Annotated in this window: 38 protein-coding genes and 1 tRNA gene (1 of these 39 only partly in view); 13 read left to right on the top strand and 26 right to left on the bottom strand. The window is 73.2% G+C overall.

Annotated features, from left to right (window positions below):
- Positions 1–165 precede the first annotated feature (165 nt).
- From ACZ5WK_RS17490 to ACZ5WK_RS17470, 5 genes are all read right to left on the bottom strand, one after another.
- A complete protein-coding gene (locus ACZ5WK_RS17490) occupies positions 166–594 on the bottom strand; it encodes an SHOCT domain-containing protein (RefSeq protein ID WP_465548297.1) in 429 nt (142 codons plus the stop codon).
- A gap of 112 nt (positions 595–706) precedes the next feature.
- Positions 707–1,282, bottom strand: coding sequence for an NUDIX domain-containing protein (locus ACZ5WK_RS17485; protein ID WP_396319171.1), 576 nt, complete (start codon positions 1,280–1,282; stop codon positions 707–709).
- 61 nt (positions 1,283–1,343) lie between these two features.
- Positions 1,344–2,477 carry a type III polyketide synthase gene (locus ACZ5WK_RS17480; protein WP_465548296.1) on the bottom strand — a complete coding sequence of 378 codons (1,134 nt, stop codon included), beginning with the start codon at positions 2,475–2,477 and terminating at the stop codon, positions 1,344–1,346.
- 100 nt (positions 2,478–2,577) lie between these two features.
- Complete coding sequence (locus tag ACZ5WK_RS17475) at positions 2,578–3,786, bottom strand: cytochrome P450 (protein WP_465548295.1); 1,209 nt, start codon at positions 3,784–3,786, stop codon at positions 2,578–2,580.
- Between the two features lie 264 nt (positions 3,787–4,050).
- A complete protein-coding gene (locus ACZ5WK_RS17470; protein ID WP_465548294.1) occupies positions 4,051–5,067 on the bottom strand; it encodes an ArsR/SmtB family transcription factor in 1,017 nt (338 codons plus the stop codon).
- A gap of 344 nt (positions 5,068–5,411) precedes the next feature.
- Here ACZ5WK_RS17470 and ACZ5WK_RS17465 point away from each other — a divergent pair, with 344 nt between their 5' ends.
- The 3 genes from ACZ5WK_RS17465 to ACZ5WK_RS17455 all read left to right on the top strand — a co-directional run bounded on the left by ACZ5WK_RS17465 (position 5,412) and on the right by ACZ5WK_RS17455 (position 9,801).
- Positions 5,412–8,207 (top strand): penicillin acylase family protein, encoded by a 2,796-nt coding sequence (locus tag ACZ5WK_RS17465; protein ID WP_465548293.1) that lies wholly within the window; start codon positions 5,412–5,414, stop codon positions 8,205–8,207.
- Between the two features lie 84 nt (positions 8,208–8,291).
- Positions 8,292–8,843, top strand: coding sequence for a VanZ family protein (locus ACZ5WK_RS17460; protein WP_465548292.1), 552 nt, complete (start codon positions 8,292–8,294; stop codon positions 8,841–8,843).
- A gap of 301 nt (positions 8,844–9,144) precedes the next feature.
- Complete coding sequence (locus tag ACZ5WK_RS17455) at positions 9,145–9,801, top strand: SCO2400 family protein (protein WP_465548291.1); 657 nt, start codon at positions 9,145–9,147, stop codon at positions 9,799–9,801.
- 51 nt (positions 9,802–9,852) lie between these two features.
- Here ACZ5WK_RS17455 and ACZ5WK_RS17450 read toward each other — a convergent pair whose 3' ends face one another.
- Both ACZ5WK_RS17450 and ACZ5WK_RS17445 read right to left on the bottom strand, forming a co-directional pair.
- Positions 9,853–10,590 carry an MBL fold metallo-hydrolase gene (locus ACZ5WK_RS17450; protein WP_465548290.1) on the bottom strand — a complete coding sequence of 246 codons (738 nt, stop codon included), beginning with the start codon at positions 10,588–10,590 and terminating at the stop codon, positions 9,853–9,855.
- Positions 10,591–10,629: 39 nt separating this feature from the next.
- On the bottom strand, positions 10,630–11,520 hold the full coding sequence (locus ACZ5WK_RS17445; RefSeq protein WP_465548289.1) for a phosphatidylinositol-specific phospholipase C: 891 nt from the start codon (positions 11,518–11,520) through the stop codon (positions 10,630–10,632).
- A 191-nt stretch (positions 11,521–11,711) separates the two neighbouring features.
- Here ACZ5WK_RS17445 and ACZ5WK_RS17440 point away from each other — a divergent pair, with 191 nt between their 5' ends.
- Complete coding sequence (locus ACZ5WK_RS17440; RefSeq protein WP_465548288.1) at positions 11,712–12,356, top strand: DUF3592 domain-containing protein; 645 nt, start codon at positions 11,712–11,714, stop codon at positions 12,354–12,356.
- A 73-nt stretch (positions 12,357–12,429) separates the two neighbouring features.
- Here the strand turns inward: ACZ5WK_RS17440 and ACZ5WK_RS17435 are convergent, their stop codons facing one another.
- Positions 12,430–13,947, bottom strand: coding sequence for an SDR family oxidoreductase (locus ACZ5WK_RS17435; RefSeq protein WP_465548287.1), 1,518 nt, complete (start codon positions 13,945–13,947; stop codon positions 12,430–12,432).
- Between the two features lie 115 nt (positions 13,948–14,062).
- Positions 14,063–14,138 (bottom strand) — tRNA-Glu (locus ACZ5WK_RS17430).
- A gap of 111 nt (positions 14,139–14,249) precedes the next feature.
- On the opposite strand from ACZ5WK_RS17430, the gene ACZ5WK_RS17425 reads away from it, so the two are divergent.
- Entirely contained in the window at positions 14,250–14,900 is a 651-nt protein-coding gene (locus ACZ5WK_RS17425) for a LysE family translocator (protein ID WP_465548351.1), read from the top strand.
- A gap of 32 nt (positions 14,901–14,932) precedes the next feature.
- Here the strand turns inward: ACZ5WK_RS17425 and ACZ5WK_RS17420 are convergent, their stop codons facing one another.
- A complete protein-coding gene (locus tag ACZ5WK_RS17420; protein WP_465548286.1) occupies positions 14,933–16,477 on the bottom strand; it encodes a carbohydrate binding domain-containing protein in 1,545 nt (514 codons plus the stop codon).
- A 377-nt stretch (positions 16,478–16,854) separates the two neighbouring features.
- Between ACZ5WK_RS17420 and ACZ5WK_RS17415 the strand changes: the two genes are divergently transcribed.
- Positions 16,855–17,463, top strand: coding sequence for a GDSL-type esterase/lipase family protein (locus ACZ5WK_RS17415; RefSeq protein WP_465548285.1), 609 nt, complete (start codon positions 16,855–16,857; stop codon positions 17,461–17,463).
- A gap of 66 nt (positions 17,464–17,529) precedes the next feature.
- Positions 17,530–18,486 (top strand): aldo/keto reductase, encoded by a 957-nt coding sequence (locus ACZ5WK_RS17410; RefSeq protein ID WP_465548284.1) that lies wholly within the window; start codon positions 17,530–17,532, stop codon positions 18,484–18,486.
- A 43-nt stretch (positions 18,487–18,529) separates the two neighbouring features.
- Here ACZ5WK_RS17410 and ACZ5WK_RS17405 read toward each other — a convergent pair whose 3' ends face one another.
- The 4 genes from ACZ5WK_RS17405 to ACZ5WK_RS17390 all read right to left on the bottom strand — a co-directional run bounded on the left by ACZ5WK_RS17405 (position 18,530) and on the right by ACZ5WK_RS17390 (position 22,916).
- Positions 18,530–19,111, bottom strand: coding sequence for a GNAT family N-acetyltransferase (locus ACZ5WK_RS17405; RefSeq protein ID WP_465548283.1), 582 nt, complete (start codon positions 19,109–19,111; stop codon positions 18,530–18,532).
- A gap of 75 nt (positions 19,112–19,186) precedes the next feature.
- A complete protein-coding gene (locus tag ACZ5WK_RS17400; RefSeq protein WP_465548282.1) occupies positions 19,187–19,876 on the bottom strand; it encodes a nitroreductase family protein in 690 nt (229 codons plus the stop codon).
- Positions 19,877–19,934: 58 nt separating this feature from the next.
- Complete coding sequence (locus ACZ5WK_RS17395; protein ID WP_396319157.1) at positions 19,935–21,572, bottom strand: ABC-F family ATP-binding cassette domain-containing protein; 1,638 nt, start codon at positions 21,570–21,572, stop codon at positions 19,935–19,937.
- Positions 21,573–21,704: 132 nt separating this feature from the next.
- Complete coding sequence (locus ACZ5WK_RS17390; RefSeq protein ID WP_465548281.1) at positions 21,705–22,916, bottom strand: hypothetical protein; 1,212 nt, start codon at positions 22,914–22,916, stop codon at positions 21,705–21,707.
- Positions 22,917–23,351: 435 nt separating this feature from the next.
- On the opposite strand from ACZ5WK_RS17390, the gene ACZ5WK_RS17385 reads away from it, so the two are divergent.
- Positions 23,352–24,959: an ABC-F family ATP-binding cassette domain-containing protein gene (locus ACZ5WK_RS17385; RefSeq protein ID WP_465548280.1), complete on the top strand. Its 1,608-nt coding sequence runs from the start codon at positions 23,352–23,354 to the stop codon at positions 24,957–24,959.
- Between the two features lie 137 nt (positions 24,960–25,096).
- Here the strand turns inward: ACZ5WK_RS17385 and ACZ5WK_RS17380 are convergent, their stop codons facing one another.
- From ACZ5WK_RS17380 to ACZ5WK_RS17350, 7 genes are all read right to left on the bottom strand, one after another.
- Positions 25,097–25,780: a Pr6Pr family membrane protein gene (locus ACZ5WK_RS17380; protein ID WP_465548279.1), complete on the bottom strand. Its 684-nt coding sequence runs from the start codon at positions 25,778–25,780 to the stop codon at positions 25,097–25,099.
- A gap of 125 nt (positions 25,781–25,905) precedes the next feature.
- The gene (locus ACZ5WK_RS17375) at positions 25,906–26,616 is read right to left on the bottom strand and encodes a response regulator transcription factor (RefSeq protein WP_465548278.1); all 711 of its coding nucleotides are present in this window, start codon (positions 26,614–26,616) and stop codon (positions 25,906–25,908) included.
- Positions 26,613–27,902, bottom strand: a complete 1,290-nt coding sequence (locus tag ACZ5WK_RS17370) for a sensor histidine kinase (protein ID WP_465548277.1) — start codon at positions 27,900–27,902, stop codon at positions 26,613–26,615. Before ACZ5WK_RS17370 ends, ACZ5WK_RS17375 begins: the two co-directional genes overlap by 4 nt.
- A complete protein-coding gene (locus tag ACZ5WK_RS17365; RefSeq protein ID WP_465548276.1) occupies positions 27,899–29,011 on the bottom strand; it encodes a hypothetical protein in 1,113 nt (370 codons plus the stop codon). Before ACZ5WK_RS17365 ends, ACZ5WK_RS17370 begins: the two co-directional genes overlap by 4 nt.
- A gap of 152 nt (positions 29,012–29,163) precedes the next feature.
- Complete coding sequence (locus tag ACZ5WK_RS17360) at positions 29,164–29,496, bottom strand: hypothetical protein (protein ID WP_465548275.1); 333 nt, start codon at positions 29,494–29,496, stop codon at positions 29,164–29,166.
- A 5-nt stretch (positions 29,497–29,501) separates the two neighbouring features.
- Complete coding sequence (locus tag ACZ5WK_RS17355; RefSeq protein WP_465548274.1) at positions 29,502–31,667, bottom strand: hypothetical protein; 2,166 nt, start codon at positions 31,665–31,667, stop codon at positions 29,502–29,504.
- Between the two features lie 33 nt (positions 31,668–31,700).
- Positions 31,701–32,171 (bottom strand): hypothetical protein, encoded by a 471-nt coding sequence (locus tag ACZ5WK_RS17350; RefSeq protein ID WP_465548273.1) that lies wholly within the window; start codon positions 32,169–32,171, stop codon positions 31,701–31,703.
- 260 nt (positions 32,172–32,431) lie between these two features.
- Here ACZ5WK_RS17350 and ACZ5WK_RS17345 point away from each other — a divergent pair, with 260 nt between their 5' ends.
- The 4 genes from ACZ5WK_RS17345 to ACZ5WK_RS17330 all read left to right on the top strand — a co-directional run bounded on the left by ACZ5WK_RS17345 (position 32,432) and on the right by ACZ5WK_RS17330 (position 38,335).
- Positions 32,432–33,583, top strand: a complete 1,152-nt coding sequence (locus ACZ5WK_RS17345; RefSeq protein WP_465548272.1) for a CaiB/BaiF CoA transferase family protein — start codon at positions 32,432–32,434, stop codon at positions 33,581–33,583.
- 10 nt (positions 33,584–33,593) lie between these two features.
- Complete coding sequence (locus ACZ5WK_RS17340) at positions 33,594–34,736, top strand: acyl-CoA dehydrogenase family protein (protein ID WP_465548271.1); 1,143 nt, start codon at positions 33,594–33,596, stop codon at positions 34,734–34,736.
- A gap of 178 nt (positions 34,737–34,914) precedes the next feature.
- Positions 34,915–36,129 carry an acetyl-CoA C-acetyltransferase gene (locus tag ACZ5WK_RS17335; RefSeq protein ID WP_465548270.1) on the top strand — a complete coding sequence of 405 codons (1,215 nt, stop codon included), beginning with the start codon at positions 34,915–34,917 and terminating at the stop codon, positions 36,127–36,129.
- A 34-nt stretch (positions 36,130–36,163) separates the two neighbouring features.
- A complete protein-coding gene (locus tag ACZ5WK_RS17330) occupies positions 36,164–38,335 on the top strand; it encodes a 3-hydroxyacyl-CoA dehydrogenase NAD-binding domain-containing protein (RefSeq protein ID WP_465548269.1) in 2,172 nt (723 codons plus the stop codon).
- Between the two features lie 154 nt (positions 38,336–38,489).
- On the opposite strand, the gene ACZ5WK_RS17325 is transcribed toward ACZ5WK_RS17330, so the two are convergent.
- Positions 38,490–39,236 (bottom strand): MerR family transcriptional regulator, encoded by a 747-nt coding sequence (locus ACZ5WK_RS17325; protein ID WP_465548268.1) that lies wholly within the window; start codon positions 39,234–39,236, stop codon positions 38,490–38,492.
- 141 nt (positions 39,237–39,377) lie between these two features.
- Between ACZ5WK_RS17325 and ACZ5WK_RS17320 the strand changes: the two genes are divergently transcribed.
- Positions 39,378–41,570, top strand: coding sequence for a hypothetical protein (locus tag ACZ5WK_RS17320; RefSeq protein ID WP_465548267.1), 2,193 nt, complete (start codon positions 39,378–39,380; stop codon positions 41,568–41,570).
- On the opposite strand, the gene ACZ5WK_RS17315 is transcribed toward ACZ5WK_RS17320, so the two are convergent.
- The 4 genes from ACZ5WK_RS17315 to ACZ5WK_RS17300 form a co-directional block, all read right to left on the bottom strand.
- Positions 41,535–43,445 carry a hypothetical protein gene (locus tag ACZ5WK_RS17315; protein ID WP_465548266.1) on the bottom strand — a complete coding sequence of 637 codons (1,911 nt, stop codon included), beginning with the start codon at positions 43,443–43,445 and terminating at the stop codon, positions 41,535–41,537. The two genes, ACZ5WK_RS17320 and ACZ5WK_RS17315, sit on opposite strands and share 36 nt — an antisense overlap.
- Positions 43,446–43,674: 229 nt before the next feature.
- Entirely contained in the window at positions 43,675–44,787 is a 1,113-nt protein-coding gene (locus ACZ5WK_RS17310; RefSeq protein WP_465548265.1) for an isopenicillin N synthase family dioxygenase, read from the bottom strand.
- 390 nt (positions 44,788–45,177) lie between these two features.
- Positions 45,178–45,837: a response regulator transcription factor gene (locus tag ACZ5WK_RS17305; protein ID WP_465548264.1), complete on the bottom strand. Its 660-nt coding sequence runs from the start codon at positions 45,835–45,837 to the stop codon at positions 45,178–45,180.
- Positions 45,789–46,705 carry the 3' portion of a sensor histidine kinase gene (locus ACZ5WK_RS17300; protein WP_465548263.1) on the bottom strand. The gene runs 553 nt beyond the window's last position, so 917 of the gene's 1,470 nt are visible here — the last part of the coding sequence; its start codon lies beyond the right edge, outside the window — the gene reads right to left on this strand; the stop codon is at positions 45,789–45,791. Before ACZ5WK_RS17300 ends, ACZ5WK_RS17305 begins: the two co-directional genes overlap by 49 nt.

Here is a 46,705-nt window from a genome sequence, read left to right as displayed (position 1 = left end):
CGCCGCCTTCTCCGGCACCCGGCACTGGGGGGGGGGGGGAAAAAGAAACAACAACCCCCCCCCCCCCCCCCGCTCCCCCCCCCCCCCCCCCCCCCCCCCCTCCCCCCCTGCCCCCCCCCCCCCCCCCCCCCCCCCCCCCCCCCCCCCGCCGGCGGGTGCGGGAAGTCAGACCAGGAGCTTCCCCTTGGCCTTCTGGTACTCCTCCTCGGTGATGGCGCCGGCGGCCTTGAGGTCGGCCAGCTTGGCCAGGTCCTCGACGTGGCTGCGGCCGCCGCCCCCGCCGCCCGGGGCGCCGCCGCCCTCGGGTGTGTCGGTGGCGGCGTCACGGATGTACGCCTTGAAGGCGGCCTCGCTCTTCTGGGCCTGGGCGACGTCCCGCTCGCCCATCGATTTTCCACGCGCGATGACGTAGACCAGCACGCCGATGAGCGGTATCAGGATCACCAGGATCAGCCAGCCCGCCTTGCCCCAGCCGCTGAGGTCGTGGCTGCGGAAGATGTCCGTGATGATCTTGAACAGCAGGAAGAACCAGAGGATCCAGAGGAACAGCTCCAGCATCGTCCAGAAGATGTTGAGCAGCGGGTAGTTGTCCATGACGCTCCCGTCGGTGCGGACCCGAGTTCAATCGAGTCGTATCACCGCATACCGGACGGTGTGCTGCGCTGTTCGGCCATTCCGGTGACCTTCGGCCCCGACAGGCGTGGGCTCAGCCCGCGGCCGCCCGCTCCCGCAGCTCCACGGCCAGCCCGACCAGCTCGCCCCACCAGGCCTCGTGGCTGCGGACCAGCAGCCGCTGTGCCTCGGCCGGCTCGACTGCCCGCACCTCGACCACCTGCTCGCCGTCGTCCGGGTTGGTCGGCGTGGAGTCCACCGCCACCTCGGCCCAGCCCCAGAGCCAGGCCTTCTCGGGGTGCGGCTGCCACGGCCGGTAGGGCACGGGGTTGTCGGTCACGCAGCGGTGCGCACCCAGCCAGACCGGCTCGCCGAGCAGGCGGGCGCCGGCCTCCTCCCGGAGCTCCCGGGTCAGGCAGGACGCGATCGACTCGCCGTGCTCGCGGGTGCCGCCCGGCAGGAACCAGTGGTCGCGGTCGTCCCGGCAGAGCACGATGCGCCCGCCGTCGAAGCCCACGAGGTGGATGTTGGTGACGAGTTCGTCCGGCGGCAGCGCGGTGGAGAACTGGGCGTCGAAGCGCCCCCAGGCCCAGTACTGCGCCGCGTGCAACTTCGGGAACCGGGTCGGCAGGTCCGCCGGCCCGCCGGCTCTCTCGGTGGTGTCCGTCATCTACTGATCATAGTCCTCGGGCCCGGAGCCGGGCCGGTCCGTCGGGCCTCCCGCCGGTGCGTCAGGTCGCGGCCGGGACGCCGAACTTCGGCTGCAGATCGGCGGTGTCGAGGGTGCGCGGGCGGTGCGGGATGGCCGCCTCGATCGGGGCTCCGGCCCAACTGCCCAGCGAGATTTCGGCGGTGATGCCCGGGCCGAAGCCGGCGATCAGACCGTGGGTGCCGTCGGCGACGGTGCCCTCCGCGAAGAGGCGGGCCAGCGCGTCGAAGACCACCGCGCTGGCGATGTTGCCGCGTTCGGTGAGCGTGGCCCGGCTGAACCGGAAGGCGGCCGGCTCCAGACCGAGGAAGTGGCAGAGGTCGTCCAGGATGCGCGGTCCGCCGGCGTGCACGATGTAGAAGCCCAGGCCGGAGACGTCCCAGTTGTGCTCGGTGGCGAGCGTGCGCAGGGCCGGGGCCAGCATCTCCATGGTGCCGGGGACGCGCTTGTCGAGTTGGAAGTGGAAGCCGGTGTCCTTGACGCCGTAGGAGATCCAGTCCTCGGTGTGCGGGACGAGGTGCGAGCCGTTGCGCTCGACGTGCACGCCGGTGCCGCCGCGGCCGCGCATCACGGCGGCGGCGATCGCGTCCCCGAACAGGCCGTTGGAGAGCAGTGAGCCGACGCCGAGGTCGGTCGGCTGGTAGCAGAGCGAGCAGAACTCGCAGGCCACGATGAGGACGTTGGCGCCGGGATAGGCGCGGCAGAAGTCGTGCGCGCGGTTGACCGCGGCGCCGCCGGCCGCGCAGCCGAGCTGGGCGATCGGCACCTGCCGGGTGTCGGAGCGGAAGCCCATGGTGTTGATCAGCCAGGCGGTCAGCGAGGGCATCATGAAGCCGGTGCAGGACACGTAGACGATCAGGTCGATGTCGCGGGCGGACAACTCGGCGTACCCGAGGGCGCGTTCGACCACCTCGGGGACGCGGCGCTTGGCCTCGCGCTCGTAGACGGCGTTGCGGGTGGTGAAACCGGGGTGCCGCAGGGTCTCGTCGATCGGCTGGACCAGGTGCCGGGTCCGCACCCCGGTGTTCTCGATCAGCCTCAGCGCAAGGCCGAGCTGGGGGTGGTCGGCGTGCAGGGTGCGGGCCAGGTCGAGGGTCTGGTCGAGGGTGATGACGTGTTCGGGTACGGCGATGGCGGGACGGCAGAGTGTTGCCATGGGTGTGAAGTCTCCCCTGGTGACCCGTGCGGCCGGCGGCCGGCGCGGGCAGTGGCCTACGGGTGCGGTGGACGGGCGCCGGGACGGTGCGGCGGGGACGTCACCAGGCGACCGGCAGGGTACGCGGGTAGCGCCAGATCGAGCCGGTCTGCCAGTCCAGCTCGGCGGTCGGCACGGCCAGCCGCAGCCCGGGGAAACGGCGCAGCAGCGTGCCGATCGCCACCTGGAGCTCCATCCGGGCCAGGTGGGCGCCGGCGCAGTGGTGGGTGCCGTAGCCGAAGGTCATGTGGTTGGCCGCGCCGCGGTCGAGGTCCAGCTCGTCGGGGCGCTCGAACACCGCCGGGTCGCGGTTGGCGGCCAGGTAGGAGACGTGGACGGCCTCGCCCGCCCTGATCAGCACGCCTCCGAGCTCGACGTCCTCGGTGGCGACCCGGGCGATGCCGACGCCCTGGCGGAACGGGATGAAGCGCAGCAGCTCCTCCAGGGCGCTCGGCAGCGTCTCGGGCCGGGCGCGCAGCTTGGCGAGCTGCTCGGGGCGGGTGAGCAGGGTGTAGGTGATGTTGCTGAGCTGGTAGGTGCTGGTGTCGTGGCCGGTGACCAGCAGGACCATGGCCATCACGGCGAGCTCCTGGTCGTCCAGCAGCTCCTCCTCGTCCCGTGCGGTGGCGAGCGCGCTGATCAAGTCCTCGCCGGGGTCGCGGCGGCGGGCGGCGGTCAGCTCGGAGAAGTAGGCGCGCAGGGCGGCCTTGGCGCGCACCTGGCCGTCACCGCTGCCGGGGCCCATCGCCATCATGGCGACGGCGTTCTCGCGCAGCTCGGCGCGGTCCTGCTCGGGGATGTCGAGCATCTCGCAGATGGTGGTGAGCGGGAGCCGGCCGGAGAGGTGGTGGACGAGGTCGGCGGGGGAGCCGTGCTCCTCCATCCCGTCCAGGAGGCCGTCGACGATCCGTTGTGTCTTCGGGCGCATCCGCTCGACCTGGCGGTTGGTGAAGCCCTTGGCGACGAGCCGGCGCAGCCGGTTGTGGGCGGGCGGGTCCATCAGGTTGATCGCCTCGACCTGGGCGATCGGGGCGGGCGTCATCCGGGGGAGGTCCCGGCCGATGCCGGCCGCGCGGCTGAACCGGCGGTCGGTCGTGACGACGCGGACGTCCTCGTACCGGGTGGCCAGCCAGGCCTCGCCCTCGCCGTGCGGCAGCCGGATTCTGGCGATCCGCTCCTCGGTGAGCAGCAGTCGCTTGAGGAGGGGGTCGAACTCCAGGCCTTCGGTGTGGTTGAAGGGGCAGTCCCACACGGGGGCGGAGGTAGTCACGGGCTGATCCAAGTGGCCGGAGTCGGTACCGCCCGGACGTTGGGTCGTTCGGGCGCGGACGTGCTGATATTCCCCCATCGGGTGGCGGAAATCCGGACACGGCGGATTGTTCGCTCGATCGAGCGAGATAGCTGATTGTCATGCGATATGGGCGAGTTGGGGCCGGTAGCTCCTCCCGGGAGGGCGGGCGCGGGACGCCCGTGCGCGGGAGGGTGGCCATGGGAGGGCGGGCGCGGGAGGGCGGGCCGGAGTGTCAGGCAAGCCCTAAGCCGGAGCCTCCCGCCCCGGGGTGCGGGCGGTGGTGGTGCGGTTGAGCAGGTCGGTGCCGAGCGGCGTGAGGGTGTGCAGGACGGCGCCGCCGCGGCGCTGGGTGGTGATGAGGTTGGCGTTGCGCAGCACGGTCGCGTGCTGGCTGGCGGAGGCGGCCGAGACGTTGAGCCGGTGGGCCAGTTCGGTGGTGGTGCAGCTCGCCGCGACCGCGTCCAGGGCGGCGGCCCTGGTCCGGCCGAGCAGGGCGGTGAGCGAGTGGCGCCCGGAGCCGTTCTCCTCCTCGCTCCACAGCGTGGCGGCGGTGAGGACGTCGCGGACGGTCGGGATGGCGAGGGTGAGCGGTGCCTGTGGCTCGTCGCCGTCGGTGAGCAGCACGGGAGGGTCGGGGAGGAAGACCATCGGGGCCAGGACCAGCCCCCGGCCTTCGAGCCGGACCTCGTTGTCCCGGGGGTAGTCGACCTCCAGGACCGGAGCCCGCCAGCGGATCCGCTGCGGGTGGGCGGTGGCCAGCAGCTGTTCGACGCCGCCGTCCAGCAGGGTGCGCGCGTAGTCGGCCCGGACGGCGTCCAGGTGGGTGCGCAGCCGGCTCCACTGCGGGCCGACGGTGAGGTCGTGGCAGGCCGTCAGCGAGTCCGCCAGCAGGCGGCGGGCGGACAGGTCGCCCTGCTGGAGCGCGGCGTGCCAGCGCGGGTCGGTGCGGGCGGTGGCGACGTCGGCGACCTCCAGCCGGAACGTCCGGTCGGGGGTGCCGAGCAGCCGGTCGATGCCGCCCTCGACCGTGGTGTCCCGCTTGGTGAGCGTGCCGAGGTCCAGATGGGGGCTGAGGGAGGCCAGCGGGCGGAGTTCTTCGCCGATCCTCCGGGAGAACCGCCGGCGCCAGGGCCGGAACTGCGGGCAGCCGCCGGGGCCGGTGAGCTGGTGGAGGCCGAGGAAGGCCTCGGTGAGGGGGCCGAGCGTCGGCGCGACCCGGACCCGGGCGAGATCGTCGGCGGTGAAGTGGATGCGGAGCAACGGCCCTCCCCAGCAGTTGCGTCGAGTCTCCCGCAGGGCGCGCACCGCGTCCAGCAGGGGCTTTCGGCGAGCGCTGAAACCCTTGGCGGGGAGCCCGGTCGGGCGGTCAGGATGGGTCCGACGCCGGTGCCCGGTACGGGGGTCCGGGCACCGGCCCGGTCGGGGCGCAGGGCCGTGGAGGATGCCGGCCCGTCGGGGCGCCGGGCCGTGGAGGATGCCGGGCGCGATCCCGTGAGGCCGTCAACGCGCCTGCGGCGGACCGGATATGGCATGCACGCCACTAGGCAACCGGCCGGTAACCGCCCTACCGTCGAAATCCCCGCAGCTCTGACGGAGGAGCAGGTATGCACCGACGCCCCCACGCGCTCAGGCTCCTGGCCGCCGGCCTCTCGGCGGCCCTCCTCATCACCCCCGCCCTCACGGCCACCCCCGCCCCGGCCGCGCCCGTCGTGGCGGCCGCACCCGGCGACTACTGCGGCGGCCGCTGTCTCGACATCCTGCCGCCCGGCGAGAACGGCAACGCCACCCTCGCCGAGATCGTCCTCAACCGGATGTTCGGCAGCCGCCCCGCCCACACCGACGACCAGTTGGGCCCGTACGCCGACCTCGCGGCCGGCTACCAGGGCCTCACCGAGACGCAGTTGCGCTCCTTCTTCAACGACGCCTCCTTCGGCGTCCCCGCCGACCAGGTGGCGAGCACCAGCAAGCCGCGCTCCGACGTCACCATCGTCCGGGACAAGGCCGCCGGCATCCCGCACATCACCGGCACCACCCGCCAGGGAACCGAGTTCGGCGCAGGGTACGCCGCCGCACAGGACCGGCTCTGGGTGATGGACCTCTTCCGGCACGTCGGGCGGGGCGGGCTCTCCGGCTTCGCCGGCGGCGCCGCCGCCAACCGCCAACTGGAACAGAGCTTCTGGCAGGCCGCGCCCTACACCGAGGACGAACTCCAGCGCCAGATCGACGCCCTGGCAGGCCGGGGCGGGCGGGCACAGCAGGCCCTCGACGACGCCAAGGCCTACCTCGACGGGATCAACCAGTACATCGGCGAGGCCTACGGCGGCCGGTACTTCCCCGGCGAGTACGACCTGACCGGCCACATCGACCCGATCACCAACCAGGGCTCGATCGAGCCCTTCAAACTGACCGACCTGGTCGCCCTGGCCTCCGTCGTCGGCGCGCTGTTCGGATCCGGCGGCGGCGGTGAACTCGCCTCCGCCCAGGTGAAGTCGGCCGCCGAGGCCCGCTACGGCAAGGACGCCGGCGACGCGGTCTGGCGGTCGCTGCGCGAGGCCGACGACGCGGAGGCCGTCCAGACCCTGCACGAGGGGCAGAGCTTCCCGTACGCCCAGGTGCCGGACAGTCCACAGGGCGCCGCACTGCCGGATCCGGGCTCGGTGGTGCCCGAGCGGATGGTCTACGACGCCACCGGGTCGGCCGGGCAGCTCACCACCGCTGCGCCGGGCGTGCTCCCGGGCGGCCTGCTCAGCGCCAGGCACGGCATGTCCAACGCGCTGCTGGTCTCGGGCAGTCGCACCGACGACGGGCACCCCGTCGCCGTCTTCGGCCCGCAGACCGGCTACTTCGCCCCGCAGCTGCTGATGCTGGAGGAGCTCCAGGGCCCCGGGATCAGCGCCCGCGGCGCCGCCTTCGCCGGCCTCAGCTTCTACGTCCAGCTCGGCCGGGGCCAGGACTACGCCTGGAGCGCCACCTCGGCGGGCCAGGACATCACCGACACCTACGCCGTCCCGCTCTGCACCACGGACGGCTCCCCGGCCACCACGGCCGCCGACTCCTACCTCTGGCACGGCCGGTGCGTGCCGTTCGACCGGCTGGAGCGGAAGAACGCGTGGAGCCCGACGACCGGCGACTCCACCCCGGCCGGCTCGTACACGCTGGTGATGTACCGCTCGAACTACGGCCTGGTGACCGCGCGCGGCACCGTCGGCGGAGCCCCGGTCGCCTTCACCTCGCTGCGCTCCACCTACCGGCACGAGGCCGACTCCATCATCGGCTTCCAGGAGCTGAACGACCCCGGCGCCGTGCACGACGCGGCGAGCTTCCAGAAGGCCGCGCAGGACATCAACTACACCTTCAACTGGTTCTACGCCGACTCCCGGGACATCGCGTACTACAACTCCGGCAGCAACCCCGTCCGCGCGCCCGGCGTCGACGCGGGCCTGCCCGTCCGCGCCGAACCGGCCTACGAGTGGGCCGACTTCCAGCCGGCCGGCAACACCGCCCGGTACACCCCGCCGGCCGAGCACCCGCAATCGGTCAACCAGGACTACTACATCTCCTGGAACAACAAGCAGGCCACCTCGTACACCGCGGCCGGCTTCGGCAACGGCTCGGTGCACCGCGGCAACCTGCTCGACGACCGGGTGAAGGCCCTGCTGAAGAACGGCGGCAAGGCGAGCCGGGTCTCGCTCACCCAGGCCATGGAGAGCGCCGCCCTGGCCGACCTGCGGGCCGAGGACGTGCTGCCCGAGCTGCTGCGGGTGATCCGCAGCGCCCCGGTGACCGACCCGGCCACGGCCACGGCGGCGCAGCAGCTGGAGACCTGGCTCGCGCACGGCGCGCAGCGCCGGGAGACCTCGGCCGGCAGCCACGCCTACACCGACGCCACGGCGATCCGGACCATGGACGCCTGGTGGCCGCTGGTGGCGGAGGGCACGATGCGGCCCGGCCTCGGCGACCAGCTCTTCGCCGCGCTCACCGGCGCGCTGCAGGTCAACGAGTCGCCGTCCGGCGGGCAAACCGGCCCCGGTGGATCGGGATCCAGCGCCAACGAGTCCATCCCGCATCGGGGTTCGGCCTTCCAGTACGGCTGGTGGAGCTACCTGGACAAGGACCTGCGGACGGTGCTCGGTGAGCCGGTGGCGAGCCCGCTGGCCCGGCCGTTCTGCGGCGGGGGAGACCTGTCGGCCTGCCGCACCGTCCTGCTGGACACCCTGAAGCGGGCGGCCGCGCAGACCCCGGCCCAGGTCTACCCGGGCGACGGGGACTGCCCGGCCGGCGACCAGTGGTGCGCCGACAGCATCATCCAGCGGCCGCTGGGCGGGGTGACCGACCCCAAGGCCACCTGGCAGAACCGCCCGACGTACCAGCAGGTGGTGCAGTTCTCCGCGCACCGCTGAGCGCGTGCCACGGCCGCCCGGTTCCCCGTCCTCTTTCGTGGCGGACGGAGAACCGGGCGGGCGTTCGACGGCGTCCGTTCTGGCGTGATCAAAGCTGTCCTCGGCACGATGCCGATGTTCTGGCCCGGGCTGCTCTGCTCGCTGGTGCCGGCCGCGCTGCTCAACCGGCCGGTGGGGCGGCTGCTGCGGGCGCACTGGGCGGTGGCGTTCGTGCTGCTGCTCGCACTGGGCGGGCTGGTGACGCTCTCGCTGCTCCCCGACACGCAGGGCCCGTTCTGGGAGTACTCCCGCCTCGCCGTCCGGCACTGCACCCTCGACGGCGTACGGCTGCGCCCGCCCGGCGAGTGGCTCACGTCCCGCCAGGCCGACCTGGACGTCCTGGTGTTCCTGCCGATCGGATTCGCCGCCGCCCTCGCCGGGACGAAGCCGCGGGTGGTGGCCGTCCTGGTGGGCGCGGCGGCGCTGCCGTTCGCGGTCGAGTCCGCCCAGTACGCGGTGCCCGCGCTCGGGCGGGCCTGCGACCTGCAGGACGTCTGCGACAACCTGCTCGGCCTCGCCCTCGGCGCGGCGTTCGGCCTGCTCGCCGGTCCGTTGGCCCGCGCGGGCGCCCGTTCGCTGCGGGAGGGCCGGGCCTGACGCACGGCGCGGAAGGCGGAGCGGCACATCCCCGTGCAGTACGCGAAACGCATGAGGTAGGCGGCGCGCCCGTGGCCGGGGGCCGGACGTGTCCGTGGAGCCACGCACGCGGACGTGCCGGCTGCGGCGTGGTCCACCGCGGGCACGGCGAAGGCGACGCAACCTTCGCAAAAGCATCACAGCCGCGTCTGGAACCCTCACAGTCGGGCTGCCTAGGCTCCGCATGCGCACGACGACGTGCGTGGAGCCGGCCGACGATGGCCGGTGTGTGCCGGCCGCCCCGGCAGCACGGGAAGATCACATGGACTACTGCGCACCCTGCCGCCGCCACCTGAACGGCGCCCTGGCCTGCCCCGGTTGCGGGGCCCCCGCGGAGAACCGGGAGACGCCGCCGGAGGCCGCCGTGCCCGGCCCCCTGCCCGCCGGGGCGTCGCCCCCGCAGGGCGGCCGTGCCACCGGGCCGGCCGCCTCCCGGCGCGGTGCCCGCCGGTCCGGGAGGCGGCCCGGCGTCCTGGTGCTCTCGGTCGTCGGCCTGGCCGTCGCGGGCCTCGGCGCCGCGGCGCTGGCCGCCAGCGGTACGGAGGGCGCCCCGCCCTCGCCCGGCGCGGGCGGGCCGGACACGGCGCAGTCGCAGAGCGCCTCCGCCCCGGCCACCGCCACCCCCGCCGCCGCGCCGAGCGTGACCAAGGCTCCGGCCGCGCCGATCGCCCAGCGCACCGGCCCGAGCCCCACCGCGTCTGCCTCCGTCTCCGCCAGGAGCAGCGCTCCGGCGGCGCCGACGGCCACCCGTGCCCCCGACCCGGCCCAGCCGGCCCCGCCGGCCCCGCCGGTCCCACCGGCGCCGAGCACCGCCCCGTCCACCACCCCGCAGCCCTCGGCGACCGCCCCGCGCCCCTCGGCCACCACCGCCCCGAAGCCGACGCCCAGCTGCACGCCGTTCCTGTTCTGGTGCACGTAGCGAGCCGGCCGGCCGGCTGGCCGTTCGCGTCCGCGTCGCCGTCCGCGTCCGCTAGAGCGTGACCACCAGCCCCTCGTCGGCCGCGAGGACCTCACCGGCGAAGGTGCTCCGGGCCTCGGCGACCGAGCGGTCGCGGTCGCTGCCCGGCCAGAAGTGCGTGAGCAGCAGGCGTTCGGCCCGCGCGCGGGCCGCCCAGGCGCCGGCCGTCGCGGCGCTCATCAGACGGGGGTCGTCGCCCTCGGGCGCGGTGCCCTGCAGCGTGGCCCCGGCGATGAACAGGTCGGCGCCCGCCGCCAGCCGGGCGAGGGCCTCGCCCGGACCGGCGTCGCCGCTGTAGGCGAGGGTCAGGCCGGGGGCGGCCAGGCGGACGCCGGCGTGCGGGACATGGTGCGGCAGCAGGGCGGCGTCGAGGCCGAACGGGCCCACCCGGTGGCTCCCCGGGAGGTCGTGCACGTCGAAGACCTCGCGCAGGTCCTCGGTCGGCTCCATCGCCTGGACCCGCCGGACGACCCCCGGCGGGCAGTACAGCGGCAGGCGGGGCCCGCGCGGCTGGGCGAAGTAACGGGCGCGGCAGAGGGCGCTGAGGTCGGCGCAGTGGTCGGGGTGTTCGTGGGTGACGACCACCGCGCCGACGTCCCCGGCGGGGGCGTGCTCCAGCAGTCGGGGGAGCGTCGCGTAGCCGAGGTCCAGCACGAGGCGGAACCCGTCGTACTCCAGCAGGAAGCCGCTGGCACCCCGCCCGGCCTCCGGCCAGGCCCCGCACGTTCCCAGCACCGTCAGTCTGCGCATCAGGCGATGCTCTCATGCGGCCGGGCGGGGCCTGCCGGGTCAGGCGCCGAAGTTCAACGCGTACAGCGAGCGCACCAGTTCGGCGGTGACGAAGTCCATCGGGACGGTGCCGAGCACCGGCCGGGCGGAACGGTCGAGGCCGCCGAGGTAGCCGCGCAGCCTGGGGGTGATCGCGTCGGCGGCCTGGCGCGGCCAGAGGCCCCAGCCGGAGCTGGAGGTGAAGGTGAGGAAGAGCCGTTGCGGGTCGGTGGCGGCCCGGGCGGCGTCGAGGTGGGAGGAGACCTCGGGCCACTTGCGGGAGTTGAGGTCGAAGATGGTGCCGATGTCGTAGTCGTCCTCGATGTCGGTGTGCGGGCCGCCCCATCGCAGGCCGGGCAGGCCGGAGTTGTCGGCGATCAGGACGACCCGGCCGCGGACCTCGCCCAGGTGCGGGATCCGGTCCTCGGCCCAGAACAGGCCCGGCCACCGCCGCTGGTAGTCGGCGAAGAGGGCGCCGAACTCGGCGTCGGAGACGGTGGAGTACTCCTGCTTGACCCGCATCACCAGGGTCTCGCCGGGGTGCGCGGCGAGGAAGGCCTGGCACTGGTTGAGTACGTCGCCGAAGAAGATCTGCTGGAAGACCGGGCCGTGGTGGATCGCGAACACGCCGTCGATGAACCGGCAGCGGATGTCGAGGAAGCGGATGCCTGCCGCGAACTGGTCCGGTGCCGAAAGCGTTTGAGTCTGCGTCAGGGCGCCGCCGTAGAGCGAGCAGGTGTCATGGGTGCCGGGGAGGGTGAGCCGCGCGAGGGAGGCCTGCGGGTCGACGGCGCCCAGCCAGTCCGCCCCGCCCGGGACGGTGGCCGCGGAGGCCCGCGGCATGCCCGCCCCCAGCCCGGCGGAGGCGAGGGCGCCCAGCAGGGCGGTGCGGCCGAAGGTGCGCCTGCTCATCGGTGTACGGGTGCTCAAGGACATGGCGTGGTACCCCCGTTGGGTGTGTGGGGACGGGACGGGAGAGTGAGTGGCATGCTCATTGTCGGGATGCCGGCCCGCTTTGCCCAGGGGTGCGGACGGTGGAACCGGCACCCCGCGGGCACTCGTCCGGATGAATGCCGAGGCCGGGGCCGACCGAGGAGAGTGCGATGGACCGCAGAACGGTGGGCAGGATCCGGGTCGGAGCGGGCGTGCTCGGGCTGACGGGGACCGCGGTCTGCCTGGCCGTCGGCGTCTGGCCGACCGCCGACGGCGCCAGCCCGCTCTCCCTGGACGGGTGGATCCTCTGCGGGATCTTCTTCACCGTCTCGGTGCTCGGTCATCCGAAGATGCGGTGGAGCGGCCCCGGCTGGCTCTACGGGACGGCCTACCTCGCACTGCTCGGAGTCGTGATCTGCGTCGGCAGCTTCCACGCGGGCCTGCGCCGGAGCGGCATCCAGGACCGCACCACCCGGCCGGTGACGGCCACCCTGAGCACGTGCGACCGGATCCACCGGAGCGGGGACGGCCCTGACACCGGCTCCTTCAGCTGCCTCTACAGCTGGACCCTCGACGGCCGGTCGTACCAGGAGACCCGGAGCACCATCGAACCGCACCGGGACGGCGACCACGTCCGCCTCTGGGTCGACCCGGAGAACGGCCAGACGGACGAGCACGACGCGAAGCGGCCGGTCATGATGTTCGTCCTGGCCGCCGTCGCAGGGCTCGCCGTCCTCGGCTACCTCTGCCTGGTCGCCCGCACCCTGCTCAGGTTGCGCCGCCGCCGGAGGAGACCGGTCCGGCGCCGCGGTTGAGCGTCCCGCCCCCCGGCGGTGCACGCTGCGCACCGCCGCAACGGCCGGAGGATCCCGGCGACGTCGGCGGAGGTCACCACGCGGCCTCGCGGTAGTCCTTGAGGAAGAGACCCGACACCGGTGCGCCGGCCTCGCCGCGGACGATCGGGTCGTAGACGCGGGCGGCGCCGTCGACGATGTCGAGCGGGGTGCGGAAGCCTCCGGCGGCGATCCGGGCCTTCTTGGGGGCCGGGTTCTCGTCGGTGATCCAGCCGGTGTCGACGGCGCACATGTGGACGCCCTGAGCGGCGAGTTCCTCGGCGCTGGTGCGGGTGAGCATGTTGAGGGCGGCCTTGGCCATGTTGGTGTGCGGGTGCCCGGCGGTCTTGTTGCGGACGGCGAACCGGCCCTCCACCGCGCTGACGTTGACGATGTAGCGGCGCGGGTACGGGGAGGCGAGCAGCAACGGGAGCAGACGGTCGCAGAGCAGCGCGGGGGCGAGGGCGTTGACCAGCTGGGTCTCCAGCACCTCGCCCGGGTCGAGGCTGCCGAGCCGGGCGGACCAGGAGTTGGCGGGCGCGAGGTCGGGCAGCAGGCCGGCCTCGTCGGCCAGCTCGGGCAGCACGTCGGCCGTCAACGCCGGGGGGCCGACGTCGAGTTCGGCTGCGGGCCAGGCCGGGGAGAGCGCCGGCATCGGCCGGAAGCCGGGCGCGTGCGTCACCGCGGTGACGGACGCGGCGGGCAGCGCGGCCTGCTCACCGGCGGCCAGCAGCGCGTAGGACTCGGGCGGGCGGCGCAGGGTCTGGGCGGCGTTGTTCACCAGGATGTCCAACGGGCGGCCGTCGGCGAGCAGTTGTCCGGCGAGGCCGAGTACCTGGCGGGGGTCGCGAAGGTCGATGCCGACGACGGTGAGGCGGCTCCACCAGTCGGCGGAGCCCGGCGCGGCGCGGAACCGGCGGACGGTGTCGTGCGGGAAGCGGCTGGTGACGATCAGCTCGGCGCCGTCGCGCAGCATCATCAGGGCGAGCTCGAAACCGATCTTCACCCGGCCGCCGGTGAGCAGCGTGCGGCGGCCGCGCAGGTCGGTGGCGAGGGCGCGGCGGGAGGTGTTGTCGGCGGCGCAGGCGGGGCAGAGCAGGTGGTAGAAGGCGTCCACCCGGCGGTAGCGCTGCTTGCAGACGTAGCACCGTCGGCCGAGCCGGAGTTCGCCGAGCGGGGCCGTGGCCGCGGCCACGGCCAGCGGCGCGTCCTCGCGCCGGTCGCGGGCCCCGGTGGCGGTGGCGGCGAGCAGGTCGGCGTCGGCCCGGCGGGCCTCGTCCTTGACGCTCTGGCGGCGGCGCTTGCGGCTCTCGCGGACGAAGGATTCGAGCTGCCGCTCGGCGTGCAGCCGGATCCGGTTGCCGGCGGGGAGGGCGCGCAGGCGTCCGAGGGTGCGGCTGAAGGCGGCCAGTTCTTCTGTGGTGACCTCGTCGGCCGTCGTGTGCTCGTCGGCGGCCCGGCCCCCGTCGGCTGCGGTGACCTCGTCGGCCGTGGCGCACTCGTCGGCTGCGGTGACCTCGTCGGCCGTGGCGCACTCGTCGGCTGTGGTGTGCCCGTCGCTTCGGACCGCCATGTCCGTCCCCCTCGTGCGCTGTGCTGCAGTGCCCCGGTGGTCCCGACCGGGTTCCAACCGGCGTGCCCGGCAGGGCGGAGCGGTGCGCCTGACTCCGTGCTCCGGGGCCAAGGCCTGCCCGGGAGGCCGGATTCGAACCGACGTCTCCGCCATGAGAAAGCGGCGCGCCTGCCTCTGCGCTACGCCCGGGCAGTGGGAGGGACTGTACCGGCTGCGCGAGAGAAGATCACATTATTCGTAGGATGAGGGCCTTGATCGGGGCAGGACGCGCCGCGAGCACGACAGGGAACGGGGAGATCACGATGGTGAGTCTCAGTGCGGTGGCCGGAATCGCCATGGTGGAGCTGGGGATGGTGCTGGCTCCGGGGCCGAACATGATCTATCTGGTGTCCCGTTCGGTTGCTCAGGGCCGTCGGGCCGGGCTGATCTCGTTGGCGGGCGTGTTCGTCGGCTTCCTGACCTATCTGGTCGCGGCGACCGCTGGTATCGCGACGGTGTTCGCGTTGGTGCCGGAGGTCTATCTGGCGGTCAAGTTCGCCGGTGCGGGTTACCTGCTGTGGCTGGCCTGGAAGGCGGTCCGTCCGGGTGGCAGTTCGGCGTTCGCGCCGAAGGAGCTGGCGGCGGACGGGCCGGGGCGGCTGTTCGGCATGGGTCTGCTGACCTGTCTGCTGAATCCCAAGATCGCGATTCTGTACGTCTCGTTGCTGCCGCAGTTCGTCCAGCCGGAGCGCGGCCATGTCGCCGTCCAGAGCCTGTTGTTGGGCCTGACGCAGATCGCGGTCGGGGTGGCCGGGAATGCGGTGTTCGTGCTGACGGCCGGTTCGGTGTCCTCGTTCTTCGCCCGGCGCCCGCTCTGGCAGCGGGTGCACCGCTATCTGATGGGTACCGCGCTGGCGGGCTTCGCGGTGCGGATCGCGGCCGACCGCTCTCGGGTGGTGCTGGCGGCTCCCTGACGCCTCTGGGTGGGGAGCCGCCGGCACCCGGCTCAGCCGCCGTACTGGGCGAAGATCTTCGCGAACTCGTACGGCTGCTGCGGGATGTTGGTGCACTTGAACAGTGCGCCGGTGCAGGCGTTGGCATCCCGGGTGGCGTCCCAGAAGGCCAGCTCGCCGAGGTGGTGCTGCTTGGCGAAGGCCACCAGCTGCTGGGCGTCCGCCTGGTTGTAGATCTGGTGGTCGTCGTTCTCGCCGATCATCGGCGTGACCCCGACCATGGCCCACAGCTGCGCGTCGCTCCTCGCCGGGTAGAGCGCCTTCAGCTGGCCGTACAACGCCTGCGCGGCCCGGACGGCGGCGTCGCCGTAGTCGGAGCCGGCGCGGTAGTAGTCCATCGCCATGATGTTCACCAGGTCGACGGCCACGCCCGCGTCCCGGGCGGACTTCACGATCGCGACGCCCTCGGTGGTCAGGCCCTCGGGCAGCACCGGCAGGGTGAAGGACACCTCCAGGCCGGGGTTGGCCTTCTGCAGCTTGGCGAGCGCGGCCGAGCGGCGGTCGTTGGCGGCGGTGTCGGCGATCGCGGCGCCCTCGATGTCGAAGTCGACGTAGCGCAGGTTGTACGCCTTCACCACGGCGTCGTACTCGGCGAACAGCGAGTCCACCGTGGTGCAGGCGGCGGCGAGTTCGGTGCCGCTGGCGCCACCGAAGGAGACCTTGACGTCGCCGCCGGCCGCCCGCAGCGCGTCCACCTGGTCCTTGGCCCAGCCGGTGCGCGGGTCGTAGGCGTTGAACCAGCTGGCCTTGCAACCGACGCCGGTGACGAAGCCCATGGTGAAGGACTTCAGGTTGCCGGCCTTGGCCATCGCGGGCAGGGACGGGGTGGGCCAGGCACCCATGTCGATGTAGGGGGCCACCGGGACGGCGACGTTCGGCGGCGGTGTGGTGGGTGTCGCCGTGCCGGTGGGCGTGGGCGTCACTGTCGGCGTGGCCGAGGTCGGCGGCGGGGTGGACGGGTTGCCGCCGGGGCCGGTGAGCGCGACGTCGTCGGCCAGGTAGGCGCCCTGCCCGTACCAGCCGTGCAGGTAGACGGTGACGCTGGTGGTGGCCGGGCCGGTGGTGAAGGTGGTGGAGAGCTGCTGCCAGGCGGCGCCGCCGGGCGTCCAGACGGCCGGGTCGGTGACCCCGCTGCCGGTGGCGCCTAGGTAGACGTACTGACCCTGGACCCAGGCGCTCAGGGTGTACTTGGTGTTGGGCTGCACGGTGACGGTCTGGCCGCACTGGGCGGTGTCGCTGCTGCTCGCGGCCCCCTTGAGGGCGTAGGAGCCGGTGTGTGCACCGGAGTTGGCGATGCTTCCGGTGCCGCCGGAACAGCTCCAGGGGGCGGTCGCGCCGCTCTCGAAGCCGGCGTTGGCGAGCAGGTTGCCGTCGGCCGCGTCGGCGTTCCCGGCCAGGGTGGCGAGCCCGCCGGCGGCCAGTGCGGTGGCGGCGGCGAGGCCGAGCAGTGCGGCCCGGCCGGCGGGCCGGCGGTGCCGGGCCGTGGTACCGGGTGCGGCGGTGTCGGACGCGGAGATGTCGTGGGGCGCGCGTGGCATGGGGGTGCCTCTCGGGACGGCGCCCGGCCGCCGCCCGCCGCGGTGGGGAGCGCGGGCGGGCGACCGTGGGCGGTGGGGTGGTGTCCGGTGCGGGGGGAGGTGCGCGGTGCTGGGCACCAACGTGGACTAGACCAGCTGTGCACGTCAAGAACTTCCGGGGCATCAAAGGTCCGCCAGGGACAGGCTTACGCGCGGTTTAAGGGAGGCCGCGGGCGGCCCGGGTGCCGGGCGGGGCAGAGGAAGATCATCCCGCTCCGGCGCCTGGTACACCTGGACGGACAACGGCGACTTCTGATGGCCGCAAGGGAGTTGCGGCGCCGGTGTCCGCCTGTCGGAAAGCCGCCCGCACGCCGAGCGCAGCTCCCTAGGGTGGCGCGATGATCAGGAATCTGCGCATCTGCTTCCTCGGGGACTCCTTCACCCAGGGCGTCGGCGACCCGGAGTACCGCGGCTGGGTCGGCCGGGTGCTCCAGGCGACCGGCGGGGACGTGACGGCGTTCAACCTGGGCGTCCGCAGGAACACCTCGGCGGACGTGCTGGCGCGGATCTGGCCGGAGGTGGACGCGCGGACGGTGCCCGCGGCGGACAGCCGGCTGGTCCTCTCGGTCGGCAGCAACGACACCGTGCGGGAGGCGGGCCGCCCACGGGTGGCGCCGGAGCGCTGCGCGGCCAACCTCGCGGCCCTGCTGGACGGTGCCCGTGAGCGCGGACTCGGCGTCCTGGTGGTCGGCCCGCCGCCGGTGGCCGACGCGGGCGCGGAACACCTGGACCGGCTGCTGGCGCTCGTCGGCGCGCTGGCCGCGCTCTGCGCCGGGCGCGGTGTGCCCTTCGTCGACGTGACGGCCGCGCTCGCCGCCGATCCGGTCTGGACCGCCGAGGCCCTCGCCGGCGACGGCGCCCATCCGGGGGCGGGCGGCTACCGGCGGCTCGCCGGCCTCGTGCTGGCGGGCGGTTGGCGGGAGTGGGTGCTCGGAGGAGGGGCTTGACCTCGAGTGCACTCGAAGGGAGAGGCTGAAGCCGTTGATCCGCAACACACGAAGGAGCACCGGAAGATGCGCACCTCCACGCTTGGTCAGCAGGGTCCCGAGGTCGGCGTGGTCGGCCTCGGCTGCATGGGGATGACCTGGGCCTACGACCTGCAGAACCGTGACGACGAGACGTCGGTCCGGGTGATCCGGGAGGCGCTCGACCTCGGCGTCACCCTGATCGACACCGCCGACTACTACGGCCCGTACACCAACGAGGAGGTGGTCGGCGCGGCCCTGGCCGGCTCGTACCGGGAGCGTGCGGTGCTGGCCACCAAGGTCGGCCTGGTGTCGGGCACCGGTGGCAGGATGGCGGGGAACAACGGGCGCCCGGAGCACGTGCGGCGCTCGATCGACGAGAGCCTGCGCCGCCTCGGCACCGACCACGTCGACCTCTACCAGCTGCACCGGGTGGACCCGGAGGTGCCGATCGAGGAGACCTGGGGCGCGCTCGCCGAGACCGTCGCGGCCGGCAAGGCGCGCCGGATCGGGCTCTCCGAGGTGAGCGTCGAGCAGATCAAGCGGGCGCAGGCGGTGCACCCGGTGGCGTCGGTCCAGTCCGAGCTGTCGCTCTGGACCCGGGACGCGCTGGCCGAGGTGGTGCCGTACACCGAGGCGGAGGGCATCGCCTTCCTGCCGTTCTCGCCGCTCGGCCGGGGCTTCCTGACCGGCAACATCTCCTCCGCCGACCAGTTGCAGGCCGGCGACTTCCGCCGCTCGCTGCCGCGGTTCCAGCAGGACGCGCTGGCGGCCAACCTCGCGCTGGTGGAGAAGGTGAAGGAGGTCGCCGCGCGGGTCGGGGTGACGCCGGCGCAGGTGGCGCTGGCCTGGGTGCTGGCGCAGGGCCGGTACGTCCTGCCGATCCCGGGCACCAAGACGCCCAAGTACCTGGTGGACAACGCGGGCGCGGCCGACGTGGTCCTCGCGGCGGCGGACCTCGCCGAGCTGGACGCGCTGCCGACGCCGACCGGCAGCCGCTACTGAGCGACCCCGGTGGCCGGGGGCCGGCCGGCCCCCGGCTCCCCGCTCAGCGCTCCTTGACCCAGATCAGCTGCCGCCCCGTCTCGCCGGGTGCCCGCACCGCCGTGTCGGCGATCCGGTCGAGCCGGTAGCCGAGCTTGCGCGGCACGGCGGCGCTGGCGGTGTTGGCCTGGTCGCAGCGGATCTCCACCCGCCGGATGCCGGGCAGGGCGAGCGCGGCCCCGGTGAGCGCCGCGGCGGCCGTGGTGGCGATGCCCCGGCCGACGTGCTCCGTGCCCACCCAGTAGCCGATCTCCAGCGCGCCCGGGCCGATCCGGCCGTGCAGGCCGAACGAGCCGATCACGCTGCCGGGCAGGGCGTCCAGGCCGACCAGGTAGATGAAGTCGGTGCCGGCGTCCCAGGCGGCGGCACCGGCTCTGGTCGCCTCGGCGGTCTGCGCGCGGCTGGGCGCCTCCGCGGCCCACTCCAGCCAGGGCCGCAGGTGGTCCAGGTTGGCCCGGACGGCGGCGTTGAGCGCGGCCGTGTGGCCGGTCGAGCGGCGGTGCAGCGAGACCCCGCCCGCCAGCCGCAGCAGCTCCGGCGGCCGGCCGGGGGAGACCTCACGGGACCGTGACATGACAGGGCTCATGACCGCGATTATGGCCGTGGTCCAGACCTGCCACCACCAGGAGGGCGCGGGTGCGGGGCGCCGCCCGGGGGCGCGTCAGAGGCGCACCAGGACGTCGTCGAGCTCCTTGCGCCGCAGGTCGGGGACGCGCGCGCCGTCCGCCGGGTAGCCCACCGGGATGACGTAGGCGGCCCGTTCCTCGGCCGGCCGTTCGCACACCTCGTTGAGGAACCTCATCGGGCTCGGGGTGTGGGTGAGCGTGGCCAGCCCGGCCTGGTGCAGGGTGGCGAGCAGCAGGCCGACCGCGATGCCGACCGACTCCTTGGTGTAGTACGGGCGCGGCGACCGCGGGCCCTTGTGCACCTCGAACACCACGATCACGGCGGGCGCGTCCTCCAGGAACGGCTTCTGCCAGTCGGTGCCGATCGGCGCCAACGCGGCCAGCCACTCCTCGGAGGCCCGGTGCGCGTAGAACTCGCGCTCCTCCGCCTCGGCGGCCGCGCGCAGCCGCCGCTTGCGCTCCGGGTCGGTGATCACCACGAACCGCCACGGCTGGACGTGCGCGCCGCTGGGCGCGGTGTTCGCGGTGCGGACCGCCCACTCGACCACGCCGTCCGGGATCGGGCGGGTCGAGTAGTCGCGGACGGTCCGGCGCAGGGCCATCACGTCGTGAAAGGACCTGCTGCGTGCCTCGGCCTCGTGGGCGGGCACCGTCAGCGGGCGGAGCGGGACGCTCGGGTAGGAGGGGCCGTCCGCCGTGCTGTCAACCATCTGGCTCTCAACCATGGCCGACAGCACAGCACATGACGGACCAGCCGGGAAGAGGTCGAGACCAATCGGGCGGTCAGCTCTCGTGGACGCGCCCGCCCCCGACCTCGATCCGCCGGTTCACCGAGACCGTGTCCAGCATCCGCCGGTCGTGCGTGACCAGCAGCAGCGTGCCGGTGTACGAGGCCAGCGCGGCCTCCAGCTGCTCGATGGCCGGCAGGTCCAGGTGGTTGGTGGGCTCGTCCAGGACCAGCAGGTTCACCCCGCGCGCCTGGAGCAGCGCCAGCGCCGCCCGGGTGCGCTCGCCGGGGGAGAGGGTGTCCGCCGCACGCAGCACGTGCACCGCCTTCAGCCCGAACTTGGCCAGCAGCGTGCGCACCTCCTCCGGCGTCAACTCCGGTACGGCGGCGGCGAACGCCTCCGCCAGCGGCTCCCCGCCGAGGAACAGCCCGCGCGCCTGGTCCACCTCGCCGACCACCACGCCGGAGCCCAGCACGGCGCTGCCGCCGTCGAGTTCGAGCCGGCCGAGCAGCGCGGCCAGCAGGGTGGACTTGCCCGCGCCGTTGGCGCCGGTGATGGCGACCCGGTCGGCCCAGTCGATCTGGAGGTCCACCGGGCCGAGGGTGAAGTCGCCGCGGCGGGCGGTCGCCCCGCGCAGGGTGGCGACCACCGAGCCGGAGCGCGGCGCGGTGGCGATCTCCATCCGCAGCTCCCACTCCTTGCGCGGCTCATCGACCACGTCCAGCCGCTCGATCATCCGCTGGGTCTGCCGGGCCTTGGAGGCCTGCTTCTCGGTGGACTCGGACCGCATCGCCCGGCCGATCTTGTCGTTGTCGGAGGACTTGCGGCGCGCGTTGCGCACCCCGTGCTCCATCCAGCCGCGCTGCATCCGGGCCCGGGCCTCCAGGCCGGCCTTGGTGTCGGCGTACTCCTCGTACTCCTCGCGGGCGTGCCGGCGGGCCGTCGCGCGCTCCTCCAGGTACGCCTCGTAGCCGCCGCCGTACAGGTTGACCTGCTGCTGGGCGAGGTCCAGCTCCAGCACCTTGGTGACGGTGCGGGCCAGGAACTCGCGGTCGTGGCTGATCAGCACGGTGCCGGCGCGCAGGCCCTTGACGAAGGACTCCAGCCGCTCCAGGCCGTCCAGGTCGAGGTCGTTGGTGGGCTCGTCGAGCAGGAAGACGTCGTAGCGGGAGAGCAGCAGCGAGGCGAGGCCGGCCCGCGCGGCCTGGCCGCCGGAGAGCGCGGTCATCGGCAGGTCCAGCGAGACCTTCAGCCCGAGCGAGTCGGCGACCTCCTCGGCCCGCTCCTCCAGGTCGGCGCCGCCGAGGTCCAGCCAGCGGTCCAGGCTGGTCGCGTAGTCGTCGTCGGCACCCGGGCGGCTCTCGACCAGGCCCTCGGTGGCCGCGTCCAGCGCGGCCTGCGCCGCCGCCACACCCGTGCGCCGGGCAAGGAAGTCGCGGACCGACTCGCCCTCCCGCCGCTCCGGCTCCTGCGGCAGGTGGCCGACGTTGGCGGACGCCGGGCTGAGCCGCAGCGACCCGCCCTCGGGGGTGTCCAGCCCGGCCAGCAGCCGCAGCAGCGTCGACTTGCCGGCGCCGTTCACCCCGACCAGCCCGATCACGTCCCCGGGGGCGACGACCAGGTCCAGGCCGGAGAAGAGGGTGCGGTCGCCGTGACCGGCGCTGAGGTCCTTGACTACGAGTGTGGCGCTCATGATGCCCCCGATTCTAGAAGAGCCGGGGACCGGGCAGGAGCCGGCCCGCGGTGCCCGGGAGGGGACCGGGGAACGCGCCGGGGCCCGCGGCGGGAAGGCCGCGGGCCCCGGGTGCTCAGGACGTGCCCGAGGTCACTTCTTCTTGGAGATGTACTCCAGCGCGTGCTGGGCGACGTCGTCCAGGTACGGGCCGGCCTCCCAGGTGTTGTCGTTGCCGCCGATGGAGGTGTCCGACACCAGGACCTGCTTGCCGTCCTTGGTGGTGAACCAGCCGCCGCCGCTGTCACCGCCGGTGCCGTTGCAGCCGATGGTCAGCATCGCCGGACGGCTCGCGTCGATGGTGTGGCGCACCGGCTTGCCGCTGTCGCAGTGCTCCAGCTCCATGCCGTCGAAGGGCTTGCCGGCGGGGTAGCCGTAGCTGCTGACCGCGGTGATCTGGTCGCGCGGGGCGTTGAACCAGACCGGCACCGAACCGCCGACGACCTCCTCCAGCGACTTGCCGCTGCCGTCCGGGTTGGCCACCTTGATGATGCCGAAGTCGTACTGGCTCCACGGGCCGCCGTACTCCGGGTCGGCCTCGCTCGACCAGGTCGGGGAGACGATGCCGGCGACCGCGCCCCACTCGCCGTACGGCTCGGCCTGCGTCAGCGAGGCCTGCTTGCCGCCGCTCACCACGCCGGTGCTGTTGAACGCCGGGGCGAAGGTGATGTTGGTGTGCGACTTGCCGCCCTTGCCGCCGTGCAGGCAGTGGCTGGCGGTCCAGACCAGGTTGCTCTTGCCGGGGTTGGCCGGGTCGGAGACGACCGTGCCGGAGCAGACGTAGTCCTGGTTGCCGTCCTGGAAGAACAGCTTGCCGTTGACGTGGAAGTTCTTGGCGAACGGGTGCGGGACGGGCTTCTCCTCGACCAGCTTCGGCAGCGGGTCGTTGCCGCCGTCCGACGGCGCCTGGGAGGTCGGCTGGGCCGGTGCCTGGGAGGTCGGCTGGGCGGTGGGCTGTGCCGTCGGCTGGGTGGTCGGCTGCGCCGTGGGCTGGCCGGGCTTGTACGGCTTGGCCTGGAGGATCTTCTGGAGGTCCCAGAAGCCCTTCACCGCCGGAGTGATCACGTTCTGCTGGGCGAACTTCTCCCAGTCCTCGTACTTCCACTTCTTCAGCTCGTCGAGGCTGGGCAGCTTGATCGGTGCCGCGCCCGGCTTGTCGGTGCTGGTGGCCGCGGTGGTGGGCGCCGCGGTCCCGGCCCCGGTCGTGTCGCTGTTGTCCGGCCCGCACGCCGTCGCGACCACCATCGTCAGCGCGACCACGGAGGCGCCCAGCGCAGCACGAGTCGTCCGGGATATGTGTGACATGAGTTCAGTTCCCCCTGTGGATGAACGCCATACGGCCCAGGACGGCACGGTCCGCAGGTATGGCCGGTGAGGAGTCTGCCATGGGGATAAAGGCGTTCTTACATCCGCCCCTGACCGGGACAGAGCTGTCACGGGATCGGCACGTCATCGGCACGGGAAAAACCTGTTGCGGCCCCCGCCGGGCCTCCGTAGCGTGATCCGTGCCACCCGTCAGAACAGGAGAAGGCCGTTGCTCTACTGAGGTCCCGAGACACCGCCCCCGCCGCGATGCAGCCCTGCTGCCCGCGGAGCGTGAGTGTGCGAGTGCGCGACCTCAGTGGTGAGCCGGTCCGTGGCCCTTGACGGCCCCCGGTCCCTTCCCGCTCCCTGCGTGCACTCCCGCGGTGTCTCCCGTGTCGCTCCCCAAGACCGCAGGCAACCACCGGGAGGCCACTCATGGCACAACCCAGCACCTCCGTCCTCTGCACCGACCTCGCCTTCGAATGGCCCGACGGCAAGACCGTCCTGGACGGCTTCCACCTCGCCGTCGGCCCCGGCCGGACGGGCCTGATCGGGCTCAACGGCTCCGGCAAGTCCACCCTGCTGCGCCTCGTCGCCGGCGAGCTCACCCCGACCGCGGGCACCGTCAAGGTCGGTGGCGAGCTCGGGTACCTGCCGCAGGGCCTCACCCTCGACAGCGGCCTGCGGGTCGACGAGGCGCTCGGCGTCCGGGCCGCCCGCGAGGCCCTGCACGCCATCGAGTCCGGCGACACCGACCAGCGGCACTTCGACGCCGTCGGCGACGACTGGGACGTCGAGGAGCGCGCCCGCGCCACCCTCGACCGGCTCGGCCTGTACCGGCTGGGCCTCGACCGGACCACCGGCGAGCTCTCCGGCGGCGAGGCCGTCCTGCTCCGGCTCGCGGCCCTGCTGCTGAGCCGCCCCGACGTCCTGCTGCTGGACGAACCCACCAACAACCTCGACCGGGCCGCCCGCGAGCGGCTCTACGAGACGGTGGCCGGCTGGAGCGGCGTGATGCTGATCGTCAGCCACGACCGCGAGCTGCTCCAGCACGTCGACCAGATCGCCGACCTCCGGGACGGTCAGGTCACCTGGTACGGGGGGAACTTCGCCGAGTACGAGCGCACCCTCGCCGCCCAGCAGGAGACGGCCGAGCGGCTGTTGCGCAACGCCGAGGCCGACGTCCAGCGCCAGAAACGCGACCTGTCCGAGGCCCGCATCCGGCTGGAGCGCAGCGCCAGCTACGGCAAGAAGCGCTCGGTCACCCGCAACGACCCGCACATCTTCCGCGGCATGCTGAAGCGCCAGGGCCAGGAGACGGCCGGCCGGCTCCAGGGCATGCACACCGAGCGGCTGGAGGAGGCGAAGCAGCGGCTCACCGCCGCCGAGGAGGCGGTGCGCGACGACGCCGAGATCCGGATCGACCTGCCCCGCACCGCCGTCCCGGCCGGCCGCACCGTCCTCACCCTGCAGAAGGTCCGGCTGCCCTACGGAGCCACCGCCGACCTCGACCTGCGCGGCCCCGAGCGGATCGCCCTGGTCGGCCGCAACGGTTCCGGCAAGTCCACCCTGCTGCGCACCATCGCCGGCGAACTCTCCCCGCTGGAGGGCGAGATCACCACCCCGGTGCCGGTGCGCCACCTGCCCCAGCGGCTCGACCTGCTGGACGACGGGCTCACCGTCGTGGGGAACGTCAAGCGGTTCGCGCCGAACGCGGGGGACAACGCGATCCGGGCCAGGCTGGCCCGCTTCCTGTTCCGGGGGGGCCGGGCCGACCAGCCGGCCGCCACCCTCTCCGGCGGCGAGCGGTTCCGCGCCACGCTGGCCGCCCTGCTGCTGGCCGACCCGCCGCCGCAGCTTCTCCTGCTCGACGAGCCGACCAACAACCTCGACCTGGCCAGCGTCCGCCAGCTCACCGAGGCGCTCGCCGCCTACCAGGGCGCGCTGATCGTCGTCAGCCACGACCTGCCGTTCCTGCGCGGCCTCGGGCTCACCCGCTGGCTGGAGCTGGACGGCGAACTGCGGGCGGTGGAGCCGATGTAGTCCGTCACCGGGGCGCGCCACCGAGGTGCTGACGGGCCGACATGCTCGCGGCGGCCGACCGGATCCGCTCCTGGCGGATCCGAGCCGGCCGCCGCGAGCGTCGGGTCGGGGTGGGTCGGGTCGGTGCGGGTCGGGGATCAGACCTCGGAGGCCTCGGAGACCGGCTCCGACGCGGCTGGGGCGCCCGGCCGGAGCTTGCCCGCGACCAGGGTGCCCAGCCGGTCCAGCCCGATCACGGTCGCCGCGAGGACGATGAACTCCACCGTCAGCAGGGCTATCTGGCCCCACACGTAGCCGTAGCCCTCGGTCGTCGGGTCGAAGAAGAAGTACGGGTACGGCATCGGGTAGTTGGAGAACAGCGCGTTGCGGACCAGGACGATCGCCGCGTAGCCGAGCGGGAAGGCCAGCCAGAGCGGGATGTCCCGCCAGGCGGCGGCGTTGCGCGGCTTCAGCGTCAGCCAGTCGATGATCACCATCACCGGCGTGACGTAGTGCAGGAAGAACGACGACCAGTGCTGCAGCTTGTCCGGGCCGTCGAAGAGCCCGGGCAGCGGGTTGGCGCCGTGCTCCAGCAGGATGTGCGAGACCAGCCCGGTGATCAGGATGTACAGCGTGGCGGCGCCGCGCAGCCGGGGCGCGGGCGCGTCCACCGTGCCGCGCTTGACCATCCAGTAGACGGCGCCGATGAAGTAGCCGAGCACGATCACGTTGCTCTGGATGGTGAAGTACACCAGCGGCGCGGTCTGGAGGGTCAGGCCGAGGCCCGCCGAGAGCACGATGCCCATGCGCCACCAGAGCGCGGGACGGGTCCGGACTGACATACGGCCACCAGTTCGTTTCAGGCGATACGGGAGGTATCGGGCGTAGAGGGAGGGAAGGCCGCACTCTACTCGCTGGTAGGGCCGGGACGGAAGAAACGTCGGAGCAGGTGCTCCCTGGCCGGGAGCTACCCCGGCAGGACGAAGCCCGACTCGTACGCGGCGATGACCGCCTGGGTGCGGTCCCGGGCGCCCAGCTTGGCCAGCACGCTGCCGACGTGCGTCTTCACCGTCTCCTGGCTGACCACCAGCCGCCCGGCGATCTCGCCGTTGTTCAGCCCGGCGGCCATCAGCCGCAGCACCTGGCCCTCCCGCTCGGTGAGCCGCCCGATCGGCCCCTGTGCGGGCGCGGGCGCGCCCGCGCGCTGCCCGGCCGGGGCGTGGCGCAGGGCCAGCTCGCGCACTGCGGCCGGGAAGAGCAGCGAGTCCCCGCGCGCGACCAGCCGCACCGCCTGGACCATCTCCTCCGCGCTGGCCCGCTTCAGCAGGAAGCCGGCGGCGCCGGCCCGCAGCGCGTCGTACACGTGGTCGTCGTGCTCGAAGGTGGTGACCACCATGATCTTCGGCGGGTCGGCCATGCCGCCGACCAGCTGCTCGGTGGCCCGGATGCCGTCGATTCCGGGCATCCGGACGTCCATCAGCACCACGTCCGGCCGCAGCTCGCGCACCAGCGACACCGCCTCGGCGCCGTCGGAGGCCTCGCCGACCACGGTCAGGTCCGGTTCGGCGTCGATCACCACCCGCAGGCCCATCCGCACCAGCCGTTCGTCGTCGGCGATCACCACCCGGACCGCGGCACCCGGCCCACCCGGCCCACCCGTCACGTTCGTCCCGCTCATCGCGTCCCTCCCACCGGCAGCCAGACGGCCAGCCGCCACGTCGTTCCGTCGTCCGCCGGACCGGCCTCGCAGCCGCCGTGCAGCACCGCCGCCCGCTCGCCGATGCCGCGCAGCCCGCGGCCGCCGCCGGGGCGGCTGGGGCGGGCGGGGCCCAGCGGGTTGGTCAGTTCGATCTCCAGCCGGCCCGCGGCCAGCCCCAGCCGCAGCCCGGCGGGCGCGGTCGGGCCGGCGTGCCGCAGGACGTTGGTGAGGCCCTCCTGGACGATCCGGTACGCCTCGCGGGAGGACGCGGCCGGCAGCCGGTCCAGGCCGGGCGGCAGCTCGGCGTCGACGTTCAGCCCGGTGCGGGCGAGCTGTCGCAGCAGGTCGTCCAGCCCGGCCAGGGTCGGCCCGGCGGGCTCGGCGTCGGCCCGGTCCTCCTCCCGCAGCAGGCCGATCACGGCGTCCAGCTCGGCGACCGCGGCCCGCGCCGTCTCGCCGATCGCCTGGAGCGCCTCCTCGGCGAAGTCCGGGTCGCTCCGCAGCACCCGGGCGGCCGCCGAGGCCTGGATGCCGACCGCGCTGAGGGCATGGCCGACCGAGTCGTGCAGCTCGCGCGCCAGCCGGTTGCGCTGGGCGAGCACGGTGGCCCGCCGTTCGGCGGCGGCCACCCGCTCGTCCGGGGTCGGGCCGAGCAGGACGGGTGCCCAGCGGGCCAGCAGCGTGCCCAGGCCGGCGCTGGTGGAGAGGATCAGCAGCGTCAGCGCGAGGCCCATGAGCGGTCCGGGCAGCCAGGACGGGAACCCGCGGTCCTGCCAGAACTGCAGCAGCCCGGCCGCCGGCGGCCCGCCCAGCGGCGAGATCATCAGGAAGACCGCGAACGGCACCCCGGACAACGTCATCCCGCTGACCACCCCGCCGAAGAGCAGGTGCAGGACGTACCAGGCGACGGTCTGCCGCCGGGCCGCCCAGGACCGGGCCGGGCCGGTGGCGACCTCGTCCGGCCGGCTCGGTGCGCAGAGGGCCCGCGCGGCGGCCCCTTCCAGCGCGCGGACCGTCGGCACCAGCGCGGTGACGGCGGCCATCGGCAGCGACAACCCGAGCGCGGTGAAGTAGAGAAGCAGCTGGACCATCGGGTCGTGCTGCGGGTCGAGTGCTCCGATCAGCACGGTCGAGAGCATCCAGTAGGGCATCAGCAGCGCGCCGCCGAGCACCAGGTGCACCCAGCGCAGCCGGGCCTGCCGACCGAGCAGCGCGCCCCCGGCCCGCCGCAGCCCCCACCGATCCGCGCCCGCCCCCGTGTTCACCCGGCCGACTCTACGTCAGTGACCGTCGGCCCGGCGGCGGTCGTCCTGTCGGTGACCGCGTGCGCGCCAGTGGTCGTTCCGGCGGTGGTCGGCGTGGCATTGATCGTCCCGGCGGTGGTCGTTCCGGCGGTGACCGCGTGCGCGGCCGTCCGCTCGACGAGGGCGATCGTGCCGACCACCAGGATCAGCAGGCCCGTCACCAACTGCCCGGCCTCCACCAGCGGCATCAGCCCCGGCACGGCCTTGCGCAGGTCGGTCACCTCGTTGGTCGTCCCGAGTGCGACCAGCTGGTAGCCGCCCCAGCCGAACAGCGAGCCGCCCGCGGTCCACACCACCGCGACCGGCAGCCGCAGCCGCCGCTCCGGCCGGATGCGGAACACCAGAACCAGCAGCGCCGCGACGCCGGCCACCGCCATCACCGCGGTCACGCCGTCCAGCACGCCCGAGGCCCGGGTGCGCTGCTCGGTGAACAGCACCGGGAGCCCCGTCGAGCCACCCGCCGCCCAGTACGTGCGGGCCGCCGCCACACCGAGCGCGAGCAGCGCGGCGACGCCGGCGAGGGCACGCTGCACGGTGAGGGTGGGGGAGTCCGGCAGGTCGCCGATCCGGCTGCTCAGCAGGCCCGCCCAGCGCCGCCGCGCGTACAGCAGGAAGGCGGTGATCAGCGCGACGCCCTGGACGGAGAATCCGCCGTAGACGACGGCGAACACCCAGCCGGCGAGCCCTTCCGGGCCCCCGCCGTCCGAGCTCTCGCCCGCCGGGCTCTGCTCCGGTCCGAGCAGCACCGAGGCGAGCGCGCTGAGCGGCAGCGCCACCAGGACGGTGCCGAGCAGCCCGGTCGCCACCCACATCGGGAACGCGACCAGTCCGGCCGGCGCCCGCCGCCCCCACGGCCGGACGAAGGCGAGCGCCAGCAGGACGGCGATGACGTCCATGCCGAAGGTCAGCAGGTTCACCAACCAGAGCTTGTCCATCCCGGCCCGGTCGGCGACCCCGACCGGGTGGCCGGTGAGCCAGAGCACCTTGATCGTCAGATACGGCACCGTTGCGGCGACGGCGGTCCAGGCGGCCGTCACCCGTACCCGGTCGACGGAGGTCCTTGTGGTCATGCCGCCACGCTCCCGCAGCGGCGCCCGCCAGGACGTCCCCCCGGCTCATGATCCGCCTCCCCCTCCGGGGGGATCCGTACCGCCGGGCCTCCTACCGCGGACGCGCGGGCCCGCCCGGGCGAAGAGCTCGGACGGGCCCGGGGCGCGTACCGCTACGGGATGATCGGCTCGCAGCCGATCGCCTTGCCACCGGCGGTGAGGAACTGCTTCCACAGGTCCGTGACGTCGGGGAAGGGATCCGAGGTGCCCAGCAGCCTCATCTTGAAATAGGTGGGCCTGCCCTGACAGGTCGTGACCACCTCGTCGTTGCTCGGGGACGAGAAGCCCGTGGTCCAGCGTGCGCGGCCGAAGGCCTCCGGAGTGTCCTTGTCGGCGTCCGGCGCCCTGAGCCGGGGTTCGGTCCCGATGGCGAAGGTGGCGGCCGCGCTGCTGGTCCCGACGTCGCAGGACCAGAGCGGGGCGAACGCGGTGGTGGCCTGCATCATGCGGGTCACGGGTTGCCGAGCGCGTTGTGGTAGGCCCGGTCGATGGACGAGCGGTAGTGCACCCCGGCGCTGTCGGCCAGCTGCTTCGTCACGCTGCCGGTCGCGTCGATGTCCTGGTCCGAGACGCCGGAGCGGCGCGCCTTCTCCTGGATCATGGTCATCAGCTGGGACTCGCCGGCCGTGTAGTTCTTGCTCACCTCGCCCTGGGTCCTGACGTCGAGTTCGGCGTTGGCCTTGTTCGCCCAGTCGGAGGTGCCGATGTCGACCAGACGCTGGGCGACGTCACCCAGGGGGAACCAGGAGGCGCCCGGGATCTTCAGCATGTTCGCCGCGGTGCCGTAGACGTGGTAGTCCATCTTGGCTTTCCAGTTGTTCTTGAACTGCTCATCCGACTTGTGGTCGATGAAGGTGTCCGCGCGCACGGCGTCGAGCGCTCCGAGCGCCTTCCCGGACTCGTCGAGGAAGCCGGCGAACTTCGGGTTCGGGCGGCCGGTCACGTCGGGCTTGAAGTTCTCCGGACCGAACTCGTCCATCCGGCGGCCGACCTCCCGGCTCTCGGACAGGTGGATGACGGCGAACGCCTCCGGGTCCTCGGTCACGCCGCGGATGACGCGCAGCAGTTGTTCCCGGCTGGCATGGAGCCCCTCCGGGTGGGAGGGACCGGAGAGGTCCTTGCTGAGGATGTCGTGCGTGTCCGCCGGGAACTCGGAGATCATGTTCGCCAGCGGGCGGCGCAGGACGGGTGAGAGGTCGTTCTCGTGGCCGGCCCGGTCCCCGCCGAGGGTCGTGAGCGCCTTGTCCATGATGCGCACCATCCCCTCGTCGTGGGGGCGTACGGGCTTCTCGTTGCCGTGTGGATCACGGCCGGTCGTGGCGGCTTCCAGGACGTCGGCGAAGGCCGCGTGCGAGCTCGCCTTGAGGTCGGCGGGGAACAGCTTGCCCTCGTTGTCCTGGTTGGGCCACTTGCGGTCCTTGAGCAGGTAGTCCAGGTTGCCGTTGGTGGCCGGGTCGAGGAACGCCTTCGACGCCTCCGGGTTGTGGCTCATCGCCCGCATCAGGCCGCCCATCGGGTCGGTCGACTTGTCGCCCGTCACGGTGTAGAAGGGCCCCCAGAGGTCCTCGCCCTTGAGCTTGCTGGTCTTCTCGTAGTCGACCAGGTCGTTGCCGACCCTGTCCAGGAATCCCTTGTCGTAGCTCCCGCCGGCGCCCATCAGCTGGGTGAGTGCCGGGTAGTTGTCGTTGAAGCCCGCCCCCGAACCACCCGGCTTGCGGGCGGCCTTGAGCAGGTTGTCCTGCCAGTCCTTGCCCATGCCGCCGTCCTTGGTGGCGGTGGCGAGCACCTGGGAGAGGCTGCCGTAGATGTCCTGGTAGTCCTTGGCGTTGTGGTCGCCGTGGGCGAATTCGTTGTAGTGCTTGGAGTACTCCAGCAGCGCCTCCGGACCGGTCTTGTCGCCCGCCTTGAGGCCGTTCAGCAGCGTGGTGGAGAACTCCTTGGAGCCGGAGTCGGCGGCCATCAGGTTCTGCAGCCGCTTGCGCTCCTCGTCGGAGAGGCTGCCGCCCTTGCCCATCAGGTCGGCGGCCCGCCTGGCGTCGGCCGCGTCGCCGCCGCCGTACGGGCGGGCGTTGAAGGCGGTGGTGCTGGTGCCGACGTCGCTCTGCAGGGCGGACGAGGCGCGCTGGTCGGCGGAGGTGGCCTTCGCGACCGCCTGGGCGATCCGGTTGGTCATCGCCTCGCCCTTGGCCTTCATGTCGGCCTGGTACGTGCGTACGGTGTCCTGGAAGTCGGGGTCGTTGTGGCCGTCGCTGGACATCGGCGGCCAGCTGACCGACCCGTCGTCGGCGACGGTGAGCTTCTGCTCGCCCGCGTCGTGCAGCGCGTTGTCGAGGTCCTTGCGCGCGGCCGTGAAGTCCTCGCCCGCGTCCCGGATGATCGCGGCGAGGGCGTTGGCCACACCGGTGGCCTGGGTGAAGTCGGTGTCGATGCCCTGGAGGGCCCGGCTCGCGTCGTCGGCGGCCCCGCCCTGCCAGCCGGCCCGCTGCGGGGTGTTGGTGAGCTCCCGGCCCACCCGGCTGTCCAGTGATCCCAGTGCCTTGGCCATGTTGGTCCAGGCCTCGGCAGTCTCCGTGACGCCGGAGAAGTCGGCCTCGCGCAGTTCCTTGAAGGACACCATGTTCCCTGGGGCTCCTCTCTCTTTTCGCGGGTCTCAGGCGCCGAAACTGGCGGAGGTGGCGTGCTCGTTGGCGTGGTAGTTGCGCTGGGTGCTGTCGAGATTCTCGGCGGTGCCGGTCAGCTTGTCGTGCAGCGTCTTGCACTGCTGCAGCCAGCGCTCGGTGGAGCCGGTGAGCGCGCCGCCGAAGGAGAAGCCGCGGATCCTCGTGGCCGCCGTGGAGGCGTGTTCGGCGAGGTTGTTGCCGCCCTTGCCGTTGGCGTTGTCGAGGTCGGTGGCGATCTGCCGGGCGATGCCGGCCGAGGCGCCCAGCTCGGTCGGGTGGTCCAGCCGGGTGGTCGGAGCGGACGGTGCCGGGCCGGGGGAGGGGCTCGGGGTGGGGCCGGCCGCGAACGGGGAGGCGCCCGGTGCGGAGATCGGAATGATGGTGCCCGGTGCCGGGTTGCGCGGCGCGCCCGGCGGGGATGCCGGTGCGACCGGCCCGGTGGTGAACCCTGGGTTACCCATGTGCGTCTGCTCTCTTCCTCCGGCCGGTGGCCGGAACCCCTCCGAACAAGCAGGACGGCCCTGTCGGCCCTTCCGTCGGTATACCGACGCGGTTCACGTCGCCGTAGTTGCGGCGTGCGCGTCAACGATTCGCCAAGATCGTCGCGCGGGCGGGCGTACGACGCCGGCGCCCCGGACCGAGGTCTTGTTACCGGCGGGTCGCTTCCCTATCATCGCGAGTGTGACAGCTTTACTGTCAAACCCCGGAAGGTCTGTAGCCAGTGCATGACACCAGCAGTCCCGGCCCGCTGGCCGGCGTCCGGGTGGTCGAGCTCGCGGGGATCGGGCCCGGCCCCTTCGCCGCCATGCTGCTGGCCGACCTCGGCGCCGACGTCGTGCGCGTCGACCGGCCGAACGCCTCGCCGCTCGGCATCGACCCGGCGTACGACGTCACCAACCGCAACAAGCGCTCGGTGCTGGTCGACCTCAAGTCCCCCGAGGGGGCCGGCCAGGTGCTCGACCTGGTCGAGCGGGCCCACCTGCTGATCGAGGGCTACCGCCCCGGCGTCGCCGAGCGTCTCGGCGTCGGCCCGGAGGCCTGCCTGGCCCGCAACCCCGCCCTGGTCTACGGCCGGATGACCGGCTGGGGCCAGCACGGCCCGCTCGCCGCCCGGGCCGGCCACGACATCGGCTACTCGGCGGTGGCCGGCGTCCTCGGCATGATCGGCCCGGCCGACGGACCGCCCGCCATCCCGGTCAACCTGCTCGGCGACTTCGCCGGCGGCTCGCTCTACCTGGTCGTGGGCCTGCTCGCCGCACTCCACCACGCCCGCGGGACCGGCACCGGCCAGGTCGTCGACGCCGCCATCGTGGACGGCGCCGCCCACCTCACCTCCGTGCTCTGGGGCCTGCTCGCGTCGGGCCAGTGGCAGGACCGCCGGGGCGTCAACCTGCTCGACGGCGGAGCCCCCTGCTACGCCGTCTACCAGGCCGAGGACGGCGGTCACCTCGCCGTCGGCGCGTTGGAGCCACAGTTCTACGCCGAGTTCGCCCGGCTTCTGGAGCTCGGCCCCGACGCACCCGGCCAGTGGGACACGGCCCGCTGGCCCGAGCTCCGCGCCCTGATCGCCGCCCGCTTCGCCACCCGGACCAGGGCCGAATGGGAGGACGTCTTCGCCGGCTCCGACGCCTGTGTCGAACCGGTCCTGACGATGCGCCAGGCCGCCGCATCCGAACACCTGGTGGCCCGCCGGACGTACGTCGAGGCGGACGGCTTCACCCAGCCCGCCCCCGCGCCCCGGTTCTCCGCCACCCCCGGCGCGCTGCGCCGCCCGCCGGCGCGGCCGGGCGCGGACGCCGCCGAGGTCGCCCGGGACTGGGGTGTGCCCGGGCTCCCGACCTCCAAGAACTCCGCCGACTCCGAGGCCCGATAAGGAGCTTGCCGTGCAACGCGACATCTACACCGAGGAGCACGAGGACTACCGGACGACCGTCCGCTCCTTCCTCGCCAAGGAGGTGCTGCCGCACTACGACCGCTGGGAGCAGGCCGGCATCGTGGACCGCTCCGCCTGGCTCGCCGCCGGCCGGCAGGGCCTGCTCGGCCTCGCCGTGCCCGAGGAGTACGGCGGCGGGGGCAGCACGGACTTCCGCTACGCCGCCGTGCTGGCCGAGGAGTTCGCCCGGGCCGGCGCCTCCGGCCTCGCGCTCGGCCTGCACAACGACATCATCGGCCCGTACCTCACCTCGCTCGCCACCGACGAGCAGAAGCGCCGCTGGCTGCCCGGGTTCTGCACCGGCGAGCTGATCACCGCCATCGCGATGACCGAACCGGGCGCCGGCTCCGACCTCCAGGGCATCCGCACCCACGCCGTCGACCAGGGCGACCACTACCTGCTGAACGGCGCCAAGACCTTCATCTCCAACGGCATCCTCGCCGACCTGGTGGTCGTGGTCGCCCGCACCACCCCCGAGGGCGGCGCGCACGGCCTCAGCCTGCTGGTGGTCGAGCGCGGCATGCCCGGCTTCGAGCGCGGCCGCAACCTCGACAAGATCGGCCAGAAGTCCCAGGACACCGCCGAGTTGTTCTTCGAGGACGTCCGCGTCCCGAAGGAGAACCTGCTCGGCGAGGAGAACCAGGGCTTCGTCCACCTGATGCAGAACCTCGCCCAGGAGCGGCTCACCATCGCCGCCGCCGCGATCGCCGGCGCCGAGTACCTGGTCGAGATCACCACCGCGTACGTGAAGCAGCGCGAGGCCTTCGGCCGGCCGCTCGCCAAGCTCCAGCACGTCCGCTTCGAGATCGCCGAACTCGCCACCGAGTGCGCCGTCACCCGCACCTTCGTGGACCGTTGCATCACCGAGCACAACCGGTACGCGCTCACCCCGGCGGACGCCTCGATGGCCAAGTGGTGGGCCACCGAACTGCAGAAGCGCACCGCCGACCGCTGCCTCCAACTCCACGGCGGGTACGGGTACATGAGCGAGTTCCCGGTCGCCCGCGCGTTCACCGACGGGCGGATCCAGACCATCTACGGCGGGACCACCGAGATCATGAAGGAGATCGTCGGCCGCTCCCTCCTCGGCTAGCCCTGCTCCCGGCCGGCCACTTCCCCCGGCCGGCCACCTCCCCGGGCCGTCCTCCCCGGACGGCTCGGACCCCCTCCTCGGACCACCCCTCCGCGGAACAGCCCTCCCCGGATCACCCCTCCGTGGAGCACCCTCCCCGGACCACCGGACCACCCTTTTGCCCGAAAGGCTCTCCACCGTGACCACCGAAGCGTACGTCTACGACGCGATCCGCACCCCGCGCGGCCGGGGCAAGGCCAACGGCTCGCTGCACGGCACCAAGCCGATCGACCTGGTCGTCGGCCTGATCCACGAACTGCGCCGCCGCTTCCCGGACCTGGACCCGGCAGCGGTCGACGACATCGTGCTCGGCGTGGTCAGCCCGATCGGCGACCAGGGCTCCGACATCGCCCGGATCGCCGCCGTCACCGCCGGCCTGCCCGACACCGTGGCGGGAGTCCAGGAGAACCGCTTCTGCGCCTCCGGCCTGGAAGCCGTCAACCTGGCCGCCGCCAAGGTCCGTTCGGGCTGGGAGGACCTCATCCTGGCCGGCGGCGTCGAGTCGATGTCCCGGGTGCGGATGGGCTCCGACGGCGGCGCCTGGGCGATGGACCCGATGACCAACTACGAGAACCACTTCGTCCCGCAGGGCATCGGCGCCGACCTCATCGCCACCATCGAGGGCTTCTCCCGGACCGACGTGGACGCCTTCGCCGCCGAGTCCCAGGCCCGTGCCGCCAAGGCCCAGGCCGACGGCCTCTTCGACCGCTCGGTCGTCCCGGTCCGCGACCGCAACGGCCTGGTCGTGCTGGACCGCGACGAGTTCATCCGCCCCGGTACCACCGTGGAGAGCCTCGCCGGCCTCAAGCCGTCCTTCGCCGGCATCGGCGACGCCGGCGGCTTCGACGCCGTCGCCCTGCAGAAGTACCACTGGGTGGAGGGCATCGACCACGTCCACCACGCCGGCAACTCCTCCGGCATCGTGGACGGCGCCGCCCTGGTCGCCATCGGCAACCGGGAGATCGGCGAGCGGTACGGGCTGCGCCCGCGCGCCCGCATCGTCTCCGCCGCCGTCTCCGGCTCCGAGCCCACCATCATGCTCACCGGCCCGGCCCCCGCCACCCGCAAGGCGCTCGCCAAGGCCGGGCTGACCGCCGCCGACATCGACCTGGTCGAGATCAACGAGGCCTTCGCCGCCGTCGCCCTGCGGTTCGTCCGGGAGATGGGGTTCCGGCACGACCAGGTCAACGTCAACGGCGGTGCGATCGCCCTGGGCCACCCGCTGGGCGCCACCGGCGCGATGATCCTCGGCACCCTGATCGACGAGCTGGAGCGGCGCGACCTGCGCTACGGCCTGGCCACCCTCTGCGTCGGCGGCGGCATGGGCATCGCCACCGTCGTCGAGCGCATCTGACCTCCCGACTCCTCTTTCCCCCGGAGACCCGAACATGAGCGACACCACCACCATCCGCTGGGAGCAGGACCAGGACGGCGTGGTCACCCTCGTCCTCGACGACCCCACCCAGTCCGTCAACACCATGAACGAGGCCTTCACGGCCGACTTCGACGCGACCGTCGAGCGGCTGGCCGGCCTCGGCGACGAACTGCGCGGCGTCGTCATCACCTCCGCGAAGAAGACCTTCTTCGCCGGCGGCGACCTCAAGATGCTCTCCGCCGCCCGCCCCGAGGACGCCGCCGCCGTCTTCGAGAAGTCGATGCGGATCAAGCGCGCCCTGCGCCGGCTGGAGACGCTCGGCAAGCCGGTCGTCGCCGCCGTCAACGGCAGCGCCCTCGGCGGCGGACTCGAGATCGCCCTCGCCTGCCACCACCGCATCGCCCTGAACACCTCCGCCAGCCGGATCGGCCTGCCCGAGGTCACCCTCGGCCTGCTCCCGGGCGGCGGCGGGGTCGTCCGCACGGTCCGCCTCTTCGGCATCACCGACGCCCTGCTGAAGGTGCTCCTCCAGGGTCGCCAGTACCGGCCGGCGCAGGCGCTCCAGCACGGCCTGGTTCACGAACTGGTCGACACTCCCGAGGAGTTGGCCGACCGGGCGCGCGCCTGGATCGAGGCCAATCCGACCGCCGTCCAGCCCTGGGACGTCAAGGGCTACAAGATCCCCGGCGGCACCCCCAACACCCCGGCGCTCGCCGCCAACCTGCCCGCCTTCCCCTCCAACCTGCGCAAGCAGCTGGCCGGCGCCCCTTACCCGGCCCCGCGCAACGTGCTGGCGGCGGCGGTGGAGAGCGCCCAGGTGGACGTCGACACCGCCATGGTGATCGAGGCCCGCTACTTCACCGAGCTGGCCTGCGGGCAGACCAGCAAGAACATGATCCAGGCGCTCTTCTTCGACATGCAGGCGGTCAACTCCGGCGCCGGACGGCCGAGTTCCTTCGAGAAGCGGACGGTCCGCAAGGTCGCCGTGCTCGGCGCCGGGATGATGGGTGCGGGCATCGCCTACACCTGTGCCAGGGCCGGCATCGAGGTGCTGCTCAAGGACGTGACGGTCGAGGCCGCCGAACGCGGCAAGGCCTACTCCGCGGGGCTGATGGAGAAGGCGATCGCGCGCGGCCGCTCCACCGAGGCGAAGCGCGACGAGCTGCTCGCCCGGATCACCCCCACCGCCGAGGCCGCCGACCTGGCCGGCTGCGACGCGGTGATCGAGGCCGTCTTCGAGAACCCCGAGCTGAAGCACAAGGTGTTCCAGGAGATCGAGGGCATCGTCCCGCCGGACGCGCTGCTCTGTTCCAACACCTCCACGCTGCCGATCGGCCTGCTCGCCGAGGGCGTCCAGCGCACCGCCGACTTCATCGGCCTGCACTTCTTCTCGCCGGTCGACAAGATGCGGCTGGTGGAGATCATCCGGGGCCCGCAGACCGGTGACGAGGCCCTGGCCCGCGCGTTCGACCTGGTCCGGCAGATCGACCGGACCCCGATCGTGGTCAACGACTCGCGCGGCTTCTTCACCTCCCGGGTGATCGGCCAGTTCATCAACGAGGGCGTCGCCATGGTCGGCGAGGGCGTCGACCCGTCCTCCGTCGAGCAGGCGGCCGCCCAGGCCGGCTACCCCGCCAAGGTGCTCTCGCTGCTCGACGAGCTGACGCTCACCCTGCCCCGCAAGATCCGCAACGAGTACCGGCGCGCGGCCGAGGCGGCCGGCGGCGAGTGGACCGCCCACCCGGCCGACGCCGTGGTGGACCGGATGGTCGACGAGTTCGGCCGTCCCGGCCGCAGTGGCGGCGCCGGCTTCTACGAGTACGGCGAGGACGGCGGTCGCGGGCGGCTCTGGCCGGGGCTGCGCGAGCACTTCACGCGCGCCGACGTCGCCGTGCCGTTCGAGGACCTCAAGGAGCGGATGCTCTTCAGCGAGGCGCTGGACTCGGTCCGCTGCCTGGAGGAGGGCGTGCTCACCTCGGTCGCCGACGGCAACGTGGGTTCCATCCTCGGCATCGGCTTCCCGGCCTGGACCGGCGGCGTCTTCCAGTACATCAACGGCTACGAGGGCGGCCCGGCCGGTTTCGCGGCCCGGGCCCGCGAACTGGCCGCCGCCTACGGCGAGAGGTTCGCGCCGCCCGCCCTGCTGGAGCGGATCGCGGCGGAGGGGCGGACGTTCACGGACTGAGGTCCGTGCCTGAGGCTCGTCGCCCGGGGTTGGCCGCCCGGGGACGGTGCCTGAGGTTGGGTTGTCCGACGTCCGATGCCCGACGTCCGTTGCCCGACGTCCGTTGCCCGGGGTCCGATGCCCGGTGTCCTGGGTGCGGCGGGCCTGTTGTCGGTCAGCTGGGCGGGTCCGCGTCGCCGCGCGCGGCCTCGCCCAGCTCCTCCCTGAGGGAGCGCTGGAACGCCGTCACCAGCGCCTGCGCCACCATCGGCTGGATGTGGTCGGTCAGCGCCTTCATCCGCTCCAGCTCCGCCGGGGCCGGCTCGCTCTCCCGGTACGGCCTCCACACCGTCTCGCGGAACAGCCGGTGCAACTCGTGCGCCGTCGCCCGGCTGTGCTCCAGCACCACGGCGCGCGCCGCCAGCAGCGTCTCCAACGGGATCGGCACGTCCAGGATCCGCACCCCGAGCGGCAGCAGCCCCGGATCCACCCGGAACACCTCGGCATCCGCCGTCCGCTCCAGCGCCCCCATCGCGCCCAGCCGGTCCAGCTGCGCCTCCGACAGCGCCCGGCCGGCCCGCCGCTCCAACTGCCCCCGGCTGACCTCCTCCGGCGCCTCCGGCGTCCACGACGCCACCAGTGCGCGGTGGATCGCCAGGTCCAGCGACGTACTGTCCTGCGGCAGCCGCGCCAGGTACCGCTCGATCGCCGCCAGCGTCAGCCCCTGGCGCTGCAACTCCTCGATCAGCCCCAGCCGGTCCAGGTGCTCCGCCCCGTACAGGCCCACCCGCCGCGGCCCCAGCTCCGGTGGCGGCAGCAGCCCCTTCGTCCCGTAGAACCGCACCGTCCGCACCGTCACCCCCGCGCGCGCCGCCAACTCGTCCACCGTCAGCCGCACCTCGACACCCTCGCGCGCGCTCATCCGTGCAGCCTCCCGTAGCACTTCCGCTGTAACAGCAGCAGTGTGACAGTGGCCGTCAACACAGGTCCACCCCGTGCTTGAGCCGGCCCGCCGATGCCGCCAGGATGGGGACGGCAGAGTGGGCGGGGGAGAGGCGGGGGAGTGCACAACTCGATCAGCGGCGGCGAGTTCCAGAACGTCTTCATGGCACACACCATCAATGTCGCGGAGCCCTCTGCCCCGGCGGAGCGGGTCATCCTGATGGACGTTCCGGTGATACGGCACTACGTGAACAACCACGAGCTGTTCACGCGGATGGACACCATCCGGGCCGGCTGCCGGGCGGAGGACGTGGCCACCCGGATCCTGCTGTGGGGCATGCCCGGAATCGGCGTGACGGCCGCCGCGGACCGCTGGGTACGGGAACACCAGGCGGACCTGCCGACCATCCAGCTGCGGGCGGAACTCTCCCCGAACGGTCAGCATGCGGACGCCACCGCCGTCCTGGAGGACTGGCTCGACCAGCTCGGCGTGCCGAAGCAGGACCGGCCGGGCGACCAGGCCGCGCTGGCGCGTTGCTTCCAACGCCGCACCGCCGGCCTGCCGGTGCTGGTCCTCATCGACGGCGCGCGGACGGCCGCTCAGGTCAGGCCCCTGCTGCCCGGCTCGCGCAGGAGCATCGCCCTGATCACCAGCCACGACCGCCTCGGCGGGCTGCGCGGCTCCCACGACGTCGAACAGCTGAGGGTCGGACCGCTGGACGACGAGCACAGCGACGCCCTCCTCGCCCGCGTCGCCGACCTCGGCGACGAGACCAAGGCCGCCCGGCTGCCCCTCGTCCGTGCCTGCGCAGGCATCCCGTTGGCCCTGCGGATCCTCGCCGCCCGGCTGGTCTCGCTCGGGCCGGCGGCGCTGCGGGAGCTCGTCGCCCAACTCGACAGCGGCACATCGCGCCTGGAGGCACTGGCCGTGGACGACATCTCCTTCCCCCGCCTGCTCGACGAGATGTACCGGAGCCTGGACGCGGACAGTGCCCGCGCCTACCGGCTGCTCGGCCTGCACCCCACCCTGCTGCTGGACGAAGGGGCGATCCGGGCGCTCCTCGGAGCCGCCGGACCTCTCGGGCCGACCCTGGACGCCCTGCGCATCGCCAACCTGCTGGACCACCGGGAGGACGGCCGCCACCTTCTCAACGGCGTCGTCCACGAGCACGCCGGGCTCGCCGCCCGGCTGCCCGCGCACGCGCAGGAGCGCGAGGCCGCGCTGGACCGGATCCTGGCGTACTACACCGACTTCGCGGAGGCGGGGGAGGCGGCGCAGTCCAAGCGCTGGCGCCACGACCCGGCGGACGCCTACCGGCGCAGGGCCCGGGGGGCCGGCGGCGTGGCGGCCGACGGTCGGGTGGCCGACGGTGTGGCGCTCGGAGGTCGGGCGGCCGGCGGCACGGTGGCTGATGGCCCGGTGGCCGACGGTGTGGCGCTCGACGGGTACCGGACCAATCTGGTCGCCGCCGTCGAGACGGCCAACCGGGCCCGGCGGCACGATCACGCCTGGCGGATCTGCCAGGGCCTGTGGACGCACTGCCTCCGCGGCGGCCATCACACCGACTGGATCCGGGCCTTGCGGGTCGGCGTCGTGTCCGCGCTGGAGACCGGCGATCTGCTGGCACTCGCCCGGATGCACTACGAACTGGGATTCGCGCTGCTCGACCGCTTCGACGCCGGGGAGGACGATCCGCGCCTCGCCCGGGAACACCTCGCCGAGGCGCTGCGCATCGCGCGCGGGCGTACGGGGGCCGAAGGTCACCGTCGGACGGCGTCCTCGGCCCTGGAGGCGCTCGGCCTGCTGAGCCTGCGCGAGGGGGATCCCGGTACGGCGCTCGGCCTGCTGGACGAGGCGCTCGGCGCGCTCGACGGCGTCGACCACCGGCGCGGGCTGGCGCTGCTCGGCTACCACCGGGGGCGCGTGCTGACCGCGCTCGGCCGGCACGCGGACGCCGAGGCCGTCCTCCGGGGCGCCGCCGAGGAGTTCGCCCGGCTCGGCGACGGCTACAACGTGGCCCGCAGCCTCACCCGCCTCGCCGAGGACCGACTGGCCGCCGGCCTGCCCGACGCGGCCCTGGCCCTGCTGACCGAGGCGCTGGAGGAGATCCCCGACCGCCTCGGCACTGCCTACCAGCGGGCCGAGATCCTGCGGCAACGCGGTGACCTGCACCGGACGTCGGGTGCCGAGGCCGAGGCGGTCGCGGACTGGACGCGCGCCCGCGCGTTCTACGCCCAGGCCGGCAGTACCAAGGTCGCCGAGGTGGAGCGCCTGCTGTCACCGGGGAGCTCGGCAGGGGCTGACCAGGAGTAGCCCGGCCGGCTGCCCGGCGCCCGCTGCCACCCGCACCACCCCGCCGGGCGCCGACTCGCCGGAGTGCTGCTCATGGACGACGGACGCCGCGACCGCGAACGACGCCCACGCCGGACGCTCCTGCCACACGGCCGTCAGACGGCGCCCGTCGGGAAGCAGCGCCAGGCAGCCGCCGTCCGGCCGCTCCACCGCGATCAGCGCACAGCCGGCCAGCCCCCGCCCGAGCTCCCGCCAGGTGAACCGGGCGGCGGGGTCGGTGGCGGACTCGAATGCGGACTCGGTGGTGGACTCGAAGGCGGACTCGGCCCGTTCGGCGGGTACCAGCAGCACATCCGCTGACCGCCGGACCCCGCTGTCGGGCTCCGCGAGGTCCGCGACCAGATGGGTGCCAGCGCCGAGATGGCCGAGCCGGGATCGCTGCAACCCGGCCGGGTACCGGCGCAGCCTCATGCTTCGCCCGCCCTCGGAGGCCCCGGCCGGCGTCTCGGTCGGCACCTCGGCCGGCGTCTCCGTCGGTGTCCCGGTCGGTGTCTCCGTCGAATCCACGACCGACACTGCGACGACCGTCGGCGGCAGCACCGCCGTCCGGGCGGTGGGCAGTGACGGCACCGGGACGACCCGGGTAACCGCAGGTCCGGCGGGCTCGTCCAGCCCGAGGTGGCGGTAGAAGACGGTGCGCAGCCGGGCGGCGGACTCTCCCGGCACCGAGCTGACGAGGCCGCCGACCTCGGTGACCGCCGGGTCCGCACGCTGGGTGACCGCCGCGCCCAGCAACTGCGGCAGGACGCCCTCCCACCCGGACAACCGGGGGGCGAGCTTCCCGAGCTGCTCCATCGGCGAACCGGGTGCCACGGCGTCCTCCGCGAAGGCACCCAGGACGGTCGGAATTCCCAGCGCGGCGCCGTACAGCGTTACCGAACCGTGGTCGCCCACCAGGAAATCGGCGGCGACCAGCGCCGCCTTCCAGATCTCCGTCTCGGGCCCCGGAAGTATCAGACCGGCCTCGACGAATTCGCCCAACCAGCGTTGGATCTGCCACAGCCCGTGGGCGTACCAGGCATTCGGGTGGACGGCCGCGACCACCCGGAATTCATCGGCCGGCAATTCCGCCAGGACGCGGCGCAGCGGATCCGCGTCGGCATGTCCGAGCAGCGAATGCGGGCCCCAGGTGGACGACACCACCACCAGTTTCTGCCCCGGCCGAACCCCGAACGCACCCCGGTACGCCGAACGCAGGGGCATGCTCACCCGCAACTGGTCCAGGCACGGATCGCCGACCACGGCACTCACCGGGACGGCCTCGGGGCACCCCGCTCGGAGCCGGTCGAGCTGCTCCTGATGGGACAGCAGGACGGCGGACGGAACGACCCGGCCGTCGTGCATCAACCACTCGGCCGTCAGGCCGAAGGCTCCCGGCTCCCGGCTCCCGGCTCCCGGCTCCCGGCTCCCGGCTCCCGGCTCCCGGCTCCCGGCTCCCGGCTCCCGGCTGAGAATTTTATTGTATCCGGCGCCGTGCGGGGCTCCGATCAGGGGTGCGCGTAGTGCATGCAAATCCCCGCCCCGGTTCGTGGCTATTGCGAGGTCGAACGGGAATTCCTTGGCCGATTCCCAGGGTATTTCGATCATCCCGCGCTCCCGGAGGAAATCCGAGGTGCCGGAATCCAGCGCCGAAGAGCCGGTGCAGCTGAACAGCACCTCCACCCGCCGGTCCGCCCCGAACACGGCGAGCAGGTCCAGCAGCCGGGTCGCGGCGGTGATGTTGTGCACCACGCCGAGGACGCGCCGCTCGGGCCGGACGGTCGACCAGCGCGCGCGGTCGTCGGCGATCGCCGGGTGCACCCGCTGCGCCCCCACGGTGTTCGTCGTCAACGCCACGCCCCCGTCTTTCGCCAAGTCGACCCATTCTGCCAGCCCGGGGGTGGCGGACGGGGCCGGGCGGGGCAGCGGAACGGCACGGGCGGGGCGGCCGGGTGCGAGCCGGCCTGCGCTCCTCTGGGTCGGGCGGTGGATTCCAGAGGGCGCAGGCCGGTGGTGGTGGGCCGGGTTCAGCGGCGCACCGGCACATCGGCGCACCGGCAGGCCGGCAGATCGCGCGCCGGTGGGCTCAGGAGCGGGTCGGTTCCGCCGGGGTGGTGTCGACCAGGTCGGGGTGGTGGCGGCGGGTGACCTCGGGGTGGGCGCGGGTGTAGCCCTTCCACTCGTTGAGGCCGAACTCGGCGAAGAGGGGGTTGGCCGGGTCCTGGGTGGCCCCGGGGGCGTGGTGGGCCAGGGGGAAGTCGAGCGGCTCGATGTGGGCGTCGAGGCGCGGGTTGTAGAAGAACGGGACGGAGAAGCGCTCCCGGGCGCCGGGCGGGCTGACCACGCGGTGACTGGTGGCCTTGAGGTAACCGTCGGTCGCGACCTCCAGCAGCTCGCCCAGGTTGACGACGAAGGCGCCCTCCATCGGCGGGACCTCCAGGAAGCTGCCGTCCGGACGCTCCACCTGGAGGCCGCCGACGGTGTCCTGGAGGAGGAGCGTGATGAAGCCGTAGTCCTTGTGCGCGCCGACGCCCTGGCCGGCCCCGTCGGGCGCCGTCCCGGGGTAGCGGACCAGCTTCAGGCGCAGGTGCGGGTGCCCGGCGAAGGCGTAGTCGTAGAACTCCGGGCGGGCGCCGATCGCGGTGAGCAGCTCGTGCAGCAGCCGCTTGGCGACGTCACCGAGGCGGTCGATCCAGCCGAGTGCGGCGGACCGCAGCTCGGGGAGCGCCGTGGGCCACTGGTTCGGGCCCTCCAGCCACCAGTACGGCGGCTCGCCGCGGCCCGGGACGTGCGGGGGCAGTTCGGCGCCGATGTCCAGCTGGTCGCGCCAGTCCTGGCTGCCGCCGGTGCGCTCGTCGCCGGTGCGGGTGTAGCCGCGGAAGTGCGGGGAGTTGAGGTTGCTCACGCCGAGCCGGTCGGCTTCGGGGAGGTCGAAGAAGGCCCGCATCGCCCCGGTGAGGGCGGCCGTCTCGGCACGGGTGACACCGTGGCCGACGAGCTGGAAGAAGCCGACGCCGGTGGCTGCGGCCCGCAGCTCGTCGTGCAGCCGGAGCCGGTCCTCGGGGCTGCCGCCGGCGAGCGAGAGGTCGATCACCGGGAGGGCGTCGGTGAGGGTGCCTGCGGCTGCGTCCGCGAGGGCGTTCGAGCGGGCGTCCGCCAGGGCGGACGGGGTGGTGGAGGGGTGCTGCTGCTGCGTCATGGGTGACATCCGCTGGGTCTCGTCCCGACCGTTCCCGGTGGTCGACCGGGGGCGCCGGGGCTACGCCTGGTGCGGCGGGTGCCCGGGGGCCGGGAAGGGGGACGCGGCCTGGTGAGGACCGCGCATGAGGGTGGGAGGCGCGAGGTTCAGCCGGAGCGTCGACAGGACATGCTCGTCACGCGGAGCAGGTCCACGTGGCGGCGGCGAACAAGTATGAGCACGTCACCAGCCTAAATGACGGTCGCACCGGCGAGGAGGCCCCGGGTCGAATTTGTTGTCGTGTACGTGCTAAGTGGCGGGAGTTGGCCGGATGCGGAGGCCGTCGCGACGGCTGCGGTTGCCGGGCCTGTTGGGTCCGTTGTCATCACTGGGTCTGTTGTGGTCACTGGATCAGCTGCGGTCGTTGTGGTCGTTGAGGTAGGCCAGCACCGCGAGGACCCGCCTGTTGTCGTCGTCCGAGGGCAGGAGGTCCAGCCGGACGAAGATCGACGCGGTGTGCTTGGCGACCGCCCGCTCGGTGATCACCAGCTGGTGGGCGATGGCCGCGTTCGACCGGCCCTCCGCCATCAGCGCGAGCACCTGCCGCTCGCGCGGACTGAGCGCAGCCACCGGGCCGGAGGCCGAGTTGTGGGTGAGCAGCCGGCCGATCACCTCCGGGTCCATCGCCGTGCCACCCTGCGCGACCCGGCGTACCGCGTCCAGGAACTGGGTGCCGTCCATGACGCGGTCCTTCAGCAGGTAGCCGATCCCGCCGCTGCCGTCCGCCAGCAGCTCGCGCGCGTAGAGCTGTTCGACGTACTGCGACAGCACCAGCACCGGTAGCCCGGGCTGGTTCTGACGGGCGGTCAGGGCGGCGCGCAGGCCCTCGTCGGTGAACGAGGGCGGCAGCCGGACATCCACCACGGCGATGTCCGGCCGGTCCGCGGCCACCGCCGCCAGCAGCTCGTCACCGGTTTCGACGGCCGAGGTGACCGTCATGCCGTTCGCCTCCAGCAGCCGGGTCAGGCCGTCCCGGAGGAGGAAGAGGTCTTCGGCGATGACAACGCGCACGGGATCTCCAGCTGTGCGATGGTAGGGCCGCCCGGCGGGCTGCTGACGGCAAGCACCCCGTCGAACGCGGCCAGCCGGCGCTCTGTTCCGCGCAGACCGGTGCCCTTTGACGGGTCTGCGCCGCCGCGCCCGTCGTCGGTCACCGATATCCGCAGCAGCCCCTCGGCGCTGTCATGGCCGATCTCGATCCAGACCCGGCCGGCCCGGGCGTGCTTGACCACATTGGCCAGCAGCTCGCTCACCGCGAAGTAGGCCGCGGATTCGACCGGTGCGGGCGGTCGGCCCGCAAGCCCGCCGGTGAACCGGACCGGTAGCGGCAGGTCGAGGGCCATGGCGTGCACCGCGTCGGCCAGACCGCGGTCGGCGAGCACCGGCGGATGGATGCCCCGGACCAGGCCGCGCAGCTCACCCAGCGCCTTGGCCGAGGACGTCCGGGCCTCCGCGAGCAGCGGTCGCAGGGCCTGCGGGTCGTGGTCGAGCAGCTGCTCGGCCACGCTCAGCAGCATCCCCAGCGCCACGAGCCGGGCCTGCGCCCCGTCGTGCAGGTCCCGCTCGATCCGGCGCAGCTCAGCCGCCCCGGCGTCAATGGTGTCCGCCCTCGTCCGGGCCAGATGGCTGACCTGGAGGGCCAGTTCCGTCCGCCGGGACGGCCCCAGCAGAGCCCGGGCGGCCCGCTCGTGCAGCGCCAGCACGGGCCGGGCGGCCCAGAGGGCGACGGGGCCCGCCAGCCAGAGGGCCATCGTGTAGAGCGCCAGCAGGGAGATGAACGGACCGCCCCTGCCGAACACCTGCACCAGTACCGGGACCAGGATCAGCAGCACGGCTGTGAGCAGGACGGTGACGCCGGAGAGCACCGACCAGGCCGTGT

This window comes from Kitasatospora sp. NPDC032757 (assembly GCF_055579305.1).
This window is presented reverse-complemented; position numbering and strand designations above follow the sequence as displayed.

What these genes read in the sequence shown, in the direction of transcription:
- ACZ5WK_RS17410 (WP_465548284.1), top strand. Translation starts at nt 17,530, where the DNA reads ATGCGCACCTCCACGCTTGGTCAGCAGGGTCCCGAGGTCGGCGTGGTC.
- ACZ5WK_RS17415 (WP_465548285.1), top strand. Translation starts at nt 16,855, where the DNA reads ATGATCAGGAATCTGCGCATCTGCTTCCTCGGGGACTCCTTCACCCAG.
- ACZ5WK_RS17390 (WP_465548281.1), bottom strand. Translation starts at nt 22,916, where the DNA reads ATGTCACACATATCCCGGACGACTCGTGCTGCGCTGGGCGCCTCCGTG.
- ACZ5WK_RS17325 (WP_465548268.1), bottom strand. Translation starts at nt 39,236, where the DNA reads ATGAGCGCGCGCGAGGGTGTCGAGGTGCGGCTGACGGTGGACGAGTTG.
- ACZ5WK_RS17490 (WP_465548297.1), bottom strand. Translation starts at nt 594, where the DNA reads ATGGACAACTACCCGCTGCTCAACATCTTCTGGACGATGCTGGAGCTG.
- ACZ5WK_RS17435 (WP_465548287.1), bottom strand. Translation starts at nt 13,947, where the DNA reads ATGGCGGTCCGAAGCGACGGGCACACCACAGCCGACGAGTGCGCCACG.
- ACZ5WK_RS17420 (WP_465548286.1), bottom strand. Translation starts at nt 16,477, where the DNA reads ATGCCACGCGCGCCCCACGACATCTCCGCGTCCGACACCGCCGCACCC.
- ACZ5WK_RS17440 (WP_465548288.1), top strand. Translation starts at nt 11,712, where the DNA reads ATGGACCGCAGAACGGTGGGCAGGATCCGGGTCGGAGCGGGCGTGCTC.
- ACZ5WK_RS17355 (WP_465548274.1), bottom strand. Translation starts at nt 31,667, where the DNA reads ATGGTGTCCTTCAAGGAACTGCGCGAGGCCGACTTCTCCGGCGTCACG.
- ACZ5WK_RS17445 (WP_465548289.1), bottom strand. Translation starts at nt 11,520, where the DNA reads ATGAGCAGGCGCACCTTCGGCCGCACCGCCCTGCTGGGCGCCCTCGCC.
- ACZ5WK_RS17395 (WP_396319157.1), bottom strand. Translation starts at nt 21,572, where the DNA reads ATGAGCGCCACACTCGTAGTCAAGGACCTCAGCGCCGGTCACGGCGAC.
- ACZ5WK_RS17450 (WP_465548290.1), bottom strand. Translation starts at nt 10,590, where the DNA reads ATGCGCAGACTGACGGTGCTGGGAACGTGCGGGGCCTGGCCGGAGGCC.
- ACZ5WK_RS17365 (WP_465548276.1), bottom strand. Translation starts at nt 29,011, where the DNA reads ATGACCACAAGGACCTCCGTCGACCGGGTACGGGTGACGGCCGCCTGG.
- ACZ5WK_RS17385 (WP_465548280.1), top strand. Translation starts at nt 23,352, where the DNA reads ATGGCACAACCCAGCACCTCCGTCCTCTGCACCGACCTCGCCTTCGAA.
- ACZ5WK_RS17310 (WP_465548265.1), bottom strand. Translation starts at nt 44,787, where the DNA reads ATGACGCAGCAGCAGCACCCCTCCACCACCCCGTCCGCCCTGGCGGAC.
- ACZ5WK_RS17360 (WP_465548275.1), bottom strand. Translation starts at nt 29,496, where the DNA reads ATGATGCAGGCCACCACCGCGTTCGCCCCGCTCTGGTCCTGCGACGTC.
- ACZ5WK_RS17330 (WP_465548269.1), top strand. Translation starts at nt 36,164, where the DNA reads ATGAGCGACACCACCACCATCCGCTGGGAGCAGGACCAGGACGGCGTG.
- ACZ5WK_RS17425 (WP_465548351.1), top strand. Translation starts at nt 14,250, where the DNA reads ATGGTGAGTCTCAGTGCGGTGGCCGGAATCGCCATGGTGGAGCTGGGG.
- ACZ5WK_RS17465 (WP_465548293.1), top strand. Translation starts at nt 5,412, where the DNA reads ATGCACCGACGCCCCCACGCGCTCAGGCTCCTGGCCGCCGGCCTCTCG.
- ACZ5WK_RS17400 (WP_465548282.1), bottom strand. Translation starts at nt 19,876, where the DNA reads ATGGTTGAGAGCCAGATGGTTGACAGCACGGCGGACGGCCCCTCCTAC.
- ACZ5WK_RS17485 (WP_396319171.1), bottom strand. Translation starts at nt 1,282, where the DNA reads ATGACGGACACCACCGAGAGAGCCGGCGGGCCGGCGGACCTGCCGACC.
- ACZ5WK_RS17405 (WP_465548283.1), bottom strand. Translation starts at nt 19,111, where the DNA reads ATGAGCCCTGTCATGTCACGGTCCCGTGAGGTCTCCCCCGGCCGGCCG.
- ACZ5WK_RS17350 (WP_465548273.1), bottom strand. Translation starts at nt 32,171, where the DNA reads ATGGGTAACCCAGGGTTCACCACCGGGCCGGTCGCACCGGCATCCCCG.
- ACZ5WK_RS17480 (WP_465548296.1), bottom strand. Translation starts at nt 2,477, where the DNA reads ATGGCAACACTCTGCCGTCCCGCCATCGCCGTACCCGAACACGTCATC.
- ACZ5WK_RS17380 (WP_465548279.1), bottom strand. Translation starts at nt 25,780, where the DNA reads ATGTCAGTCCGGACCCGTCCCGCGCTCTGGTGGCGCATGGGCATCGTG.
- ACZ5WK_RS17455 (WP_465548291.1), top strand. Translation starts at nt 9,145, where the DNA reads ATGGACTACTGCGCACCCTGCCGCCGCCACCTGAACGGCGCCCTGGCC.
- ACZ5WK_RS17375 (WP_465548278.1), bottom strand. Translation starts at nt 26,616, where the DNA reads ATGAGCGGGACGAACGTGACGGGTGGGCCGGGTGGGCCGGGTGCCGCG.